Below are 57,671 nucleotides of genomic sequence, written 5' to 3'. Positions count from 1 at the left end.
CGGATGAGCCGGAAGTGCTGAGCCAGAAAATTGTGGCCACGCACATTAATACATTGGAGCAAACCCGTGAATTAGTCGATCCGGGTCAACTGGGGCAAGCCATTGAAGCCTTGATTGAAGCGAAGAACATTTTCTTCTTTGGCGTAGGATCCTCGGGCTTGACGGCAGTGCAGGCAGCGCACACGTTCTCCCGTATCGGGAAGTTAAGCAGCGCCAAGACGGATACTCATTTCCAGGCAATGCAAGCCGCTTTTATGAGTAAAGAGGACGTCGCGGTAGGCATCTCGATTTCTGGAAGCACGAAGGACACGATCGAGAACTTGATGATTGCGAAAAAAACGGGAGCGAAGGTGATTGCGTTAACTAGCAATGCCCGGTCGCCGATTACAAAAGTGGCGGATATCATCCTGCTCATTGTAGCACGTGAAAATCCGCTGCAAGGCAGCTCGTTGGCCGCCAAAATTTCACAGCTTGCCGTCATCGATATTCTGAACGTGGCTGTGTCGCTTCATATGAAGGAACACGCGTTGAAATTTAGAGAATTGTCTGCAAAATCAATCTCCGACAAACTGTATTAAATTTGCTTGGCAGCAATACGATTTATCGCCGTTAGCCTGTGCTATCCCGGGCTGAGCGGCGATACATATGTATATAAGAAGAATATATCCGCTATATATACTTATAAAAACGATAATTTCCGTTTTGTTCGCTTGGTAAAAGGGCATGAGGAGGGAGAAGGATTTGAAGGCGATTGGAATTGATATTGGAGGTACTTCGATTAAAGGGATCGTCGCCGATCAAGACGGGCGCATTGTCGGCGAGACGAAGCAAGCTACAGATGCTGCCATAGGCAAAGACTGCATCCTCGCCAATGTGAAGGATGTCATCTGGCAGCTGCTGGAACAGCATCCCGACAGCGAAGGTATCGGAATCGGCACAGCAGGCCGGGTCAATGTGAACACCGGCGAAATCGTATACGCTACTAATAATTTGCCAGGCTGGCAGGGAAGTAATCTCAAGGAAGAGATAGAGTCTGTATTTCATCGCAGGGTGTGTGTAGATAACGACGCCAACACGGCGCTTATTGGCGAGTGCTGGCTCGGGGCGGGAGCAGGCTGCTCCGACGTGACGATGCTGACGCTAGGCACGGGCGTCGGCGGGGCCAATCGGATTGGCGGCAAGATCGTAAGAGGTGCGCAGTGGAATGGAGGGGAATGGGGACATGTCATTTTGGTGCCTGATGGGCGTCCTTGCAATTGCGGTCAACGGGGCTGTATCGAGCAGTACATATCCGGCACTGCTTTTGTTCAAACGGCCACAGAGGCGGCGCATATTCAATTTCCGTCGGGCGTAGAGGTATTTGAAGCATATGAGAAGGGCCATTCTGCCGTTACGTCTGTGCTGAACCAGTTCATCGATTATTTAACTGTCGTCATTCATAATATCCATCTTGGCATTAACCCGCAGACGATCCTTCTCGGAGGCGGAATGGTCGATTCCAAGTCGGTGTGGTGGGACATGTTGGAAGAGCGGGTGGAGCGTCTGGGGCTTCACATTTCAATCAGTGCGGCCAAGCTGGGGAATCAAGCCGGTTCCATCGGAGCGGCCAAAATGGTGTGGGAAAGACTATAAGCGAAGTTCAAAAAGGCTTCAGGATCCTGGCTATGACATTCACATCCGTGATTGTTATATGCCTTGGAGCCGGATGTTCGAGGTAGGGCTCGTTACGGAAGCCGTTCAAAAGATTGTTAAGACTAGCAATGGGAGTTGGGGCGTTATGGAGAAGCACATATTGGAACGAATACAAAACAGGCTGATCGTATCTTGCCAAGCTTTAGAAGATGAGCCTCTGCATGGATCCGCGTTGATGGCGAAGATGGCGATGGCTGCTGAAGTGGGCGGAGCTGCGGGAATACGGGCAAATACGGCGAAGGATATTGAACAGATTAAGCAGCTCACGGACCTGCCAATTATCGGTATTGTGAAGCGGGATTATGACGATAGCGACATCTACATTACGCCGACCATGACCGAAGTGAAGGAATTGATTGACGTTGGCGTTGATATGATCGCTCTTGATGCCACGCGCCGAAAGCGTCCGAACGGAGAAACATTAGAGGAGATAATCGCCTATGCGAAGCAGCATCAGCAGACGGTTATGGCGGATATTTCTACAGAAGAGGAAGCTCTGTATGCCGCATCCTTGGGAGTTGATTGCGTGTCGACGACGTTGTCCGGCTACACTCCGTATTCTCCGCAGGATGCGATGCCGAACTTCTTGCTGGTCGAGAAGCTTGTCAAGTCTGTGCGCATCCCGGTCATTGCCGAAGGCAAAATCAACTTGCCATCGCAGGCGGCTCACATGCTGCAGCTTGGCGCGCATGCGGTTGTCGTCGGTTCGGCGATTACGAGGCCGCAGCTGATTACCCAAGCGTTTGTTGCTGAAATTGAACAGCATACCAAGTAAATTACGGTCACTTTCTTCTAACAACGATAAGACGTATACGTGGGTAAGCGAAGAGGAGGATGAGGCAACATTTATCAAGAAGTAATAAATGCTACTTAAATGAACTGTAATCAAGGAAAAGCATGGATGGTGAACGAATATTGAGATTATAAAAATGGCGAATCTGGCTTTGCGATTTATTTTGGAGTTATGCGCTCTAGCTTGTTTAGGATATTGGGGATTTCGAACCGGAAACGGATTGCTTATTAAAATCGTGTTAGGCATTGGCGTACCGCTGCTGGCTGCTATCGTTTGGGGCTTAGTTGTGTCTCCAAAGGCGACATACGATATCGGCGAGCTTGCACGATTGGCTGTCGAGATTGCCGTCTTTGGGTCAGCGGCAGTTGCCTTATATTATTCCGGACAAACCAAACTCTGCTTGATTTTTGTCGCGGCAGCGTTCATCAGTCGAATCTTACTATTTGCTTTCAAACAATAAACTATTAACCGAGAGTCGCTCAAACGAGCGGCTTTTTCTTATGCCTACATAATAATATTTTTTGTGGATGGAATCATTTAGGCATCTCATTGCAGTTAATTCGGAGAATACATTATAATCTAGGTAGAAACAGGTTAAATCGTGGTGGAAAGTTGCTAGCTGATTGCTAACGAACTTGCTAACGGACAGACCGAAACACATCCCTGTGGATAACTGAAAAACCACTTATATCAAGTCATACAAGAAAGCGCTGTAACACATCGCCTAGATGATAGGGCTAGTACAGTTCCATAGAGTGAACTGCTGGGCCAGACAAACGAACGGCCGATACTGGCAGCGCTGTCAATGTGAACTGTGCGAAAAGCGAAGAAAATGAGGTGATTCGTTCATGATCGCAGGCGAACATACCAATACGCTGCTGCTTACACGCAGTATGTATCCATCGTTGACGAAGACGGAGAAGAAGATTGCCGATTATGTGTTGAAAGATCCCGATTCGGTGCTGTATGCCACGGTTACGGATTTGGCGGAGAAGGCGGATGCCGGAGAAACGTCGGTACTGCGGTTCTGTCGCAACCTTGGCTTTAAGAGCTACCAGGATTTCAAGCTGTCGCTAGCCAAAGATTTAGTGACGCCCCTGAAGCATCAGGAAAGCCAAATCGAAGAGAACGATGAGCTCTCCATCGTGGCGCAGAAGATGACGATGGAGAACATCGCCTCGTTAGAGTATACGTTGTCACTGCTTAATATGAACGAGCTGCAGAAGGCGGTCGATGCCATTCTGAAGGCCCAGCGCTTGTTCTTCATGGGAGTCGGCTCATCTGCGATGACGGCGATGGATGCCCAGTACCGCTTCATGCGTCTCGGCTTCGTAGGGGAAGCGGTAATCGATCCGCACGTAATGGCCATGAATGCGACGTTGATGTCGTCTAATGATGTCGTCTTCGGTATCTCGACCTCAGGCAGCACGAAGGACTTGGTCGATACCGTTCGGCTGGCTAAGGAAAATAACGTGTATTTCATCTGTCTGACGAGCCATGCGAAGTCACCGATTACGAAGTATGCGGATTCGATCCTGCTCATTCGTTCGCGGGAAACGCCGCTGCAAGGAGGGGCTTTCTCGTCGAAGATGGCGCAAATTCACGTGCTGGACATCCTATCGACGGCCGTGGCATTGAAAGCGAAGGAAAAGACGTACCATGCGATTCAACAGACGGCGAAGTCCGTGCTCGATAAGCTGTATTGAGTCGACGTGAAAAATACCAACGGCCTGAATGCGAAGCGGGCGGCTGAACTGCACTATTGCAGCTGCGGGCATCGGGCGCAGAGAGAGAAAAAAGCGCTCCGCCGGTTATCCGGCGAAGCGCTGCTTCACTCTACTCCTGAAGCATCACCAAGCCGATGAAATCATCCTTGGATATATTCCCGAGATAATGCTCGACATTCATTTCTTCGAGCGCCTCTCTTACCGCCTGCTCTTCATAGCGGACGCCGGCCATCCGTGCCTCGATATCGCTCACCTCGCCGACACCGAAGAAGTCGCCGTATATTTTCATCGATTGAATGATGCCATCCGCCACGTCCATGCGCACGTCGACGATGCCCGCCGGGAACTTCTTCGAGTGCTCGACATTGAATTTCGGGGATCGGCCGTAGTTCCAATCCCAGTTCTGATAGCGCTCCTCTGAAATGCGATGAATCGTCTCCCAGTCTTCAGCGGTTAGCTTGTACTGCGGCACTTGGTCTGGCTCTACACCGAAGATGTGGCGGAGAATGGCTGCTTTGAACTGCTCGATGGTGAGCGGCTCGTTCAGGAACTCGGAAATGTTGGCTACGCGGGAGCGGACCGATTTTGTTCCCTTGGATTCAATTTTGATCTGACGCACCTTGAGCGCCGAAGCGACGTGCTCCATCTCCGATTGGAAGAGCAGCGTGCCGTGACTGAACATGCGGCCGCGTGTAGAGAACTGCGCGTTGCCGGAAATCTTCCGTTCGCCGACTTGAATGTCATTGCGCCCTGTTAAGTCTGCATCGACACCGAGCGAGCGGAGCGTATCGATGACGGGCTGGGTGAATTTGCGGAAGTTGTGGAACGACTGACCGTCATCCTTCGTAATGAAGCTGAAATTCAGATTGCCTATATCGTGATACACGGCGCCGCCGCCGGATAGGCGGCGAACCACGTGAATATGGTTGTCTTTGACGTATTCGGAGTTAATCTCCTCAATCGTATTCTGGTTCTTCCCGATAATGATGGAAGGTTCATTGATATAGAACAATAAATAGCTGTCTTCTTCCAGCGGTAAATGCTTGAGCACGAACTCCTCGATTGCGAGATTCATGCGGGGATCGGTAATGCCTTGATTATCGATAAATTTCATTGCTCGTCCGCCTCCTTATGATGTTATTGTAATCGATTTAAGAAAAAATACAAAATAGATTTGATATTGATAATCGTTATCACATATAATGGATTATAGTAAATACATGCACGGTAATAAGTGCTGAACCAAGGAGGACGAACATGTCCATTGCTTCTATTATTCGTGAACGTCGGAGTATTCATGAATTTAATGATAAACCAGTAGATCGAAGCCTGGTGCTTCGACTGTTGGATGATGCGGTGTGGGCGCCGAACCACGGGCTCCGCGAGCCATGGCGCTTCATCTATGCGGAAGGAGAGGGCAAATCGAAGCTCGTTAACGGCCTGATGACCATCTTGGACAAGACGAAGCTGAAAGATGCAACCGATGAGCAGAAGCAGAAGTTTCTAAATCACCTGAATAATGTTCCGGCCTATTTGATTGTCGTCATGCCGGAGGACCCGCGCCCGGCCATTTGGGAAGAGGATTTGGAGGCGGTCAGCTGCCTCATTCAGAACTTCCAATTGCTTGGCTGGGAAGAGGGGCTTGGCATGCTGTGGCACACAGGCGATTACATTTACAATAAGAAGTTCCGCGAGCTTGCCGGAGTCAATCCGGGAGAGAAAATCGTCGGCGTGCTTCGCCTCGGATATTTCGACGAAGCGCCTAAGGCCCGCCCGCGTACAGCAGCAGAAGAACTTTTCACTGTGTTGAACTAAACGGCTTCATGTATTCGATTATGAACAACAAAAGCGCAGAAGCCAACAGGCCTCTGCGCTTTTCTTTGCGCTATCACAGCAGTTTTGTGCTATAACCTCAGAAGTAATCGTTTTCATTTTTGTGGATGGTCCATGGCGTCCGGCTTCAAGTAACGATAATACAGCAAGAGCTCTACCGCATACTTAATAATCCATGCCGAGAGCAGCACGCTGACGAGAAGATGGGCGCATACAAGCGGAGACAGCAGCAGAGTGCGCGTGTCGGACACATAAATGAGATAGGCGGCGCAGCATGCGACTGCAAGCACGAGAAAGACAAGTGCCATCTGATTCGCTTGCAGCGAGACCATGCGTGCCACATCTTTATCTTCAGGCTCGTCCTTGGACATGAAATTGACAAAGTACATGACGGCTTGAACCACTACTGCAGTGCCGAAGACGTTGCGAGCCAGTGCCATCATTTCCGTACTGTACAGTCCGATATCTCCCTTGAGGCGGAACAGGACCGTTGCATAGTAGATGGTGACAATGATGGCGGCGCTGAGAGAGGCCCAGGATGTTTTGTGATGCACCGACATAATTATCCCTCCTCCGAATTACATGACGACTCCGGCCGAAATGTAGAGTGTACAGTGATTATACAACATTTAACAGATGTGTAATAGTGTGCGATTTTCCAATGTTTTTCGGCATTTCGTTGAAAAGGAAAAATCGTTTGACGAACGCCGGAACGTTACGCATAATGTACGAATAGAAACGATATAAGCGCGTGTTCAACAACCTCTAAAATGAGCGCCCCATCTTATCGACCCTTGGCTGATAATAACAGCTTCTGCAGGGGAGTTGCAAGTAGGGACACGTTGATATAAAGATAGTCGATTTCTGGACAAGGAGGCTGACATGTCTATGATAGAACGGTTCGGACACGGAGGAGATGTGTGGACGGCTGCGGATACGTTCGGCGTATCGAGTGAGGCATTTCTGGATTTCAGCGCTAACATTAATCCGCTCGGACCTCCGCCGGTTGTGGCGGAACGGTTGCAGCAAGCATTGGAGGGTATCGTTCACTACCCGGATCCGGGCCATCGGAAGATGAAAGCGGCGCTGTCTGCCAGGCTGCAGGTCCCACAGGAACGAATAGGCATCGGCAATGGCGCCGCTGAGTGCATGGCGCTTCTTCTGCTTGCGTTCCAGCCGCGGGTCGTCGGCGTCATTGCCCCCTGCTTCTCGGAATACGAGACCTTGTCACGGCAATTCGGGGCGGATGTCGTAACGGTGGTTGGACAAGAGGAAGCAGGATTTCAGGCAACGGAGGAACAACTGTATCAGCTCATGCTGGAGACCGATCTTGTATTCATCGGACACCCGAACAATCCTACGGGCATCGTCTATGACCGCGAACGGTTGGAGCGGGCAGCCCGCATGGCGGAGAAGACGAATACGCTGCTCGCTGTCGACGAAGCGTTCATTGATTTTCTACCGCAGGAAGAGAAGGTTTCACTGCTTCCGGTCCAGCATCAATATAAGCAGCTGATCATCATTCGTTCGCTGACGAAATTTTATGCCATTCCCGGCCTTCGCTTGGGCTATGCGGTGGCTCATCCCGAGTTGATTGCAGCGATGAGCGCGAAGCAGGTGACGTGGAGCGTCAACGGACTGGCGCTTGCTGCCGGAGAGGCTCTGCTCACTGATAAGCATTATGACGATTATGTTCGAGCGACGCGCGAGCTGATCGTGACGGAACGGACCTGGCTGCGCGAGCGCCTAGCCAGCCTCGGTATCAAAACGTGGCCCAGTGAAGCGAACTTTCTGCTCTGCCGGGCACCGGCGCTTTGGACGGCGAAGCGGCTGCAGGAGGAACTGGGGCGCAGAGGGATATTAATCCGCAACTGCGATATGTATACAGGGTTGAAGGCGGGCGACTTCCGGATTGCAATTAAAAATCGAACGTTAAATGAACATCTGGCGGTTTCAGTACAAGCTGTGTTACATTAAAAGGATGTTATTAGAGAGCGTTGTTACTAGTAAAACGGGAACAAGGGGGAGAACGATGCAGCCTTATCGCGACGGTGCGCGCGCCTATACAACCGAATGTATTGCGGACGTTCATGTCCGCTGGGGGCAGGAACATTTGACGGTCGATTTGCCGCAGCGGGTACCCATCTGGAGCAGTGCTGCCTACCATGGCGGCAGCTGGACAGGAAGCCGAATCTTGAATTGCATGGTACGCAAGGGCTTCGATTGTTCCGATCCGGTTAAGCATATGCAGGGCGTGTGCGAGCAATGGGGATATGAGCCAGATGATACCGTCGGCCTGATGACGGCCGCAAAAGTGACTCACGCGTCAGTCGCGGAGGAGCATGGGGACGGCTGCTCGTTGCTGTGTGTTACGACGGCAGGGACAAGCAATGCGGCTCGTGCGGGACTGCCTCGCCAAGTATTCTCGGCGTATGAACCGCTCAAGCCTGGCACGATAAACACGATAATCGTGTTGGATGGCAAGCTGTCTGATGCGGCAGTATGGAATGTGTTCATGACGGCGACGGAAGCGAAATGCGCGGCGCTAGCCGATTTACATATTTATGATAAAGAGACAGAGCGCATAGCGACGGGAACGACGACCGACGCGATTGCTTTTGCGGTGCTTGATAGCGGGCGCGATACCGAAGTGCATTCCTATGCGGGCACAGCAACCACGCTTGGAAATGCAATTGGGCGGCTTGTGTACAAGACCGTTACGGAAGCGGTTATGACTCAGCATGAAGATGACGGACGGTTGTTTCCATAACGCTCGAATCGTTGAGGCGCTGATAGCGCATGTTCAAAAAGAACCCTTTTCAGAACCGAGAAGCTCAAAGCATGAGCTGTCGAGTTAGAGCAAATGACTGCGGGTGCAACAATTAAGGTGGGGAAGTAATGATAGCGGCGTTCATCATCACAGCAGCATATATATGGGACAGGATTATAGGTGATCCTCGTTGGATTCCCCATCCCGTCATTATGATAGGAAGGGCGATCACGGCGCTGGAGCATGCTATCCGCAAGGCGGCATCATCGGAAGCGGCGCTTAAGCCGCTCGGCATCCTGCTCCCGGTCATTGTCGTTGGAGGCTCTTATGCTTTGACATGGGCGCTGCTATGGGGACTCCATGAAATTCATTTCTCTCTCGCATGGGCGGCCGAAGCGATTCTTATCGGCACGACGATTGCGACCAAAGGACTGAAGGATGCGGGGATGGCGGTGTATAAGCGGTTAGCCGCACGGGACATCGACGGTGCGCGGCGTGAAGTCGGCATGATTGTCGGACGTGATACGGATGAACTCGACGAGCCTGAAGTCGTGCGCGCTACGGTTGAAACCGTAGCCGAGAATATTGTGGATGCCGTCATATCCCCGTTATGTTACGCGCTTATCGGTGGGGCGCCGTTAGCTATGGCGTACCGGGCGGTAAATACGCTCGATTCGATGGTCGGTTATAAAAATGAGAAGTACGGCAACTTAGGCTGGGCCTCCGCGCGGCTGGATGACATTGCGAATTGGATTCCGGCCCGCTTGACGGCAGTTCTCATGGCGATATGCGCCTGGATGAAGGGATATGACGGGACGCGGGCTTGGCAGACAGCCAAGCGTGACGCGCCGAGGCACCCGAGCCCGAACAGCGGCTGGCCGGAGGCGGCTGCAGCCGGGGCGCTTGGTGTCCGGCTCGGTGGATATAATGTGTATAAGGGCGTACGATCGTTGCGTGCTTATATGGGAGACGAGGTCCAGCCTTTGCAAGCACAGCATATTCCGGCTGCCTGCAGTCTGCTGACAGGCAGTACACTGGGCTTCACAGTCATCGCTGCCGTGCTGCTATATGCGCGCGGGGGATGGCTCCTGTAGATGAATGGCGGATGAAGGAGTAAGAATGAAATGAGACTGACACGACAATATAAAGCTCCCCGTCAGAAGAGGCGCCGATCAGGAGCAAGCCCATCTGGAATGGTAACAAGAGGTGCGATGTCCAAACGGAATGTACGCAGAAAAAAGGGCGTACGAGATACCATCGTGCGATTCGCGATCGTGCGGCACGGATTGACGCAGGCGAATGTAGAACGGCGTTATATTAGTTATACGGATGATTCCATCCTGCCACAGGCTTCAGAGGAGCTGAGGCCTTTGCGCCGGGCATTGGCGCACCCTGCTCCGATCCTCTACACAAGCGATATGCGCCGCTGCCGCGAAACGATCGCGTACTTGCGGCCTCGCGACAGCCGAGAAGCATCTGTTGATACACGGCTGCGCGAGTACGACTTCGGCATGTGGGAAGGCTTGACCTATAACGATCTGAAGGAAGAGCCCCAATATCGAAAGTGGCTGGATGATATGTCGTCCGTGCAGCCGCCGCGGGGAGAACCGTGGCAGTCATTCTGCACGCGTACGGCACATGTATGGTGGGAGATACTGAGAAATGCGCGGGCGCAAATCCGCACCGTGCCGGAACAGTCAGGTGTGGCTCGCACCCGGAATCGTCCACTGCGAACGAGCAGGAACCGAAAAGCTCGGATTCGGACTGACCGCTTCGTGCAAGGTGCGTCTGGCCGAATGGCGCGCCCGGACGTGCTCGTGGTGACCCACGGCGGCATTGTACGGAGACTGCACACGCTCGCATTCCCGCGCAAATCGTTCTGGGAGGCGGCTGCGCCGATTGGCGGCGGTGTTATGATTACGGCGAAGCGTTGCGCGCGCAAATGGGTGTTCCTGCGCGCTGAGCGTTTTCCCTCTCTATAGTGGGGGCAGCCGGGGCGCGAGATGGCCGGATTGTTGATTTGTATCGGGAGACAGGTTGCCCTTGTGAGCAACCTTATTGCAAGAACGGAGCTTTTCCCCTATAATCTATTATCAAGTTCAATGCTTGAACGGACAAATGAATAGTGCAATTTCTTCAGGCCCTTGCGTGTACGGATACGATTGATCCGATCTAATATATGATCCATGCCCAAGGTTAATAGGGAAGCCGGTGAAATTCCGGCGCGGTCCCGCCACTGTGAATGGAGTGTTGCGCTCATGAAGCCACTGTCGATGCGGCGCCGGATGTACAGATGTTCGGATGCGGCGACGGGAAGGCGAGCGGCAACGTGCAGCTCCTAAGTCAGGAGACCTGCCTGAAGATAGACGAGCAATATCCTTCGCGGAAGGGACCACGTCTACAAAGTATGGCATGAGGCAATGCAAGACGCTGTCGATACCGCTGTTGCGGCAAGCATGGCGCTGGCTATGCCGTGTCGTACCTTATAGGCTAAGTGAGACGAAGTCCCCCGATCCGTAGGATCGGGGGTTTTTTAACACTGTGTTCTTTGACAACCTATTGTATATAGATGAAGGGATATGCTCGTCACCTGACCATTATTGCGCACTGCGTTTACCGCGTTTGCTCCAGTTCACAGAAGACGATTCACACTCAAGGAATATATTAAGCAAGGGAGAGGAACATGTATGCACAAATGGCTGAATAAAACATTGGCAGCCGTATTGGCAGTTATTTTGGCAGTAAGCTTGACGGCTTGCGGCGCGAGCACAGGGGAAGTGAAGCCTTCCGACAACACGGCGGCGCAGCAGGAGAACACAAATAAAGAAGCTTCCAATACAGAGCAACCGAAGCAGGATGACGCTGCGAAGACGACATATCCGCTTACCGTGAAAGACGTCACTGGTGAAGAGTTCACCTTCGACAAAGCGCCGGAGCGCATCATCTCGGTATCGCCGGCAGAGACAGAGTCGTTGTTTGCTCTTGGCTTGGATGAACAAATCGTCGGGGTATCCGACTATGACGACTATCCAGAAGTAGCCGCCTCGAAGGCGAAGATGGGCGGTATCGTAAAACCGAATGAAGAGGCGATTATTGCAGCGAAGCCAGATATTGTCTTCACCGGCATCTCCATGAAAGAGCCAGTCGTGAACAAATTCCGCGAGCTAGGCATTAAAATTTTCAAAGTGGAACCGAAGACATATGATGACGTTATTAAAAACATAGAACTGTACGGTCAAATTACGGATCGTCAAAAAGAAGCGCAAGCAGTCGTTGAGCAAATGAAGAAAGCGCGCGAAGAAGTACAAACTGCTGTGCAAAGCGTTACCGACAAGAAAAAAGTGTACATTGAGTTCTCCCCAGGTTGGACAGTAGGCAGCGGTGAGTTCATGAATGAGATGATCGAGCTTGCCGGCGCTACGAACGTAGCAGCGGATGCGGAAGGCTGGGTGCAAATCAACGAGGAGAACATCATCAAGTCGAATCCTGACGTCATTTTGTACACCCAAGGGGTTGTCGACCAGGATACGAACAAGTCATTGGAAGAAATCATCCGCGGACGTAGCGGGTGGAATAACATTAACGCGATTAAAAACAACCAAGTTATCGCTGTGGATCAAAATTTGCTCAGCCGTCCGGGACCTCGTGTGGCGGAGGGGCTCAAAGCCGTTGCAAAAGCGATTTACCCTGACTTGGTGAAATAACCGATGCGGAGAAATAGATGAAAAAGATTGTATGGTATGGAGGAGCGAGCTTTGCGCTTCTCCTCTTGTCCGTTGTGGGATGCTTGGCTGTAGGCTCGGTGCAGATGCCTTTAGGTGAAATGACACGCATCTTGCTCCATCATATACCGGGCTTGGACTCTATATTTCCGGTGACCTGGGATGACGCCTCTGCGCAAATTATGATGAAGGTGCGCTTTCCACGCGTCGTGCTTGCGATGTTGGTCGGAGCAGCGCTCGGTGTGGCAGGCACCGCGTTTCAAGGCGTGCTGCGCAATCCGTTGGCTGACCCGTACACTCTGGGCGTATCGTCCGGCGCGTCCGTCGGCGCGGCCCTTCTTATATACTTCGGGCTCCAATACGCGCTGCTCGGAGAGTGGACCATTCCGGTCGTCGCTTTCGCAACAGGGACGTTGACGCTTATTATCGTCATGAGACTTGCCAATGACGGCGGGAAAATCCCGATTGAAACGCTTATTTTGTCAGGGGTCGTTATGCAAGCCTTTCTTGGCGCGATCGTCTCCTTCTTAGTCGCGATGACGAAGCAAACGATTAACGAAATATTGTTCTGGGTCATGGGCAGCTTGGCGCTGCGCGGATGGTCCTATACGGTTGTGCTGGGCCCTTACTTGGCTATCGGCATCATTATTCTCATTTCCTATGCAAGACCGCTTAATCTGCTCGCATTGGGCGAGCGGCAGGCCTCTCATCTCGGGCTTCATGTGGAGCGCACGAAGTGGGTAGTGCTGCTTACCGCCACATTAATTACGGCGGCGGCGGTGTCCGTATCTGGCGTCATCGGCTTTGTCGGCTTGGTCGTTCCGCACATATTGCGTTTAATCGTCGGTCCGGATTACCGCTATTTGATTCCGCTCTCAGCGGTGGGCGGCGCAATCTATGTGATGTGGGCGGATACGATTGCAAGAACGGCGTTTGCACCGACGGAAATTCCTCTCGGCGTGGTGACTGCATTTATCGGCGCGCCCTTCTTTGCTTACCTGCTCATTCGGAACAAGCGTACGAAACGGGGGAAATGGTCATGAGACATATGCTGGCACAGCAGGAGGCGCAATCAGCGGAACCAATCATTCACGCGGAGCGGCTGTGCAAACGTTATGGCGACAAAACGGTGCTCGACAACGTATCGCTTTCCGTGCAGCCCGGAGAATGGGTCGGCATCATCGGACCGAACGGAAGCGGGAAATCGACGCTCTTGTCGCTCGTATCGGGGGCGGATACCGTGTCTGCCGGACGTGTCCGCATTCAGGGTCGGGCGCTTGCCTCTTATAAGCGCAAGGCGTTATCGCAGTTGATGGCGGTGCTGCAGCAGGAGGCGCTGCCTCCGCTTAACTTCACCGTGCGCGAAATTGTTGAGATGGGACGATTCCCATATCAATCGTGGCTCGGTTCGGAAGGCGAAGACAGCGGTCCGTTCATTGACGGCATTATGGATCGGCTGCAGTTGACTCCACTCGCGGATCGTCCGCTTGACCGATTAAGCGGAGGACAGCGACAGCGGGCTGCGCTGGCGAAGCTGATGGCCCAGTCGCCGAGCATCGTGCTGCTGGATGAGCCGACCACCTACCTCGACATCCATTATCAAGTCCAATTCATGGATGTCGTGCGCGATTGGCAGCAAGATTGCGGCCTGACGGTCGTGTCGGTGCTGCATGACTTGAACTTGGCCTCCCTCTATTGCGACCGCCTCATCGTGCTGCACGAGGGCAAGCTGATCGCGGAGGGAAGTCCGGATGAACTGATGTCTGCGGAGCTGCTGGAACGTATCTTCGCGACGCGGACGACGATCGTGCCGCATCCGGAGATCGGCCGGCCGCAGGTGCTCATTTGCCCTCAGCACGGCAATGCGTAGACGAATTTGTAAACCAAAATTATTGACAACGGAGATGAACAGGGATGACAGAACAACTTCAACGACTTATTGACAGAATTCAGCCTGTAGACGAGCAAGCGATGCAGGCAGCGCTTCAGCATCAGAACCAATTGACGAAGCCCCCAGGAAGCTTGGGCCTGCTTGAGCACCTTGCGGTTCAGTTGGCGGGAATTACAGGCGAAGCGAAGCCGCTGTTAGAGAAGAAGGCAGTCATTGTCATGGCAGGTGATCACGGAGTCTGTGAAGAAGGAGTCAGCGCATTCCCGGCCGAGGTAACGCCGCAGATGGTTCATAACTTCCTGCGTGGCGGAGCGGCGGTTAACGTGCTGGCACGCGAAGCCGGGGCCGACGTCATCTGTGTCGATGTGGGCGTCAATGCCGACTTGGCCGACCCGAACCTGCAGTCGCGCAAGGTGAGAAGAGGGACAGCCAACATGGCCAAGGGGCCTGCGATGACGCGTGCGGAGGCGGAAGCCGCCATTCAGGCTGGTGTGGATACGGTGCAGGAATGTGTTCAATCCGGATACCGTCTCTTCTCGACAGGCGAGATGGGAATCGGCAATACGACGGCCAGCGCCGCCATTCTGTGCGCGTTTACCGGCTTGCCAGCGGCTGACGCGGTCGGACGCGGAACAGGCATCGGCGATGCCCAATGGGAACATAAGTGCAGTGTCGTCCGCCGCGCGCTCGAAGTGAATCAACCGAATGCGGAAGATGCGCTCGATGTGCTGGCGAAGGTCGGCGGCTTGGAGATTGCCGGCTTGGTCGGCGTCATTCTCGGTGCGGCGGCGAATCGTACGCCGGTCGTCATCGACGGCTTCATATCCAGCGCTGCCGCCTTGACGGCCGTCCGCTTGGCTCCTGACGTGAAGCCGTATTTGATAGGATCACACTTGTCGGAGGAACGGGGGCATGCGGCGCTGCTGGCGGAATTGGAATTGCGGCCGTGCCTGCATCTAAATATGCGACTGGGCGAAGGGACAGGCGGAGTGCTCATGTTCCAGCTCATCGATGCTTCCTTGCGCATTATGCGCGAGATGGCCACCTTTGCCGAAGCAGGCGTATCCGGTAAGGACGACGGCCAATGAACCGCATCATCCTTGTAACTGGCGGCGCGCGCAGCGGGAAGAGCACGTTCGCGGAGCGGCTGCTCCAGAAGCTGGCCCCGCAAGGGGGCGCTTATGTCGCGACGGCGGAAGCGCATGATGATGAGATGCGGGAGCGGATCCGGCTGCATCAAGCGGAGCGAGAAGCTTCCGGCTATGCGTGGCTCACCGCCAATTGTCCGCTGCAACTGCCGGAATGGGTGAAAGAAGCGGATGAATCGGCGGTGCTCATCGATTGCCTGACGCTGTGGCTTTCGAACGAGTTGCTGCATGCAGAGCAGGAACTGGGGGAAGGCCCGGAGATGGAGCAAAGACTGTATGCGCGTATCGATGATATGCTGGACGCGTTGACGGCGGCGCAAGGCACCATCGTGATGGTGACGAATGAAGTCGGCAGCGGTGTCGTGCCCGCTTACAAGCTTGGGCGCATCTTTCGCGATGCAGCAGGCCGGCTGAATCAACGTATTGCGGCACGGGCAGATGAAGTGTATCTCGTCACGGCGGGCATACCGATCGAAATAAAGAGCAGGATGGTTCAGCTATGAAGCAATGGCTACAGGCATTTATTGCGGCAATTCAGTTTCTGACCAGAATTCCGGTTCCTGTGAATGTTCCTTTTACGAACGAGGTGCTCAAGCGAAGCACCTTGTTCTACCCCTGGGCAGGATGTATCGTAGGCGTTCTGATATGGGGAGCGGGACTCGGCTTGCAGCTTGTGCTGCCCGCAGGGCCGGCTGCGGTATTGACGCTGGCGCTGGCTGTTGCCCTAACCGGCGGACTGCACATGGACGGGCTGATGGATACGGCGGATGGCGTCTTGAGCCATCGTTCCCGCGAGCGAATGCTGGAAATTATGAAGGACAGCCGTGTCGGAGCGATGGGAGTCATCGCCTGCATCCTCGTGCTGTTGCTCAAGTGGTCTCTTATCGCAAGTCTAATGACGGCCGGGGCGTGGCAGCTGTGGCTTGTCGTCCCTTTTATCTGGTCTAGAGCGGCAATGGTATGGGGCATGACGAACGAGCCGTATGCGCGTGCGGAATCAGGGCTGGGCAGTTATTTTCAAGGATTGCACCGGGGGCATTTGCTTGGCGCAGTCTTTTCCGCACTTATGCTTAGTCTGGCGACCGTATATATTATGGTGTCGGTGCCACTTGAAATGGCCGGATGGTCTGCTTCCTTCGCAGCGCTAGCTGCATATGCGATTCACCCGTGGTGGCTTCTGCTTGGCGCTCCTGTGCTGGGGATGGGTGCCGTATGGGGATGCTCGCGTTATTTGTCCAAGAAGCTCGGAGGCTTGACGGGCGATACCTATGGAGCAATGAACGAACTGACGGAAACAATCTTGCTGCTGCTGCTCGTGCTGATGACCGGATGGAGAGGGTGAACGGTTGATGAATGTGGATAAAGTAAAGAACGCTTCTGTACGTGTTCCGTTATGTGAGGAAGGCGGCAGCAAAGGTCGAGCGATTATGCTGCAGGGAACGGCATCCGATGTAGGCAAGAGCGTCGTCACTACCGCATTATGCCGTATCTTCAAGCAGGACGGCTACGATGTCGCTCCGTTCAAATCGCAAAATATGGCGTTGAACTCATATGTTACGCCGGATGGCAAGGAGATTGGCCGGGCGCAAGGCGTGCAGGCGGAAGCTTGCGGCATTATGGCGACGACGGATATGAACCCGGTGCTGATTAAGCCGATGAAGGACATGCAGTCTCAAGTCGTCGTGCATGGCAAGCCTTACATGAACCTAAGCGCAAGCGATTACCGCACCCGCTTCTTGCCTGAAGCGAAGCGAACTGTGGTGGATGCGGTGAACCGGCTGCGCGCTGCGTACGATATCATCGTGATGGAAGGGGCCGGCAGTCCGGCTGAAATCAATCTTAAGCAGAACGATATCGTCAACATGAACATGGCGGCGTGGGCGGAAGCGCCGGTGCTGCTTGTCGCGGACATCGACCGCGGCGGCGTATTCGCTTCCATCGTCGGCACGCTGGAGCTGCTGGAGCCGCATGAACGGGAGCGGGTGCAGGGCTTCATCATCAACAAGTTCCGGGGGGATGTCACACTGCTGCAGCCGGGACTCGATTGGCTCGAGGAGCGGACCGGGATTCCGGTGCTCGGCGTGCTGCCCTATGCGGATGATCTGGACATCGAAGCGGAAGATTCCGTTGCGCTTGAGCAGTGGAAGGGGAAGGTGCTGCCGGAGAACGACTTGGATATTGCCGTCGTAGCCTTGCCCCGTATATCCAATTTCACAGATATTGACCCGCTGGCGGCGGAACGAGACGTGCGCATCCGCTATATTCGCCGCCCTCAAGAGCTCGGTGCGCCGGATGCAATCATCATTCCGGGGACCAAGAGCACGATGGCGGATCTGCAATGGCTTAACGAGAACGGACTTGCTGAAGCGGTTATGTACTATGCGAAGGATGGCGTCGTGGTCGGCATTTGTGGAGGCTATCAGATGTTAGGCGAGCGCCTTCTGGATCCATATGGGGCAGAGGCGGAAGCGGGCACTGTCATGGACGGCTTGGCGCTGCTGCCGATGGAGACGGAGTTCGCAACCGATAAACGGACGGAACGGGTGCAAGGCACAGTGTCTGCGTCCATGCTGCGCGACACTCCGCTTTATCGCTGCCGCATGGAAGGCTATGAGATCCATATGGGACGCTCGGTCCAGACGAAGTCCGATATCGCAGCCGAACCGCTCTTGAAGCTGCAGGCGAACGGTGAAGACGGGGCGGTCCTTGACGGCTACGATAGCTATGACGGCATGCTCCATGCGAACGGACGCATCATGGGCACGTATATGCACGGTTTATTCCATAATGACGGGTTCCGCAGAGGCTGGTTGAATGGTCTGCGCCAGGCCAAGGGGCTCGCTCCTCTCCCGAGCGATTTGAATTTCGGCGCTCAACGGGAGGCTGCCTTTGATCGCTTGGCGGATGCGGTTCGCGAGCATCTGGACATGGACCGGATATATCGCATTCTGCGCGAGTGCGGACGCTGATAGGTGAACGGAATGCTGCAAGCATCGCAGCCGCTGATATGAAATAGAGTTAGTTACATAGGGGACGGACATAATTGTCATGTCTTCGTATGGAGGATTATGTTATTGGCAGTCTCGAACTAGCGTCATTAGTTCCGGGCTGCTTTTTCCTTAGCCTCACCGTGCCTTTTTGTTTACTCTTCCCAAGACTCAGCACGGAAGAGTCGACCCAAACGTCCCTTTGCCCACTCTCCCCAAGATTCAGATTGAGCAAGCCAAGTGTCGTTGAATTTCCCCTTTGCTCACTCTCCCCATTATTCAGATGTTTCAAGGAACAGCTTTAGCTGCTAAGGACCATGGTTTATTGAATGAGAACGGACGTATTCTTGTTCTTATTGGAGCGGGTCCACGAGGTTTCTTGCGGCGTTAAAGAAGGGATTGATCCCGGCAGTGAAGAGCGACTGGACGTTACCAACTAGTTGATCGATAGGATACACGTTATTCTGAATCAAGGGGTGAGTGGGAAAAAGGACTTCTTGCAGCCCTTTTTTAGAGGAGAGAGCAGTCCCATACGATTGTTGGAGCAAGCTAAGAGTTGAGAGTCGCATGCAAATGGCCTGGGCAGTCTGGATATGCTCTTCTTTGCGAGAGCGAGGATTTTGACAACATATATGATAATGATTATCATTTCTAGCAAACAGGTGAAGCTCGTCAAAAACAGAATTGGAATGCGAAGTGGTTGCCTTGGTGACGGCTGCCGTATCATCAGACGCCAGAAATATGCTGGCATAGTGGGGCGGATATTTAGCTTCATCGCATCGAAAAGAGAGGGCATTGGGTGCTGGACTACTTGCGCACATGGGAGGATTATGCCGTTAGGCTGTCCAAGCAGACGCAGCATTCTAGCGGACAGGGCTGCCCGTTCAGTTGGCAGCGTTCGATCGGCGCTAATTTGGCTTGTGTTGCAGCTGTAAAGGGATTACAATCAAGGGAGTCTGGCAAATGTGCTAGGGCTCTTCTTTTTTTGCCATCGTTTCTGGGATGGGGAAGAGGGGTAATGAGCTTCATATAACAAACGCTTTGCAGCTGCTTCGGCGGAAGGAAAGGAACGCGCTATGTTTACGATTTTACTCGCAATTTTCACCATCCAAATCGTCTACGTTTCATTTTTCACTTTGCGGATGATTCTCACTTTAAAGGGGCAGCGGTATTTGGCCGCAGCGCTCAGTACGGTCGAGATTATCATCTACGTGCTCGGCTTGAATATGGTGTTGAAATATTTGGATGAACCGATTAGCCTCATCGTCTATGCGGCCGGCTACGGTATCGGGGTGTTGGTCGGATCGTGGATTGAGGACAAAATCGCCCTTGGGTATGTCGTTCTCAAGGTCATTGTGAACAATCCGGAAAGCGATCTTCCGAACCATCTGCGCGACCATGGATACGGCGTGACGACATGGATCGGCAGCGGGCGGGACGGACACCGTCTTATGCTGGAGGTGCTCTCCCGGCGGAAGAACCGGAATAAGCTGTATGCCTCGATATTGGATATCGAACCGAAAGCTTTTATCGTAACATCAGAGCCGAGCCATCTGCACGGTGGATTCTGGACAAAGGTGACGCGGCGTTAATGCTGCAGCCTTTGTCTTTTTTTATACAGACGTGACTATATGCAGCCAAGTTCCTACCAGCACAACCAATCTCACTATCCATCTAGGTAAGCACACCTATCTCATCACCAACCTATTCCTCACCATCATCTAATGGATCAACGCATCTCAGCATCATCTATTAGATCAACCCATCACAGTATCATCATCCATTGGAAATAGTACAGTAGTTTTACTGGTATGAGTCCGAATGACGTCTATTGATTGGAAAACATCCAGTCAAATGGACTTTTTCTTGCTTCAAAGCTAACTATCGGGTAAATCCACTGCATAGAATCCAACCAAACGTCGATTAACGTCCTTTGACATCAATTTGGTTGGAAAATTTCCAATGGATACGCTTCGAGGAATCGAAAGTGAAATGGAAGGTACGAATGGTCTTACGACTGGTGGGGAGCATCTAAAGTGACAAGGAATGTGCAATGAGCAACGTCAGGCGGGACGCATCCAATGGACTTGATAAGCTCGATAATATCCAAATTGTCTAATGGCCAATAGGCACGATTCCATTAACTGCGTTGTGGATTGTATTCATAAGAACAACGTCGAAAAGGCTATAACAGATATCCTTGACTCGACTTTCGATCGCTGATAAAGTTGGAGAGTTGGTTTTCACATATACATATTGCCCTTGTATAGGTTCGTGAATAAGGCGCGGACGTTTCTACAAAGCTACCCGTAAAGAGCTTGGCTACAAGGAGAGCGTGTTGGAGGATAAATGAGCTTGGCGATTTGCCTTCAACGGGACGAGTTCATGCGTGGCACGAAGCGCAGCGGACCCCGGATATCTCCAGTTGATGTACAGTACAAGCTTTGGACTTTGCGGACAGCAAGGCGCCAGAGCTTTTTTTTGACCCATTAAGAAGTTCTCTGAAGCGCTAAAGTGAAAACGAAACCATCCCTTATGGCGATAAAAACGGCAAACACCAATTCTGCTCTAAATAAAATAACGTGCAAGCAATCATCAGGAGGCGCATCCATGAAATCTTTTTTTCAATTTGCGGAGCGGGGAACGACCTATCGCAAAGAAATTATTGCGGGTTTGACGACCTTTCTCTCCATGGCCTACATACTGGTCGTCAATCCCATCATTTTAAGTGAAGCCGGCATGGACCGCGGCGCCGTATTTACCGCGACGACGCTGACGGCGATTATCGGAACGCTGCTCATGGGGGTGCTGTCCAATTACCCGATTGGCGTCGCCTCGAGCATGGGTCTCAACTCCTTCTTTACGTACTCGGTCGTCATCGGCATGGGCATATCGTGGCAGACGGCGTTGACCGGCGTATTCGTATCGAGCATTTTATTTATTATTTTGAGTCTGATTAAAGTTCGTGAGAAGATTATTGCCATCATTCCAGAAGACTTGAAATTCGCGATTGCGAGCGGAATTGGCTTCTTTGTTGCTTTTATGGGCTTGAAGAATGCGGGCATTATTGTCAAGAGCGACGCCACGTTCGTCACGCTCGGCGATTTTCGTTCCGGGCCGACGCTTCTGGCAGCATTTGGCTTCATTGTGACAGTCATTCTGCTCGTGCGCAATGTGCGTGGGGCCATCTTCTATGGCATGATTATATCGACGGTTGTCGGCATGATTTCGGGATTGGTTCCATTGCCGACAAGCATCTTGGGCACGATTCCGAGTCTGTCGCCTACGTTCGGCGCTGCGTTCATGCATCTGGATAAAATGTTTACCCCGGAATTGCTGGCGGTGGTGTTTACTTTCTTATTCGTCGGATTTTTCGATACAGCAGGCACGCTCATTGCAATTGCAAGCCAAGCAGGCTTGATGAAGGACAACCAGATTCCGAATGCGGGCCGGGCGCTCTTGGCTGACTCTTCCGCCTCTTTCGTCGGTTCCGTCCTTGGTACGACGACGACGGCATCGTTTATTGAATCGTCGGCAGGTATTGCCGCAGGCGGGCGGACAGGCTTCACTTCCGTTGTCATATCTTTGTTATTTGCATTGGCGTTGTTCTTCTCGCCGCTTCTGTCTGTCGTGACGACCGAAGTCACAGCTCCTGCCCTCATTGTAGTCGGCGCGATGATGTCTTCGCAGGTGCGTTTCGTCAAATGGGAGAAGCTTGAGGTAGCCATCCCGGCCTTCATTACGATCGTAGCCATGCCGTTCACTTATGGAGTCGCGACTGGTATTGCGCTCGGCTTCATTTTGTATACGGTCATTAAAATGGCAAAAGGCGAGTTCCGCGAAGTACATCCGATTATGTACGTATTGACCGTGCTGTTCATTGCCTACATTGGATATATCGCTTGATTGGTTCTCGCAAGACAATGACCGCCCTTCGTCAGAGGGGCGGTCGTTGTGTTTACGCTTGCTTGGACAGCAACCGAATCGGCATCCTTACGTGAACTGCTCCGCCTCCGTCGACTGCGCATAGGCCGTCGTGGACGAGGTGCCGCCCGAGATGGCCTGGGTCACTTCGTCGAAGTAGCCCGTGCCGACCTCGCGCTGATGCTTCACCGCTTCGTAGCCGAGCGGTTCCAAGGCGAATTCGGCCTGCTGCAGCTCCGAGTAAGCGGCCATGCCGCGCTCCTTGTAGCCCCGCGCCAGCTCGAACATGCTGTAATTGAGCGCATGGAAGCCGGCCAGCGTCACGAACTGGAACTTGTAGCCCATCCGTCCAAGTTCGTGTTGGAAGCTGGCGATCGCCTTGTCGTCCAGCTTCTTCTTCCAGTTGAAGGACGGCGAGCAATTGTAAGCCAGCAGCTTGCCGGGATACTTGGCATGAATCGCTTCGGCGAAGCGCCGAGCTTCATCCATGTCCGGCTCGGATGTCTCGCACCAGACGAGGTCCGCATAAGGCGCATAGGCAAGTCCGCGCGCGATCGCCTGATCAAGTCCAGCGCGAGTATAATAGAAGCCTTCTGGAGAACGCTGCCCCGTCAGGAACGGGCGGTCGTATGGATCGGCGTCGCTTGTAATCAACTGGGCGGCGTTGGCGTCGGTGCGGGCGATGATAAGCGTGCCGGTGCCCATGACGTCGGCGGCCAAGCGGGCGGCAATCAAGTGGCGGACGGCCTGCTGCGTCGGCAGGAGCACTTTGCCGCCGAGGTGTCCGCACTTTTTCTCCGAAGACAATTGGTCTTCGAAATGGACGCCTGCTGCGCCCGCTTCAATCATTGCCTTCATCAGCTCGAATACGTTCAGCGTCCCGCCGAAGCCTGCCTCGGCATCGGCCACGATCGGGGCGAAGAAGTAGGTGCCGCCCTTCCCCTCCGCGTGCTGAATCTGATCGGCCCGCTGCAGGGCCTGATTAATCCGCTTCACGACCTGCGGTACACTGTTCGCCGGATACAGGCTCTGGTCGGGATACATGTGTCCCGACAGGTTCGCATCCGCGGCCACCTGCCAGCCGCTCAAGTAAATGGCCTGCAGCCCGGCCTTAACTTGCTGTACGGCTTGGTTGCCCGTCAAGGCGCCGAGCGCGTGCACGTAATCTTCGGTATGCAGCAGCTCCCACAGCCGTTCCGCCCCCATCTGCGCCAGCGTATGCGTCACCTGCACAGAGCCGCGCAGCCGAATGACTTCTTCCGCCGAATAAGAGCGGGTAATGCCTTTCCAGCGCTCACTTTTCCATCTTGTCTCCAATTGTTGAATCGCATGTCTCTCCGTCACAGCAGCCATCTCCTCACATTCAATGATTTCATCCCAACAATTCATAGCCCGTCACCGTCAAAAACTCGCTGCACGACTCTTCGCTCACCAAATCCGTAAACAACCGCTTTGCTTCCGCAAACCTGCGGCTTGTGAATGCTTCCTTGCCGAGCTGAGCTTCAATCGCGGTCAATTCTTCCTCCGTCAGCTTCAGGACAAGCTCGAGCGTAATGTCGGTGCCGTCCGCCAGACGTCCTTCCGGATGGCGAATCCATTGCCATACCTGCGTTCGGGAGATTTCGGCTGTGGCCGCGTCCTCCATCAAGTTGAAGATTGGCACGGCGCCGTAACCCCGCAGCCACGCTTCGATATATTGCAGGCCGACGCTGATGTTCGTCCGCAGTCCCTGTTCGGTTATCGTCCCCTCCGGGATGGCCAGCAGGTCCTCCGTCGTCGCATGCACGTCTTCGCGCTTGTTATCCAATTGATTCGGACCCTCCATCCGCTCGTCGAACACTTCCATCGCAATCGGCACGAGCCCCGGGTGGGCCACCCATGTGCCGTCGTGGCCGTCGTTCGCTTCACGCAGCTTGTCGGCGCGCACCTGCTCCATCGCCTTCGCATTGGCGGGCACATCGTGCCGGATCGGAATCTGGGCCGCCATGCCGCCCATGGCATGGGCGGCGCGCTTGTGGCACGTACGGATGACGTGCTGCGTATACGCCCGCATGAACGGCACCGTCATCGTCACTTGGGACCGATCGGGGAGCAGCGCGTGCCGATGGCGGTTCAGCCGCTTGATGAAGCTGAAGATGTAGTCCCACCGGCCACAGTTCAAGCCGGCGCTGTGCTCCCGCAGCTCGTATAGAATTTCGTCGGCTTCAAAGGTGGCGAGTATCGTCTCAATGAGAACCGTCGCTTTGATCGTCCCTTGTGGGATGCCCAGCTCTTGTTGGGCGAACACGAACACGTCGTTCCACAGCCGTGCTTCAAGGTGAGATTCCAGCTTCGGTAGGTAGAAATAAGGGCCGGAACCATTCTGGATGAGGGCTTGCGCGTTATGGTAGAAGTAAAGGCCGAAGTCGACGAGGCTGCCGGAGACGTTCTCTCCGCCGATGCGGATGTGCTTCTCCTCTAGGTGCCATCCGCGAGGCCGGATAAGCAGGTACGCCGTCCGTTCGTTCAGGCGGTATGATTTGCCCTCTGGGCTCGTGTAAGAGATGGTGCGCTGGATAGCGTCGCGCATGTTCATCTGTCCGCGGATGGTGTTCTCCCACGTCGGGGAGTTGGCATCTTCGAAGTCAGCCATGAAGCCCTTGGCGCCGGAGTTAAGCGCATTGATGACCATCTTCGCGTCTCCAGAAGGACCGGTAATCTCCACCCGCCGATCCTGCAGGTCGGCAGGCACGGGCGCGACCGTCCAGTCACTGTCCCGGATCTGCGTCGTCTCCGGCAAAAAATCGGGCAGTTCGCCTGCATCCAGCCGGCGCTGCCGTTCGGCGCGGGCGGTGAGCAGAGCGCGTCTGCGCGGATTGAATTGCTCGTGCAGCTTCTCGAGGAAAGCGAGTGCTTCCGGCGTCAAAATATCCGCGAACGATTCCGGCATAGGACCAAGTACGGCAATTTCCTTGCAATTGTGTGAGGACGTTCTTGTCATGATTGGTTACCTCCCTCTGCTGAAGTTTGGGCTCAAATAGACGGATTGCAAAATGTTCGCAATCGAATCTTGCTCATCGAATGCATAGTCCAAGCTGCCGCTGCCGTTGCAGCGTAAGCAAGGTGTATAGCCGTGCCCCTGGCACGTGCGGCATTCGCCAGTTTCCTCCTGACTCCCTGTGCCGTCGCATTTCAAGCATTCCATTTCCCCGTTGCCATGGCAGTAGTAGCAGTCCATTTCAATCGCCTCCTGATAATAGTGGATTACTGTTATAATACAGTTTTCTAAATCACTAATCTGTATTATAACAGGACTTCAGAAAATGAAAAGCCCCTTTTTATTAAAATTTTCCATCCACTTGCTCGCCATCCTACTGGAGCAACATGTTTTATCCATGCCGATAAAATCTTTTCAATTGCGCATAATGAAAGAGGGGAAGGCTTACTGCAGCGGACACTGGCGCAGTTTTTTTGCAGTTTTTGTTTCATAAGTCCAAGCTCGGTTTATTTATAAGTTATGCTTATGTTTGCTTGTGAAAATAAGATTTTTCGTTCTAACTCAGGCGGCTGAAACAAGCATGAACATTTACATATAGAAATAGTTATGAAATAATAAACATAATAGTTTCAGTGCGTGAAACAACGTTCTATTAGTTAAATTTATAAAAGAGGTGAACGGTGCATGATTGAGTTTCAACACGTGAAAAAGGTTTACGACGACGGCTTCCAAGCCTTGAAAGAGATTAACCTTGAGTTCAAGAAAGGCGAACTTACCGTTCTTATCGGTCCAAGCGGATGCGGTAAGTCTACGACTATGAAAATGATTAATCGCTTAATGACCCCTTCAAGCGGTAAAATCCTCATCAACGGCAAAAATGTGTCCGAGCAGAACCCAGTCGAACTTCGGCGCAATATCGGATACGTTATTCAGAACATCGGTTTGTTTCCTCATATGACTATTGGCAAGAACGTTGCCGTAGTGCCGCACTTGAAAAAATGGGATAAAGCTGCAATCGATAAACGCGTAGATGAATTGCTGCGATTAGTTAATTTGGATCCGGAGGTATACCGCGATCGCTATCCATCAGAGCTGAGCGGCGGACAGCAGCAGCGCATTGGCGTAGCCCGTGCCTTCGCCGCCGACCCGGACGTCATCCTGATGGATGAACCGTTCAGCGCACTAGACCCGATTAGCCGTGAACAGCTGCAGGATGAGTTGATTCGCCTTCAGGAAGAACTGAATAAGACGATTGTGTTCGTGACGCATGACATGGACGAAGCGATCAAAATTGCGGACACGATCGTGCTGATGAAAGACGGGGAAGTGATCCAGACCGGCTCACCGGAACGAATTCTCCGCCATCCTGCGAACGACTTCGTGCGCACCTTTATCGGGCAGAAGCGAATGGATAGCGAAACTAGCATCGACATACCGATCGTCGATGAAGTTACGGTGCCTAATCCGGTAACGATTTTCCCGAGCCGGGGTCTGGCAGAAGCGATCAAAATGATGGAACGGCGCAAGGTTGACTCGCTGTTTATCGTGGATCGGCAACATAAGCTGCAGGGTATCGTATCCATCTACAACGTATTGGACCAATACGGTGAAGAGAACAAGACGGTGAAAGACGTCATGAAGCCGATCGGATATTTGGTGCGTCCCGGAACACCGCTGCCTGATGCGGTGAAGATGATGAGCGAGCATCGCTTGACCAACCTGGCTATCGTCGATGATACGGGCAAGTTCGTAGGGCTTATTACTCGGGGGAGTGTCGTCAAGCACTTGTCGGAAGTGTATCCGTCCATTGTAGACAGCTTAGCGAATACGTTCGGAGAGGAGGCTTAACGAATGAATGCATTCTTGTCATTTGTGCAGGAGCGAGGTGCAGACATTGCCGTTGCCTTGCGGGATCATCTGACGATATCGGCAGCAGCTGTATTGCTCGGATGTCTGGTAGCGATACCGCTTGGAATCGCGCTTGTTTATAACCGTTTCAACTGGTTGAACAGCATTGTATTCTTCTTGGCGAATCTGCTGCAGACCGTGCCGAGCCTAGCTTTGCTTGCCATTCTCATCCCGCTGATGGGCATTGGCATGAAGCCGGCTATCATCGCGTTGTTCCTGTATTCCATTATGCCGATATTGCGCAACACGTACGACGGCTTTGATTCGGTCGATCGCGGCGTGCTGGAGTCGGCGCGGGGAATGGGGTACGGCACGCTTCAACGCATCATTCGCATCCAACTTCCGCTAGCGCTGCCGTATATTATGTCTGGCATCCGCGTCACTAGCGTCTATATTATCAGTTGGGCTACGCTTGCAGCGCTGATTGGCGCTGGCGGCCTCGGACAGCTTATCGTGTCAGGGCTGGGCGTAAACAAGCCGGAATTGATCATTACAGGCGCTTTAGGAGCAATTGTGCTGGCGTTCTTGATCGATGGTCTGCTCGGATGGTTGGAAAGAGTACTGACACGCCGTTTCGGACGGACGAGCAGCATTACGGCATAATGCCGTACGCAAACGGGGTGTACAGTCGGTGTAGCGAATGGATCGGCTTAGTAGAGGAGGATACGGTATGAAACATTGGAAATGGCCTGCTGGCATGACCGCTGTCATGCTGGCGTTAATGATACTTCTGTCTTCGTGCGGCATTGACAATCGCATTGTCATCGGTACCCAGACTTTCTCGGAAACGAAGATTTTGGCAGAGATGTATAAGGCGTTGATAGAGGATCGTACAGATTTGAAAGCAAAGGTGTTGCCCGATCTGGCGGCAAGTCCAGTCGTCATTAATGCGATGAAGAAAAATGAATTGCAGATGGCGACGCTTTATACTGGTGAAATCTTTAATAATCACTTTCCAGTAAAAGATACGAAGGACCGCGAAGAAGTGCTCAAGCAAGCAAAAGAAGGCTTCGATCAATATTTCGATTTCAAATGGTACGACCCGCTCGGCTTTGAAAATACGTACGCCTTCACCATCAGCGAAGATTTGGCCAAGGATAAGGGTTATCAATCGATTTCGGATGTGGCCAAGGATGCGGCCAAGCTTCGCCTAGGCGTCGATACGACCTGGCTGGAGCGCGATACGGACGGATACAGAGGTTTTCAGAACACTTACGGCTTCAAATTCGGACAGGAATTTCCGATGGAATTAAGTCTCGTCTACGCGGCGGTGGCGAACAAGCAGGTTGATATCGTGCTGGCTTACTCCACCGATTCCCGGCTGAAAGCATTTAATTTGACGACGATTAAAGATGATAAGCAATTTTTTCCTCCGTATGACGCATCTACGGTCGTACGCAAGGATGTGCTTGAGAAATATCCGGAATTGGACGATGTCATCGGACTGCTTATCGGCAAGTTCGATGAGAAGACGATGATAGATCTGAATTATCAAGTAGATATTGAGAAGAAGAGCGAACGTGAAGTGGCTGTCAATTATTTGAAAGAAGCCGGTCTGCTCGAGAAGTAACGAAAGGAGGCGCAACATGGGTAATTATCAATGGACCATCGCGGATTTGTTGTCTTATATGGGACGGAATTCGGATTTATTGTGGGAGTATTTTGTTACACACGTCATTATGGTGCTGGCGGGGGTAGGATTGGCATTTGTCATCGGTGTTCCGCTGGGCGTGCTATGTTCCCGGAACGAGAAGCTGGCCAGGAGCATTCTTGCCGTAACCAGCACGCTGCAAGTCATTCCGAGCTTGGCGCTGCTCGTCTTGCTGATGCTGGCGTTCGGACTCGGCACGACGACGGTCGTGGTTGGATTGCTTCTGTATTCACTCAATCCGATTGTCAGAAATACGTATGTCGGCTTGAAGCAGGTCAATCCAAGCTATGTGGAGGCCGGACGTGGTGTTGGCATGAGCCCGATGCAGCTATTGTTTAAAGTTCGGTTCCCGCTTGCGCTCACCTATATGCTGACGGGATTGCGCATTGCTGCGGTCATCGCGATCGGGGTAGCGACGATAGCTCCGCTTGTCGGCGGCGACGGGTTGGGCCGGGAGATATATTCCGGACTGAACGGGCAGAACCCGCTGCGCATCTATGCCGGCGCCATTCCGGCGGCACTGCTCGCCATTGTCGCGGATCTTGTGCTAGGCGCGCTGCAGCGCAGGCTGAATTTGTCCGAGCGCAAGTCAAGCAGGAATGGATCAAAGAAAGAGCCGTCCGCATCACCGACGGTATAATTGCAAAAAATGCGGGACACCGCAGAGCCGAAAGTTGATTGTGTAAATTGACTTTCGGCTTTTTTTGCTCTTTTCATATGTCAATATTGACACTATAACGAGAGGGGAGTAAACTTAAAAGTAAGACGTTTCATGTCAGTTCTTACATTAATTACTGTAATGTATCTTTTATTTTATAGACAGAAAGCAGTGATGGATGGAATGGGTGAAGGAGAAAAGACCATATCGAATAGAACCTTCTGGAGTATTATGTTTGCTATATTCTTCGGCAACTTTTTGGCGGTATTAAGCACGAATACGATTAATATCGCACTTCCCGTCTTAATGAAGCATTTCCACACCGACCTGCTTACGATTCAATGGGTACTAACCGGCTTTATGCTGGCTACAGGGATCATTGCGCCTGCAGTAGCTTATTTCGGCAACCGATTCAGCACGAAACGGCTTTATCTTGTTGCATTGGGCGGCTTTGTCATTTGCTCCGTGCTGTGCGCACTATCCTGGAGCGAGGGCAGCCTAATTGTGTCCCGCGTCTTGCAGGGCGCCTTCAGCGGCATTATTATGCCGACGACGATGACCATTGTATATCAGGTGATCCCGAAGGAACGCCAAGCGTTGGGGATCAGTCTGTGGAGCTTGTCTGCCATGGTCGCACCTGCTGTCGGACCGACATTGGCTGGTTGGATCGTTCATGTGGGCGATTGGCATTGGCTGTTCTGGATTAACGTGCCGATTGGACTTATCGCGATGGTGGCGGTCGTCCGCTTTATTCCGATGTACCGTATTAGCGAGAAGGCGTGGTTTGACCGCATCGGCTTTGTGAGTGTCATGTTAGGCAGCTTGTCCTTGCTGCTTGCGTTCGGGAATGGAGCGCGTTGGGGATGGGCTTCATGGCAGACGCTTGGTCTGATCGGTGTGGGTATCGTAATCATTGCGCTCTTTGTCCGCCGTTCCCTGAAGATGGAGCAGCCGCTGCTGGACTTCCGGGTATTCCGTCATATGCGGTATACATTCAGCATGCTGCTCGTGTCCATCTTAACGATTAGCTTATATGCAGGGGCTTTGCTGACACCGCTCTTTTTGCAAAATGTTCAGGGGGCTTCGACGCTTACTTCAGGTCTCGTGCTGCTTCCAGCCTCTGCCCTGATGGCTATTATCATTCCGTTCACTGGGCGCTGGTACGATCGCTTTGGTCCAGTCAAGCTCATTTTCGTCGGACTGTTGCTTATGGCATTCGCTACGTATGAGATGAGCCGCTTGCATGTCGACACGCCTCATGGGTACATTACGTTCTGGATGGCCGTGCGCAACGTGGGCATCGCGCTTGCGAATACGCCAGCGATGAATGCGGGGATGTCAGCCATTCCGCGGGAATTGTCCGGTTATGGCTCCTCCATTAACAGTTGGCTGCGGCAGGGGTTGGCCTCCCTATCCATCGGTCTGTTCAGCTCGCTGCTAGCGGCACGGACCATCACCCATCTGGCCGAATTGAAAGGGAGTATTTCGGATCCGGTGCTGCTGCAAAATGCAGCGTTCACGTTAAGCATTAACGATATTAACTTTATTAGCGTCATTATGACATTACTCGGTTTGCCGCTAGTATATTTTCTCGGCAGAACGCCGAACCGCAACCACCCGATGGAGCTGCAGAAGTCCGCATCTTCGGTGAGTGCTTCCTCCTGAGCCGGCCGTTACGGTCGGCTTTCTATTTAACTTCGCCTTGGGCTCATTACTTGCTCTTTTCGGAGAAGGTATGTCAGTCCGTCCATTGCTTCAATCTCCCTTTCATTCAGAATGTCAGCCTTCCTTCCTTTTCAAACGAGGATATGTTCGTTGGCTTCCGTACAATGGCCCTCAGCTCCATTCTCCCATACAGTCAGGATGGTTAACGACGGGGATAAGGCACATGGCGTTTTGTATACATAACATGGCATGAAGCGGCTGATCATGATGGCAGTGAACAAGAGTCGTCATGGGGCGTACCATTTCCTGATGGCAGTAAGCGAGGGCCGACGTAGGGAGTGCTGTTTCCTGATGGAAGTGAGCTGGGGCCGAATAGGGGTGCCGTTTCCTGATGGCAGTAAGCGAGGGCTGATGTAGGGAATACCGCTTCCTGATGGAAGTGAGCTGGGGCCGACAAAGGGAGTGCCATTTCCTGATGGAAGTAAGCGAGGCCCGACGTAGGAAATGCCGCTTTCTGATGGAAAGGGAGAATGGAGCTAAGGGGAGAATGAAGCGAAGTTCCGTTAGTCTGAACTTGCCACAGCACAGCGCGGAACATCCGTTCATGATGATGAGACCATGTCTTTCTATTTTACAGATGATATGCTCCTCTTAAATGTGGACGCCCATCTTTGGAAGGCTTCGATAGAGGTTTTCTCAATAAGCATAGGAAAATGGTTGAAAGCGTTGTACAATGGGGTGGAATAACAGATTCCATGGAATGGAAGTTTGATGAACTGCCTGTATTCATGCGCACGAACAACCGAGATGGAGGAATGAACATGACGGCCGAGAGCATTTGCAAGTCCCTTCGATTTCGCAAAGATGGTACCTTTACGATCGTACAATTTTCGGATGTGGAATGCAGACAATGGGAGGAACATGACCCGGCGCACGATGTGATGCGGCAGGTGTTGGAATTGGAGCAGCCAGACCTTGTCGTATTTGCCGGAGATGTTATCGCTAGCGCAAGCACGACCGACGAATATCAAGCGTTCGCCAATGCGGTGCGCCCAGTCGAAGATGCGGGGATTCCTTGGTTCGCGGTATATGGCAATCATGATACGGAGGCGACGGTGACTAGGGAGCAGCTTCATGCGTATCAGATGACATTTGCCCATTCCATTGCCGTACCTGACCCGGAAGGAATCAGCGGCAGCGGCAATGCGGTCTTCCCAGTGCTGACTGCGGACGGCAAGCTTGGGGCCGTCATTTATGCGCTGGACAGCCACAGCTATTCACCGTTGTCGCCGCGCGTCGGCGGCTACGATTGGCTGAAGGCGGACCAGATTGCATGGTACCGTCAGCAGTCGGCGCAGTATGCGAAAGAGTACGGCGGCGATACGCCGGTGCCTGCCGTTGCGTTCTTCCATATTCCTCTGATGGAATACCATCAATTATGGGCCCTTGAAACGTGTTGCGGACAGCGGGGAGAGCCCATCTGTTCGCCGCCGCTCAACAGCGGAATGTTCCAGGCGATGGTGGAGCAAGGAGATGTGATGGGCACCTTTGTCGGCCATGACCACGCGAATGATTTCATCGGCGAGCTGCATGGCATCAAGCTGGCCTATGGGCGCACGACACGTGCTGCTTACACGGGAGTGCCGTTCGAGCCTGGCGCGCGCATCGTGCGCCTGTATGCCCGAGAGCGCCGCTTCGACTCGTGGATTCGCTTGGAGAGCGGCGCTGTCATTATGGAGCAGCCCGAGCATCAGCCAGAGCACATCTGATGCGTTGCTGCGGCTGCGATGCGCCGGCGCTATTTACCGAACAGGCGCTCGTTCGTGTTAGGCGTCGAGCCGGCCAGCCGCTTCGTGAAGGTGGCGCGCCAACTGGCGGACAGCGCTTCGACGTCTAAGAGGCGGCGAATGCCTTCCTCGCCGTCCCGGCGGTGGTGCATGACCTCGTTCGCATATTGAATCGATACGGCAGCGGGGTCATGCTTCATCCGCTCCAGCGTTCCGCTAGGATGAACGAGGCCAGGCGTAAGCACGCGGAAATAAAGTCCTGTGTAGCCCGTCTCCTGCATCCACAGCGGAACCTCTGGCATCTTATAGCGGGCTGCCAACTTGAAGCAAGGCTGGCGCGGCTGGGTCACCTGCACGATCGCCTCGCCGATGTGAAAGATGTCACCGATATGGACATCCTGTTCAATCAGGCCTTCCGTCGTGAGATTTTCGCCGAACGCCGCCACCGGAAGTTCGCGCTGCCATCTTGCTTCCCAGTAAGCATAGTGCTCTTGCGCATAGACGCAGACTGCTTTATCTGGTCCTCCGTGATGCTTCGTGTCGGCTTGGCCATCGCCGTCGAACCCGAGTGGGTGAAGATACGTCGGTTCGGATACCGGCAGCTTCACCATACCCGACAGGACCGGCTTTCCGTTGTGTTCCAAGCAATCATGCGGCAGGGCGACGTTTAATGATTTGATTTTGATGTCCAAGTTATCTACCTCCAAAATGTTTCCTTTTAGATTGTACGTTTAGAGGATTTAATTCCTGCGTGAAGAATACAATGAAGTGCATGCCCAAAGCGTTAATGCAACAGGGGGCTATTAGCAGTATAGTGCATTTAGACGAATCTTAATAGACTGACAGGGTGATGAACATGTCACATGACGTGAGGCGCGACAAAGGCCCCTCTCGCACAACGAACGATGTCATCGTTTTTCATTCGGAACAAGAGCTGGAGGCTCATCTGCCTTGTAAAATGTACAAATTGGATCAATCGACCGGAAGCATCTGGGATCATACGCACGATTACATACAGATTTGGTATGTGCTGAAAGGTGAATTCAAGCATACGATCAATCACCGAACGTATAATATGGTCAAAGGCAATTTGTTTGTCATTCCGCCGTTTGCCGTGCATCGCGTCGAAATGATCCCTGGTCAGGATATGGAAGTCATCGGCTGCGAGTTTCTGCCTCATTTTATTAACGAGCGTTTTGAGAAGGCGGATTGGAGCAAGGATTGCTTTGATTTCTCCTATTTGGAGCAGTTTCTTATCGACGAGGAGCAGATTACGCCGAAGGTGGTGCTCACAGGCGAGGCAGATATGGAGGTCAGCCGTCTGCTTGAGGAGATGCTGGCGGAGTATCGTCAATCGAAGCGTTATTTCGAATTGGTCTTAAAAGCCAACCTCTTGAAGCTGCTGTCCGTCATTATCCGCGAGTACACGAAATTGGCCGACAAACCGAGTGAGGAAGACGATCGCGTGGAGAAATACCGCGATTTGATGACCACAGTGACGGAGTATATTCATGTGCATTTTGCGGAAGAGCTGCGGCTCGAGCGTTTGTGCCGGCAGTTTAATTTGTCGAAGACGTATTTTTGCTACTTGTTCAAACGGTTTACAGGCAAAACCTTTAACGATTATTTGATTGATTTCCGTGTACGCAAGGCAGCGGAATGGCTCGTGGAAACTGATATGTCCGTGACGGAAATCTGCTTCGGCGTCGGCTTCAATGATTTGGCGTATTTCTCGCGCATGTTCAAGCGGCATACTGGCGTATCTCCTTCGCAATACAAGAAGAAAGCGCCGCCGATTAACGGATTGAGCCAACCGTAGGAAGCGTTTCTGCCATATATGGAGAGGCAATCACTTGACGCAACATATAATTATTTAGTATGATTGGGATATTATTCAATTAAGGGGAGAACTTGATGTTGGTAAGCGTTCTTAACTAATCAAATTCCATATCGAGGTTAAGTTGACGATTAAAATGCAGCGTTATAGCTGACGTTTATTTTCTTATACCGTTAACGAGCCTCTGGATTTAGTTAAGAACAGCGGATATCATCCAACGCCCGAGATCTAGCCTCTATACGAGCCGACTCCGTGCTGTTTTTCAGCACGTTTTTTTGTTTATAGTCTTGTAACGGTACGTCCTTAGCAGGACAGCTATACCGTTACGGCTTGTCGGTACGTATATCTGAGGCAGGTATAACGAAAGGCAGAGAATGCGATCTACGCATTTCTTCTGCCTTTTTTTTATTTTTTTACTAAACTCTAAAGGAGCTAAAACAATGAATAACAAAATGCTGCAGCGTTTGGAGTACGACAGAATCAAAGAGCGCGTCATGGAAAATGCCGTCTCCTATTTGGGCAGACAGCACGTCGAGAAGATGGAGCCTATGACGGATTTGAACGCAATACGCAAGGCGCTTGACGAAACCGCGGAAGCGCACACCCTTCTCATGCAGGGGGCCAGCGTGCCGCTGCCATCTTTGCAAGGAATCGAGCCGGTGCGGTCTCTGCTCGGGACTGGATATATGTTCAACGAATCGGATTTTACGCATACCCTTTTGTTTTTGCGAAGCTGTGCCCAGCTTAGAAGGTATATGATCGCCAAAAGCGAGATTGCTCCGACGGTGAGCGGCTATGCGGCATCCATGCATGATTTGGATAAGCTGAGATCCGAAATCGAACGTTGCATTCACAATGGACGGGTCGCTGATGAGGCAAGCAAGGACTTAAGCAAAATCCGGAAGAAGCTTGCCGCCGTTGAAAATCGCATCAAGTCCAAAATCGAAGCTTTAATGAGCAGATACCGCACGCTGCTGCAGGAGAATCTGGTCAGCATGCGTGGAGGACGTTATGTGCTCCCGATTAAGAAAGAGTTCCGCAAGCAATTCAAAGGCAACTCGCTGGACGAATCGGCGAGCGGTCAGACCGTATACATGGAACCGGCTGAAATTGCGCATATGCAGCATGAGCAGGCGGGATTGCGAGCGGACGAAGCGAGAGAAGAGGCGAAAGTGCTTAGCGAATTGACCGACCTCATGGAGCAGCATGCCCGTGAACTGAATTCGAATGTGGAGACGGTCGGGACGTATGATTACTTGTTCGCCAAAGCAAAATACGGTCTTGCCATCGGCGGACGCAACGTGGGACTGAACATTGAAGGGGTTGTCGACATTCGCGGAGGCAAGCATCCGCTGCTTGGCCGCGACACCGTTCCGCTCACATTCCGCATTGGACGCGGGTACCGAACGCTGATAATTACCGGGCCAAATACTGGCGGGAAGACAGTTGCTTTGAAGACGGTTGGACTGCTCACGCTGATGGCTCAATCCGGTCTGCTGGTACCGGTAGAGGAACGAAGCACCTTTGCGGTATTCAAGCATGTGGCGGCAGACATCGGAGACGGACAGAGCATTGAGCAATCGCTCAGCACCTTTTCCGCGCACATTAAAAATATAATAGACATGCTGAGCTATGCTGATGATTCAACGCTTATCCTCATCGACGAAATGGCGTCCGGGACCGATCCGGGCGAAGGCGTCGCGCTGTCGATAGCAATATTGGAAGAATTGCATCGCAGAGGGACTACTGTAATGGTGACGACGCACTTCAATGAAATTAAAAATTATGCGGCGCTTGCTCCGGGATTCGAAAATGCCCGCATGGAGTTCGATTCCGCTACGCTGCAGCCGCTCTATCAGCTTCGCATCGGGGAAGCGGGACATAGCTACGCGTTCCTCATCGCGCAGAAGCTGGGCATCTCTCCCGCTATCATTGCCCGATCGGAGGAAATTACGGCAGGCAGGAAGGAGCTTGGAGCTGCCTCATTGCCGCTTGGGAACGGCGTGGCCGGAGGCGAAGGCAAGTCAGCGGAAGCGGCCGGAGCGAAGCCCGATGGTCACAGTTGGCAAGCGAGCCCAGTTCAGCAGTCTCAAGACACGATTGACATGGGAGCAGTGCCTATTGCGGAGCGGCCATATGCGGAACCGATGATGGCGGAATTAGCAGAATACCTCGACGGAGTGGCAATCGCGCAGCCTGGTTCCTCAACCTTGATGGCTCAAGCGTCTACTGCCGATGCGCCGGAGGAGCAAGCAGGCGAACCGTCGGTCAGTGTTCCCGTCAACAAGCGCTTCGAAGCCGGCGACAGCGTATATGTTTCTTATCTGAAGCGTGAGGGCATCGTCTGTGAAGAAGAAGACACCAAGGGAAATGTCGGTGTGTTCATTGAAAAGCAGCGCATTAAAATCAATAAAAAGCACCTTCAGCATTATTTAGGAGCCGGGACAACGGCAGAGAGCTCGCGGTGAATGCAATTCGAACGGTAGCCGTGTTGGAAAATGTACAGCGGAAAGGAGGGATTGATCGGATAAACGTCGTGTAGGCTGTATTTGATCCAATGGATGAGCCAAGGGGGATACTGTCCACTTTTTAGCCCGAAGAATCGACCCAGGTGTGTGTCAACCATACAGACCTCCATATCAGAATCATATGAGGAACGAATTATGTAAATATTTTTCGTATATTTTTTTTCGTGGTAGCATAAAGGAAAATCCCGATAACAGAAGGGGGGAAGCCTGATGCTGCGCGTGATGGCATTGGCTCTGTCGATTCTTATGTTCTCGGGATGTGCCGACGATCCAGACAAGAATCGTTCCGGGGCCCAGACTCAAGTAAAACCGAACAATGATCGCAATGCCGGTCCGAAGCATGAGCAGGTGACGGAAACAAGGCTGAACAAGGAGCTCGGCGGGAAGGATGTGGGAGCTTTGAACGACGCTTTGCTGGATGCTGCCAAAAAGGGCAAGACGGCAGACGTGAGCCGGCTTATTAAGGATGGGGCCGACGTTAATGCGCAGGACGGCAGCGGCCGGACCCCGGCCATGCTGGCAACGCTCGGCAATTACCCGAAGACGGTCAAGTCGCTCATCGATCACGGCGCTGACATTAATATTCAGGCTCACAACAAGGACAATCCATACTTGTACGCGGGAGCGGAGGGATTGTTCGACATTCTGAAGCTGACGATCGAGGCGGGAGCGGACACGAAGCTGACGAACCGCTTTGGCGGGACGGCGCTCATTCCGGCGGCAGAGCATGCGCATCTTGACGTGATCAAGTACCTGCTAACGGAGTCGGATGTGGGTGTCAACCATGTGAATAATCTCGGCTGGACCGCCTTGATGGAAGCGATCGTGCTCGGCAGCGGCGGGAAGGAGCATCAGCAGGCGGTGAAGCTTCTCATCGAGCATGGAGCAGATGTGAACATTCCGGACAGCAAAGGGGTGACGGCGTTAGCCCATGCGCGTGAACGCGGCTTCACGGAGATTGCCAATATGCTGGAGCAAGCCGGCGGCAAGCTGGAACGATAACAACAAGGAGGAATTCATCATGAATGCTGCGACAAATTGGTTGACCAATGTCAGATTGGAAACAGGCTTCCATACGGAACAAGGACGGATTTTAGGAACAGAGACTGCTCTCCATCACTTGCGCGTCGAGGAGGGCATTATCGCTGCCATCGAGCCTGCAGACCGATTGCCCCAGGATGGCCTGCCGCAGATCGATGCGAATGGACTGCTTATGCTGCCGGCTTTCCGGGAGATGCACATCCATATCGACAAGACCTATTACGGAGGGCCTTGGAAGGCTGTGCAGCCGGCAGCAAGCATCTTCGACCGTCTGGCAGAGGAGCAGGAACTGCTGCCGAAGCAGTTGGCTACCCTCAAGGATCGTGCGGCCGCGATGCTGGATCTGATTATCGGTCATGGCGCGACTCATGTTCGCACCCATACGAATGTGGATCCGGTCATCGAGACAAAGAATATGGAGCTTACGCTGGAAGTGCTGGAGGAATATAAGGGCAAGCTGACGGCAGAGACTGTTGCCTTCCCGCAGCATGGGCTTCTTAAGTCCGCTTCCGTCAATCGCGTGAAGGAAGCGATGCGTCTGGGCGCGACTCATGTTGGAGCGGTCGATCCTGCGGTCGTCGATGATAACATCGAGAAGTCGCTTGCGACGCTGATGGACATCGCGGTGGAATTCGACGCGGGCATTGACCTTCACCTCCATGAGCGCAACCAACTGGGCCTATATACGATGAACAAGCTGGCCGATATGACGGAGCAGGCAGGTTGGCAGGGGCGGGTAACCGTCAGTCATGCGTTCGGCTTCGCGGGCATGGCTCCTGCGCAAGGGACGGAATTGGCGGAACGATTCGCTAAGCTTGGTATTTCTGTTGCCTCAACCGTGCCAATCGGCGCAGTTCACATGCCGATACCGATGCTCCGTGACAAGGGGGTTCGCGTCGAGTTGGGCAACGACAGCATCACCGACCACTGGTCTCCGTTCGGTACGGGGGATATGCTGCAGAAGGCGAAGCTCGTAGCGGAGCTGTATCATTACACTGATGAATATGCGCTGTCCCGCGTCCTCGGCTTCATTACGGGTGGCGCTATGCCGCTCGATCAGACAGGCAAACAGGTGTGGCCTCTGGTCGGTGCTCCGGCCGATGCGGTGTTCGTCGAAGCAAGCTGCTCGGCAGAGGCTGTAGCCCGATGCTCGAAGCGTCCAGCCGTCCTGTTCCAGGGCCGGATCGTGGCAGGGGAGTTGTCGCGCGGTTAATCGCTCAAGCGTTATTGTCGCGGTGGCGCTTTTGGCAAAATAATATGTTAATTACGTACCGTAAAGAGGTTATGGTCCTTCGGGGAAATGTTCTCCGGATGATTATAATCTCTTTATCTTTCCTGCGATTTGGGGAATCCTGGCGCTGTTTCGCACAGGTTGGCTTCATTTGTGTAAGAAAGTCCAACAATTGTGGAAAATAGTGCAATGTGCGCGGGGAGGACTTACCTATAATGAAGAGGAGACATTACATCTGACATGTAACCGCTTGCACTTGGCGGAAGAACAGCAAGTTCGAACAACAATGAAATGGAGTGAGCCATGGTGAAATTAGGAGTCAGTATTTACAGCTTGCATGCCGCTTTGCATCAGAAAAAGATGAGCGTGTGTGAAGCGTTGGAATGGCTGAAAGAACAAGGTGCGGACCATGCGGAAATCGTGGACTTGGACTTTGATATGGTGAACCGTCCAGAATTCGCTGACCAGCTTCGTGAGAAGGCGAAGCAAATTGGTCTGGAATTGTCCAACTACTGCATCGGCGCCAATTTCGCTGGTCTGAATGGTGAAGAGCTGCAGCGCGAGATCGATCGCGTGAAGGCGCACGTGGATGTCGCGAATCGCTTGGGTGTGGCACGGATGCGTCATGATGTGGCATCGCGTGTCCACGGCGAGACGGGAACGGCTTACTTCGAACAGGACTTCCCTCAGCTTGTGGAAGCGTGTCGCCAAATCGCCGACCACGCCGCCAACTACGGCATCATTACAAGCGTAGAGAATCATGGCTTCTACACGCAAGCGAGCGAGCGCGTGAAGCGCCTTGTGCTTGCTGTCAATCGTGACAATTTCCGTACGACGATGGATGTGGGCAACTTCGTCTGTGTGGATGAAAATCCGCTTATCGCCGTGCGCAACAACATTGAAGTGGCATCAATGGTTCACTTGAAAGATTTCTATATCCGTCCTGCGGACCGGAATCCGGGCCAAGGCTGGTTCCAGTCGCTGCATGGCAATTACTTGCGCGGCGCGATTGTCGGTCAAGGGGACTTGCCGATGTACGATATTGTGCGCGCGGTGAAGGCTGCGGGCTTCGACGGCTACGTCAGCATCGAATTCGAGGGCATGGAAGATTGCCTTACAGGCACGAAGATTGCGATGGACAATGCCCGCCGCATTTGGAATGAAGTTTAATTACATTACTTATATATAGAAAGGATGAAAGTGATGAGCAAAGTAAAAGTAGCGGTAGTAGGTGCCGGATCGATATCTGAAATGCATTTTGGCGGTTATGAGAAAAACAGCGAGGCAGAACTCGTAGCGGTCTGTGATCTGAACGCAGAGCGCGCGAAAGAGAAGGCCGTCAGATTCGGCGCGCCGGAAGCGACAATCTACACGGATTATAAGGAATTGGTTGCCGATTCGAATATTGATGCGATCAGCATTTGTACATGGAACAACTCCCATGCCCTGATTGCGATTGCTGCATTGGAAGCGGGCAAGCATGTGCTGGTGGAGAAGCCGCTGTGCATGACCGTGGAAGAGGCGCTGGCCGTACAGGAAGCGCAGAAGAAGAGCGGCAAGACGCTGCAGGTGGGATATGTGCGCCGTTACGGCATGAATACCCGTGTGTTGAAGAAGTTTATCGATGATGGCGATCTGGGTCAAATTTATTACGCGAAAGCTTCCTGCCTGCGCCGGCTTGGCAATCCGGGCGGATGGTTCAGCGATAAAGAGCGCTCTGGCGGCGGACCGTTGATCGACTTGGGCGTACACGTAATCGACCTGTGCTGGTACCTCATGGGCAAGCCGAAGGTGAAGTCGGTCAGCGGCAATACGTACAACTTGCTCGGCAACCGGAATCATATTGAGAATTTATCGTTCTATAAAGCATCCGATTATGACGCGAACGTTAATACGGTCGAAGATATGGCGAATGCGCTCATTCGCTTCGAGAACGGCGCTTCTCTCGCCGTGGATGTCAGCTTCTCCTTGCATTTGAAGCAGGATGAACTTAATGTCAAGCTGTTCGGCGACAAAGGCGGAGCGGAAGTGGAGCCAGAGCTTCTCATTCTCGGAGAGAAGCATAATACGATTTTGAACATGAGTCCGCAAATCGACCATCTGAGCTTCGACTTCAACCGCGGCTTCCAAAATGAAGTCGATCACTTTATTGATTGTTGCCTCGGCCGTACAGAGACGTTGTGTCCGGCTGAAGACGGAGTAGAAATGATGAAGATGCTGTGCGGTATTTACGAATCCAGCGCCAAAGGAACGGAGATCGTATACTCTTAGCAGCAGGTGCGAGCGGAAAGGGTGGCAGGGGGATTGCGCGAGGAGTTGGCTGCACGCCTCCGTGAACATGCCTATAAATGGCCGGAGCGTCACTCGGGTCCTGCTTCTGCTCAACGATCGTAGTAAGCCATCATTACATTAAGGAGTGGTAACCGTGACAAAAATTACGAATCCAATCGGTGTCATTACAGACAGCTTCCGCCTCCCAGTGCGAGAAGCACTAGTGAAAGCGAAAGAAGTCGGTGCAGATGGCGTGCAAATCTATGCTGTCAGCGGAGAGATGGATCCGGCCAACTTATCGCAAGAGGCACGTAAAGAATTGCGCAGCTATATCGACTCTCTGGGATTGCAGATTTCCGCGCTTGTCGGTGATCTGGGCGGCCACGGCTTCCAAGATAAACATGCAAACCCGGAAAAAGTGGAGAAGTCGAAGCGCATTCTCGACCTTGCGCTCGAACTGGGCACCAATGTGGTAACGACTCATATCGGGATCGTTCCGCATGAAGAAAATGAAATTTATTACGCGATGCAGCAGGCTAGCGAAGAGTTAAGTCAATATGCCAACAGCTTGGGTGCGCACTTCGCCATCGAGACGGGGCCAGAGCCTTCTGTGCATCTGAAGTCGTTCCTCGATACGTTGACAGGCACAGGGGTAGCCGTCAACTTCGATCCGGCCAACATGGTCATGGTAACTGGCGACGATCCGGTTCAAGGCGTGTATACCTTGAAGGATTATATCGTTCACACTCATGTCAAAGACGGCGTTCGTCTGCGCGAGGTCGATCCGCGCGATGTATACGGCATGCTCGGTTATGAGCCGATGTCGCATGAGAAGATTGCCGAAATGGCAACATCAGGCCCATTCAAGGAAGTGCCGCTCGGCGAAGGCAAGGTTGACTTCGATGCTTACTTCCAAGCGCTCGTAGATATCGGCTACCAAGGCTACCTGACGATTGAGCGCGAGGTCGGCGACACGCCAGAAGCGGATATTCGCAAAGCGGTAGAATTTATTAAACGTTATAAATAAGCATGAATAAAAGGACGGCGGTTCTAAGACTTCCGTCCTTCTTCTATGGCAGAGCTGCCAGGATCGTCATCGCTCGCTGTGCCGGACAACAGCTGCTGCATGGCAGCCTTCTCCTTCTGTCCCAACGCATGGCCGATTACATTAACATATCCCCCGACAGAGGCCATCTTCCCTTCGTAGCGTGTGAAATATCGCTGCCATACGGTATCCAGCGCTTCCGTTCCCGTTTGCCGCACCCATTCCGTCATTACTGCCGCGCCTTTAACACGGTACAGTTCGAGCGCACCCTCATCCAGATAGATGCTGGAGGTCGTCACAGGCTGCGCGGGCAGAGCAGTCGGGGATACTTGCTTCCAAGGCGCTCCCTGGCTTTCGTGCCGAAAATATTGAACGGCAAATTCAGATAATCCTTCTTCCAAAAACGCATCGGTAACCGCATTATTCCCGATTGATGACGAGAACCACTGCTTCGCAATGGAACGGAGCGTGTCATCGGTTACGAAGGCATCAGTGGCATCCGAATCTGTCTGGCTGTCTCCAAGCTTGCCAAAGAGGATGATACCGTCCAAGCCTTCATTCATTTCCGGATACGGCGCCTCGACCAATTTCCAATGCTTCACCGGCAGCTTTCCCAATTTAACATTGTAGAATGAGATGGCGTCTTCGACGGTCGAGAGCCATTTCTCTTGCTCCCCCGCGGAGCTCTGCCGTTGCTTGAACGTGTAGAGCGACAATGTTCCGCCGCCTGTTAACGCATGCTTCGTTTCTTGATAGTCCGGGCTGGCATAAAATACGAACTGGCGGATGCCGTAGGCCTGAGTGTGCACAATTTGCCTGTTCTGCTCCACTGTGCGCCCGACTTGGGTTCCGTTCGTAATCAAAGTCCAAGCGGCCGGCACATTCAGTTGGACATCATAATCGGCTGCATAGAAGAAGTCGCTTTTGTAGCCAGGATAATTGGGCACCCTGTTCCAAGCCTGACGTATCGGGTCATAGACGGCAAGCTGCGGCGTCCAATAAGTTCCGCCTGCATACTGTTCTGTATATGATAAACGCTGTGCCCCATAAGGCACTAGTACTTCATATTCGATTCGGATCGAGGTCGTTGCTCCAGGCGCTAAAGCTTTGCCAAGCTTCACAGTGAGCGCTTGATTGGCGTGGGTATAGTCAAGCCTCTTTCCCTCTCCTGTCGTTACTTTCTTCATCGTTACGCCGCCAAAGAAGACATCGTTGTCGCCAATCGCGTTATGTTGTCGCTCAAGCAGCAGCTGCTCGTTGCGTTGTTGATATTGAATGGGCTGAAGCTCCGGCTTGCGATAGCTGTCGGCAAACCAATGAAAAACCAATTCGTGTAAGCCTCTATCATGCGCATTGCGGAAGGTGACGTTGGCTGACGCATGTATCGTATGCGTCTGTTCGTTCCAAGTTGCTTCGATAGCGTATTGAATCGGGGAGGATGAAATCATAGGATGCGAGGATTGGGCCTCACTCTTGTTCCCTAGCGCGCATCCGCTGAGCAAGCTGATTATAAGAAGCAGCAGGATGACCGTTATGCTGTGCTTGCACATTTTGCAGCCGGAGAGAGATGGATTTATTTGTATTTTACTCATGTTTGCTCCCCCTTCCGCCGATGAGATAAGTGACGTTACCTTGTAGAGGTTTACTTTTATTGTAGAAGAGGGGGCGGCAAGGCGCCTATCGATTTGACTTACGCGAGGCTTACAATTTTGTCACGAAATAAGTCGAAAAAATAGGTCTAATGGTCCTAAGGAGGAATATGTTACTATAATTAATATGTGAATATGATCATATCTTTATATATTTATGAGTTTAGAAAGGGATGAACAACATGATTCTTCGCAAACCAACGTTACCCATAACCATTCATGATACTACGGTCGACGCATTGGATTCTTTGAAGCCGAAGCTTCTGTTTCTCCAAGTTACATCGCAAGACGTTGAATGTTTGCGCCGCCTGGCCCCGTACTTTGACAAGTATGCCGAAGCTATCACGGAGCGCCATTATGAGCTGTTGTTCCGTCTTCCTGAAATGAAATCACTCATTGAACAACACAGTACACGAAAACGGTTGACGGAGACTTTTATCATTTATTTACGTTCGATTCCGCATATTGCATTCGATGGCGAGTATGTGCGTACGCGCGAGAGAATCGGACAAGTGCACAGCCGGATTCAATTGGAGCCAGAATGGTTCCTCGCTTCGTTCCTTCGTGTATATGAATTTCTCGTCCCGCTCATTGTAAAAGACTTTCGCGCAGGGGAAGCGGCACAGATGACGCTGGCGCTTCATCGAATTCTAATGCTGGATGCCCAGATCGTATTGGAAGCGTATCAAGCTGCATATGAATATCGGATTATGGATTCGAACAGCAAGACGATGGAGATGCTCATCCAGATGGACGGCATTCATTCGCTGCTTCAATCGGCAGATAACTCGATACACGATGCGTTGCGTATTCAATCGGCCGCAGAACAATTGACCTCTTCGATTGAAGAAGTATCGTCCCAGACGACAGATGCAGCCACAACGACGGATTGCATGGTCAGCGCGTTGCAAGAGAACAAGTCGATTGTCGAACAGACGATTCAAGGCTTTGAGGAAATGACGGAGATGTTCCGCGATACGAGAGATCGGTTTGAGAATTTGCAGCAGTCCATACAAGACTTGTCCGACGTCGTGCAGCTGATTGATTCGGTAGCGGATCAGACGCATCTGCTGGCGCTGAATGCCTCCATTGAAGCGGCCCGGGCGGGTGAAGAGGGGCGGGGCTTTGCCGTTGTGGCCGGAGAAGTCCGCAAGCTATCGGAGCAGACGAAGCGCTCGGTTCACAATGTCTACGAAGTGATAGGCAACATTCAAACGCTGGCAACATCTGTTCAAGAACGAACGAATAAGATGTCGGATCAGATGGAAGTCCAGCACGATAAAAATAGAAGCGCGTTCGACCAATTGGAACAAATGATGCGCTCGGTGAGCGAGGTCGGGTTAACCGAAGACACAATCGCGTCTATCGTCGAACAGCAAGCGGCGGCAACGCAAGAAATAACGAACAACATGGCAGGCATTGTCAAGAACACCGAAGTGGTGATGGAGATGGCCAAGCGGACAGGAGAACATATATATACGACGAGCAAAACGGTCGAAAGCTTGCGGCGAAGCTCGTTGGAATGGTTCAATCATATGAACGACGCACAGTGGATTCGCATCATGAAGACGGATCATCTGCTCTGGAAATGGTGGACATACAATCGATTGTTGGGCTACGATGATAGCGACCCTGAATTGATGGAGAACTACAATCAATGCCGCTTGGGCAAATGGATTCAAGCGCAGCATGAGCAGAAGTCGTCTGCTCTTGTGCAAAGCCCGAAATTTCAAGCCTTGGTGGATCGGCACCGGGAAATGCATCTATTGGCAGGCAAAGCAGCGCGTCAATTTGATGAAGGACAGCTGGAAGAAGCGATACAGAGCTACAAACAGCTGGATGACAGCTCGCAACAATTACTGCAGCAACTGGATGAGCTGAAGGTATGGCTGGAGAGCAAATCATCGGCTGCATCATCATAGCGGGGATATTTATGTAACCACTTACATTTACATGGTGTTTATTCCCTTGGATGGTTCAGGAAGATCGAAAGAGGCCGGTCAAAGGAGACTTTTTTATGGGCGAAGCCTATACACTTAAATGCAGTCATTGCGACTTTCACACAAATGTTTTTGTCGGAACGCTAGATTGTCCCGAATGCGCAAGCGGCAAACTGACGGCATCCTTTTACATGGATTGGGATTAGTAATCAAAGAACCGGAGTTAATGCGATGATTCAAATAACCCAAAAGCTTATACATTTAAACCGTCATAACAACAGATTGGATGCAGGAATCGTATCCGCGTATGCAGATATCATTGCCAAATACGGAAGTATCGATGACGCGATCGCCCTTGCTCAATGGTTTCTTGAAAGTCCGGCTGACTTTAACGGCAGCTTGTTGTATCCCATCATGAAGCATGGTAACGAAAAGCTGGCGAAAGAGCTTCATAACAACTGTTTTTACCATAACGAGCTAAGAGAAGGGATTCCGGATGATATCCTGCATGTGTTGGGCTACCTTGGCTTCACCGATTGTACGGAGCAGCTCATATCTTATATGGAAGCGGATGATTGGGGCTTATCGATGAGCGCCTGCATGGGGCTGCTCCATCTGCCCTGCGATCCTTACAAGGATCTGATTAAGTCGAAACTAGAAAAATGGGTCGGTCAAAGTTTATTCCACGAATTTTTGCCGGCCCTGAGCTTTAAATGCGCCGCTCCTGAAATCGTCCCCCGATTGGCGGATTGGGGAGAACACGCGGCTTCAACCGATTGCAACGCCGGAATTATATTAGGCATCGCTTTGTTTGGAACCGGCCAGAAGGATGTGCTCAAACATATTTTATGGAGTCCGAATTGGGAGGCGCACGGTACGGGCACAGGAACCTGCATTTGGTCTTATGTGTCCATGCAGCACGTCGGATTGACCTTCAAGGAGCTGATTGGGGATATCAAACATGCTCCTGTGTTTATGGAGGACAGAACAGAACTGGATTATCGTTTGGACGTTCTCTATGAAATGCTGAGCCTAAAACTGACTTACCATAAACAACCAATCCGGTTCGCCTGTCAAAATAATGAATCCATCCGGGAGATCTATCAGGATTTATTCAGCTGGCCTACTCCACATAAAGATGAGTCGATTATCGGATTGATTATCGATCATTTCGGGTTGCAGAACAGTCTTTTGGAGAAATACTATGAATTAAGAAACCGTTTTGAGCTGAAAATCGATCATGAAATCGAGTTGGAGCATTTATTGCATGAGTACTGAACAATCGGTTATATGAAATAGACGGATGGCGTTTCTGGTTCTCCGACCCTATTTCTATTCTGGGACACACCTGTATGCATTCAGGATGGTCTAGCTTCTCACGATGGCCTTCCTGCGGCATATCGAGCGGGCCTCCAACTCTACTTTGACAGTGGCTGTGGAGGCTTTTTCGGACAAAATCCAGAGAGACCATTTCAAAGGAACTGTGCCCCAGAATTCTGGAGAATGGAGAGTTAAGATATCACCTCTATTGATATGATGTGAAATGCTGGGGGAATTGAATGGGAAATAAAATTCTCAAGGTTGTTGATGGCTGGTGGCAGTCTAGCTTTTTTCACCGACTGCTAAGGAAACTAAAATAACGAATAGCGCAGCGATAGCATTCCATGTTAACTGATCACCCAACACTATTGTTCCTAACAAAATACCGAACAGAGGCACCAAATAGTTAGTGAGCGATGCAAATGCGGCGCTTGTTCGCCTAATCAAAATATTGTACAGCATGTATACGATTCCAGCCTGTAACACACCCAGTATAATAACGTCAAGGATTTGCTGCCAGCTCAATTGCACACGTAATGGATCTTCAAAAATAAAAGCAAGCGGCAATAAAATGACCGACGCAACAAATAACACATTTCGCATAGCCACAATCGAAGACATAGGAGGGAGACGCTTAATCAGAAGCAGCGACACCGCAAAGCTGAGAGATGCTCCTAATAAAGCGCCATAACCCATAAAATTCCCAGCAAAAGAGATTGAAGAAATATCAGGGGCAAACAGCAGGCATAAGCCTCCAAATCCCATGATAACGCTTATCCATTTCTTGAATGGCAGCTTTTCGTTCGGCGCGAAAATTTTAACAAAAATAATCGTAAAAATCGGCACGGTGCCCAATAAAATAGAAGCAGTGCTGCTGTTAATATACTGCTGTCCCCAACCGATCAAGATGAAAGGCACAACCGCCTCCAGCACTCCAATCCAGATAAGTGATTTCCATATTCCGGATTGTCCTTGTGTTCTCTCCTTTTTACCGGAAAACAAATGTAATGTGGCAAGTGTGATGGTACCTAGCAATGCTTTGCAGGCGGCTAATGTAATTGGCGTTATGGAATTGATTACCAAGTCGACAAAGAAAAATTGCGAACCCCAGATCAAGCCGATACCTAGCAACAGCAAGTAATTTATCCTGTTCATGAACAAGTCCTCACTTTAAAAAATATATTTTGTCAAAATGCGGTCCGGACAGTACGCCCCTTAAAGTACAGCAGCAAATAAACGGTGTTGTCTGTTTATCATCAGGATCATCATTTCTCTATCTTGCTTGCATGCAAAGCTTCGGTCAGGCCGCTTGCCATCATATTAAATCTAGCGGTCTTATGAAGCAATAAAAAAAAAGGGCATCTGTATCGGTACAAATGCCCTCTGGCTCGGAGTCAGATCGCAAGGATTTTTCTTTTTTTAAACTGCCTGGCGTCTGAGATATGCGGGAGTCGTAGTTACTGATCAAAGGGGAGAGTGAGTGGAAGCCAAAAAATTCAATAGTTCAACTTATATAGCCGCTGCTTTCGTCGTCGTCATCATTAATTTCCGGTGTCCCCAGCCTTAGGACGATCGCGGCGCCCACAGCATAATGGCTACGCCCGCCAGACAGAAGACGGCACCGACCCAGTCGTAAAAGTCCGGCGTCTTCTTATCCACCCACCAGCCCCAGAGAACTGCAAGAATGACGAATACTCCTCCATAAGCCGCATAGACGCGACCGAATGAAGGAAAGGATTGCAGCGTAGGGATAACACCATATGCGATTAAGATAAGGCTTCCGACGATGCCATACCATAGCGGCCGGTCTTCGCGCAGCCAGAGCCACACCATATAGCCGCCGCCGATCTCAGCGAGACCAGCAACAATAAAGAGCAGTACAGCAATGAACATTTAACCACCTCGAGAAATATCAACAATGTTGTCCTCACTATATCGCAAACCCTATCGGATGAAAAGACAGTCCTTACTTCTACGCCAAGCATGGCAACTGGAGCGCACGACATTGAACGGGGACATTCTATGGCGCCAAGAAAGGACATGCAGCGCCTTAAAAAGTTAGGCTTGACTCTCACGTAACGTGATCCCGTATCTTCATTAGTGACAAGGATAGGAAAGGGGATTACATCATGAATATTAACATGCATGATATGGTACAGAGGCAACGTGATATTATCGCGCTGCCGCAGGAACTGAGGGAGGAAGCGATGCGCAAGCGTCTGCTGGGGCCGTTCGAGGGGATGATAGGCTATATCGTGCCGCCGCAAAATGATCCGCTCGAGCAGTTCGGCCTGATGCGGCCGGATGGTCCGACGGAGCGGTATGAAACGGCGCTCAACCTGTTGGCAGAGGCGGATGCCGAGGAGCTGTGCCGTCAAGCGCTGGAGCAATCGTGGGCAAGCTTTAACGAGCTTGGCTATAAGCCGCCCGTAACGGACATCGAATTTGGCCTCTTTTTGCTGGAAGATCGTCAGCCTGAGATGGCGGCATTTCATCAGGGATATACCGGGTTCGCAGGCATTCCGGGCTACATTATGGTTAACGTATGGCCGAATGAATTCAATCTTCCGCGTCTTCCGGCTGCCGCTGCCCATGAATTCAACCATCAAATGCGGCTTGGCTATGAGCCTTGGAGCATGAATGTTACGGTTGCGCAGTATATTGTCATGGAAGGCTTGGCCGAAGCATTTGTGCATTCGCTGTACGGTTGGGATAAAGTCGGGCCATGGGTAAGCCGGGTGGATGCGGAGTCATTGGCACGGGCGAAGCAGTTAATCGGCGCAGCGCTGCATGTCAGCGGCTTCAACGAGGTGAGAAGCTATATTTTTGGTGATGAAGTCATGGCGATGTTCGGAGGCGAAGCGATCGGAATGCCGGCTTCCGGAGGATATGCTTTCGGATATCACATGGTCCAGGCTTATCTGAAAAAGACTGGCAAGACGGCAGCGGAGGCGACCTTGACGCCGACCAGCGATATCATCAAGGAGTCGCGATATTTTGAATAAGCGCTGAGCGGTTGCCTGCTCATGAGTCTGGCAAGAGGCAAATTCGACATCGAATTACACCTGTTATGTAACTGAAAACAGGCCCCGGCAACCAAGGTTACCGGGGCCGCAGCATAAATGCTACCTGCCTTTATGCTTGTCTTTCTTCTTCTGCATGCGAATGCTCCGCTTCTTCTCCTTCAATGCTTCGCGCTGCTCGCGTGAACGATGGGTGCGTTCCTTCTTCCGGTTCTCCAGCTCCAGCCGCAGCGCTTCTTGCGACTGCGAAGATATGCCTTGCAGCTGCATCTCTCTTGCTACGAGTCTAGCCAGCCGTTTCGGATTTACGCGGCGGATAGGAGCGCAAGCCGCCTCGGCGCTCTGCGAGACGAGCTCGATTAACGGCATCATGAGCGTCTGCACGAATTCCAGCACGTCTGCATCTTTCGGCTCGGAGCCGAACACATGCCGGCACGCTTTCACTTGATTTCCATCTGCTTTCTCCACTACGCCCACCCAGAACGGAGCATCAAAAAATACGGTCAGTTTCACATTCAGTTCCCCCTCAATCAGACTTCGAGTGACGGACATCCCGAGGGGGGAAGGTTACTGACATCCGCGGTATTATGAATGGACGGATGCGTCCGGACTACCGACCGAACTGTGTTTTTACACTCATGAACAGTATATCGCATAATTCCTATAGATTATATATGGGAGCTGCACCGATGAACCATAAGGGGGAGGAAAAATTGATGTTTTCCCTCCCAAACCGAAAGTACGAATTCGTGTTGAACGCGGAGCATTATTATATACTTGCACTTGTTCTTATCGGAATTCCCTTGCTGCTCCTGTTTGCATGGCGCAACCGAATGTCTTTCATGAAGCGCAGGCTTATTCTCCTTGCGATAGCGTTTCTTAGCTTCGGTATGATAGGCAGCTATTATATATATTACGCAACTGCCTGCCTATACTTACGAGGATGCTGTGCGTTTAGTAGAGCGGGAGGCAGCGGCGGCTGGACGGAGTGTGGAAGTGATCGTTCCGAAGACGGGAGCCGACCGCGCATTAACGCAGGGAGAGCAACCTTGGCTGCAGCTTGTCATCGGCAAGTATGCGATTCATGTGCGGGAAGGAGGAGCGGGGCAAGTATATCTTTTTGACCCAGAATCCGGAACATATGAACCGTTCACCAAGCAGAGAGAAGGATGGCCGCTCGATTGGGATGAGGGAGCGTAGGGGGCTTTGAACGATGGCCGACAAGATTGCGCCTGCCTGATGATGTGCCTCCCGTTTTCCTCTGCCGCCCTGATCATGATATGATGATGAAAGAGGAATACTTGAAGCAGCGGAATGTGGAAGCATTATCGGGGGATTGCTATGAATATGAACACGAGTAAGCGGTACATGACCATTTATGATGATATCAAAGGGAAAATTGCATCCGGGCAATACGGTCCGGGGGCAAAACTGCCGTCGGAGCATGAATTTTGCGGCATCTATGACACGAGCAGAGGAACGATTCGCAACGCTCTCGACTTGCTTGTCGAGGAAGGGCTCGTGAACCGTCATCCGGGCAAAGGCGTGTATGTGCTCGACAACAATGCCATTTCGTTCTCGTTCGGCGGACTGGTCAGCTTCAAAGAAGCGAGCGAGAGCAGCGGACAGCATTTCGACACGGCGGTTCCGTATTTTGCGGAAATGAACATAACCGACAAGCTGCATCAACGGACACGCCTGCCTCTAGGTGAACAGGTGTACTGCCTGCACCGTGTGCGTAAGCTGGATGGGGAACGCATCATTTTGGATATCAACTACTTTTTAAAAGAGAAGCTGGAAGGATTGACGAAAGAGATAGCCGAACGATCCATCTACGATTTCATCGAACAAGAGCTGGGCTTAAAGATAGGCTTTGCGCAAAGAATCATTCAAGTCGAGCCGGCGGCGGCGAAGGACCGCGAACATCTGGATATGAAATCGTACAGCTTCGTCGTCGTCGTGAAGAACTTCGTCCATTTGCATGACGGCACCTTGTTCGAATATACGGAATCGCGCCACCATCCCGAGCGCTTCGTCTTTACTGATTTTGCACGCCGCCGCTAATTTAGAGGGAACGAGCTGTCCTTTTGCAGTTGATCAATTTCCATGCGATCGTCTCGATACAAGGCAAGATAGCCGATTACGGCAATATGATGAGGACAGTAAGGGGGATAAACGTTGTCTAATCCGGAACAAAGACAAGAGCAGCATCAAGAGATGCCGGAAGATGTCGTTTTTTACCGGGCGGAAAGTGAGATCGGAACGCCGCTGCCCTTCAAGGTATATCGTTGGAATCGGGCGGGCGGCAGCATCCGCGATCATACGCACGATTATTTTCAAATTTGGTATGTCGTCAAAGGCGAATTTATGCATACGATTAACCAGCATACGTACCGGATGGTCAAGGGCAACATTTTTGTCATTCCCCCTTATGCCGTTCACCGTGTGTCGCTGGTGCCGGGACAGGAAATCGATATTATCGGGTGTGAATTTCTGCCGCACTTCATCGACGAGCAGTACCATCCGCATAATGGCAGCAGGGGCGGGTTCGATTATTCCTACCTAGAGCAGTTCATGCTTGACGAGGAGCATGTAACGCCGAAAGTCGCGCTGTCTGGAGAGACAGATCTCGAAGTGTCGCGCATCCTGCATGATATGCTGGAGGAGCTCCAGCATGGCAAACGATACTATGAGCTTGTTCTGAAGGCGGATCTGCTTAAGCTCATGTCGATCCTCGTCCGGGAGATGGCCCGGCAATCCGGCCAATCGAACGATGAAGACGAACGGTTGGAGAAATTCAGGGAATTGATGACCGGGGCAATCAATTACATCCACGAGCACTATAATGAAGAGCTCCGTCTAGAGATGCTATGCCGTAAGTTTAATATTTCAAAATCGTATTTTTGCGTGTTGTTCAAGCGGTTTACCGGCAAGACGTATAATGACTATCTTGTCGACCTGCGGGTTCACAAGGCGGCTGCGATGCTGTTGGATACGGACATGTCGGTTACGGACATTTGCTTCCAGGTCGGGTTTAACGACGTACCATACTTTTCAAGAGTGTTCAAGCGCCAGACGGGCGTCACCCCTACTCATTTCAAGAAGAATGCTTTATCTATATAATCGTGTAATCCAGCTGAATTTGTTTGGCTGGATTTTTTGCGTCCAGAAGGTTATTTATCCACTGGAAATGGGTAGTACTAAGTAAGAAAACGCTTGGTATATATTACATGAAGCCGTACTCAATAACTTGTCTATACAAGTGTTTACAAACCTGTCTATACAAGTTATAATAAATTCGACAATCATGGAAGCGATTCCATTGGGGAGGTTAACACATGGCTATCAAGCAACAGTCGGTCGAGCAGATTTTGGATGCCATTGGGGGAAAAGACAATATTGATGCCGTAACCCACTGCGTGACCCGGCTGCGGTTCGCGCTGAAGGATGAGGGCGTTGTGGATCAACAATCGCTTGAGCACAATGAATTGGTCAAAGGATCATTTTCAACGAATGGACAGTTTCAAGTCATCATCGGGCCCGGGCTCGTTGAGAAAGTATACGGGGAGCTGCTGGCCCTGACCGGAGGCGAACGCGCTTCCAAGCAAGACATTAAGGATGCGGCGGCAAAAAAATTAAATCCGCTGCAGCGTGCGATCAAAACGCTGGCCGATATTTTCATTCCGATTCTGCCTGCCATCGTAACGGCCGGTCTCTTGATGGGGATCAACAACATCTTGACGGGCAAAGGGATATTCTTCGCGGATCAAGCCTTCATCGATGTGTACGGTCAATGGAAAGGCTTCGCCGAAATGATCAATCTGATCGCCAATACGGCCTTCGTCTTCCTGCCGGGACTTATCGGCTGGTCTGCCGTGAAGAAGTTCGGGGGCAGCGAGCTGCTCGGGATCGTGCTCGGCCTGATGCTCATTCATCCTGATCTGATGAACGCATGGTCGTACGGAGATGCTCTTGCGAACGGAACCGTACCGCATTGGAACTTATTTGGCTTCGAATTTGAAAAGATCGGGTATCAAGGCCAGGTGCTGCCGGTGCTCGTTTCCGCTTTCTGTTTGGCCAAAATTGAGTCATTTTTGAACAAACGGGTACCTGACGGGTTCAAATTGCTGCTCGTCGCACCGATTACGCTATTGCTGACCGGATTTTTGTCCTTCATCGTTATTGGACCGCTGACATTTGCGATTGGCAATGCGATTACGACGGCGTTCGTTGGAATATTTGAACACTTTTCTATATTGGGCGGACTCATCTACGGCAGTCTGTATCCGCTTCTAGTTGTCACGGGCATGCACCATACGTTCCTGGCCGTTGATTTGCAGCTGATTGCCAGCACGGGCAGCACGTTCTTGTGGCCGATTTTGGCCCTGTCCAACATTGCGCAAGGCTCGTCGGCGCTCGCCATGATGTTCGTATCCAAAGACGAGAAGCTGAAAGGGATGTCGATTACCTCCGCAATCTCGGCTTATCTGGGCATTACGGAACCAGCCATGTTCGGTGTGAACCTGCGCCTGAGGTACCCGTTCATTGCAGCGATGATTGGTTCGGCTCTCGGAGCTGTCGTTATTACAGCGTTCAAGGTTAAGGCCTTATCCATCGGTGTGGGCGGGCTGCCGGGATTCTTGTCCATCTTCCCGCAGCAATGGGTGCCATTCTTCATCGGCATGGCGGTTGCGTTGGTAGTTCCGTTCGTCATTACGCTCTTTATCGGGAAGACAAAGCGGCAATCGTAGTAGAGAATGCAAAAAAGAAAGACATGGTGGTGCAAGTGATGAAACAGGAATTGGAGCAGGAGTGGTGGAAGAAATCAGTCATTTATCAAATCTATCCGAAGAGCTTCAACGATACGGATGGAGACGGACTTGGCGATTTACAAGGCATTATTGACAAGCTGGACTATTTGCAGGAACTGGGCATCGATGTCATTTGGCTCACTCCGATCTATGAATCTCCGCAGAAGGATAATGGTTACGACATTAGCGACTATTATCGTATCCAGCCGGAATACGGCACGATGGAGACATTCGAGGAGCTGCTGCGCGAGGCACATGCCAAAGGCATCAGAATCATCATGGATATCGTCGTCAACCATACGTCGACGGAGCATGCATGGTTTAAGGAGTCGGCCCAAGGCACAGACAGCCCTTTGCGCAACTATTATATTTGGAAAGACGGCATGAACGGCGGAGCCCCGAACAATTGGCAATCGAAGTTCGGCGGCAGCGCCTGGGCATATGACGAAGCGACGGGGCAATATTACTTGCATCTATACGACGTGTCCCAAGCGGATTTGAACTGGGAGAGCCCTATGCTCAGGGACCGTGTGTACGACATGATGCAGTTCTGGCTCGACAAAGGCGTTGACGGGTTCCGGCTGGATGTCATCAACGTCATCTCCAAGGATCAACGCTTTCCTGATGATTCGCTGGATATGCCGACGGCTGACGGACGGAAATATTATACGGACGGCCCGCGCATTCATGAATTTTTGAAGGAAATGAACGCGCGAGTATTTTCGCAATATTCACAGCTGCTGACGGTCGGCGAGATGTCTTCGACGACGATGGATAACTGCGTGAAGTACACTCGGCCGGATGAGCGCGAGTTGAGCATGGTGTTCAACTTCCACCATCTGAAGGTGGATTATCCGCAGGGTGAGAAATGGGTGGCCGCTGAATTTGATTTCTTGCAGCTGAAGCAGATTATGAGCGACTGGCAAGTAGGGATGAACGCAGGCGGCGGATGGAACGCTCTGTTCTGGTGCAACCATGATCAGCCGCGGGCCGTGTCCCGGTTCGGCGACGACGGGGCGTACCGCGTGCCTTCCGCCAAGATGCTCGCGACGACGCTGCATCTGATGCAAGGGACGCCATACGTGTACCAAGGCGAAGAGCTTGGGATGACGAACCCGCATTTCGCTGACATCGCCGATTACCGCGACGTTGAATCCATCAATGCGTATCAGATGCTGCGGGAACGCGGTGTTTCCGAATCTGATATGATGGCTGCTCTGCAGCAGAAATCGCGCGATAATTCTCGTACGCCGATGCAGTGGAATGATTCGGAGCACGGCGGCTTCACGAGCGGAACGCCGTGGATCCAGACAGCGCCGAACTACCGCACCGTTCATGCCGAGGAGGCGCTGCAGAATCCGGATTCCATTTTCTATCACTATCGCACATTGATTGAATTGCGCAAGCAATACGACATTATCGTGCACGGCGATTATAAGCTGCTGCTGGCTGACCATCCGGACATCTTCGCGTATGTACGTTCCTACAAGAAGGAGCACCTGCTCGTCGTAAGCAATTTCTACGGCCGCGCGACGACGTTCACTCTGCCACAGCAGGCTGGAGTATCTGGCGATGCGCGCATTCTGCTAAGCAACTATGCGGACACGCCGAATACGATGGAACGGCTCGTACTGCGCCCATATGAATCGGTTGCTTTCCATGTGGTGAACGACAAGTAAGATGTCGTCGCTGAGCCACATTGACATGACATGCTGCACGAGGCTGAACAACTTGTGCTCAACAGAATATAGAAGCTCTATTAGAAGCTCCTCTTTTTATAGGGGGAGCTTTTTAAGTGCGCCCGGCATGGGCGATAACTCGGCGGTGAAAGTCCGCTACAGG

Annotated in this window: 50 protein-coding genes and 2 riboswitches (1 of these 52 running past the window's edge); of the genes, 40 read left to right on the top strand and 10 right to left on the bottom strand. The window is 52.0% G+C overall.

The window, feature by feature from the left end:
* The 5 genes from LQV63_RS05540 to LQV63_RS05520 form a co-directional block, all read left to right on the top strand.
* Nucleotides 1–578, top strand: the 3' portion of a protein-coding gene (locus tag LQV63_RS05540) for a MurR/RpiR family transcriptional regulator (RefSeq protein WP_233695965.1). It extends 283 nt beyond the left edge of the window; 578 of the gene's 861 nt are visible here — the last part of the coding sequence; the start codon falls outside the window, past its left edge; its stop codon occupies nucleotides 576–578.
* Between the two features lie 163 nt (nucleotides 579–741).
* A complete protein-coding gene (locus LQV63_RS05535) occupies nucleotides 742–1,632 on the top strand; it encodes an ROK family protein (protein ID WP_233695964.1) in 891 nt (296 codons plus the stop codon).
* Nucleotides 1,633–1,777: 145 nt separating this feature from the next.
* Nucleotides 1,778–2,467, top strand: coding sequence for an N-acetylmannosamine-6-phosphate 2-epimerase (locus LQV63_RS05530; protein WP_233695963.1), 690 nt, complete (start codon nucleotides 1,778–1,780; stop codon nucleotides 2,465–2,467).
* Between the two features lie 154 nt (nucleotides 2,468–2,621).
* The gene (locus LQV63_RS05525) at nucleotides 2,622–2,945 is read left to right on the top strand and encodes a YrdB family protein (RefSeq protein WP_233695962.1); all 324 of its coding nucleotides are present in this window, start codon (nucleotides 2,622–2,624) and stop codon (nucleotides 2,943–2,945) included.
* Nucleotides 2,946–3,333: 388 nt separating this feature from the next.
* Complete coding sequence (locus LQV63_RS05520; protein ID WP_233695961.1) at nucleotides 3,334–4,191, top strand: MurR/RpiR family transcriptional regulator; 858 nt, start codon at nucleotides 3,334–3,336, stop codon at nucleotides 4,189–4,191.
* Between the two features lie 130 nt (nucleotides 4,192–4,321).
* On the opposite strand, the gene LQV63_RS05515 is transcribed toward LQV63_RS05520, so the two are convergent.
* Nucleotides 4,322–5,326, bottom strand: a complete 1,005-nt coding sequence (locus tag LQV63_RS05515) for a lipoate--protein ligase (protein ID WP_019423039.1) — start codon at nucleotides 5,324–5,326, stop codon at nucleotides 4,322–4,324.
* 143 nt (nucleotides 5,327–5,469) lie between these two features.
* On the opposite strand from LQV63_RS05515, the gene LQV63_RS05510 reads away from it, so the two are divergent.
* Nucleotides 5,470–6,027, top strand: a complete 558-nt coding sequence (locus tag LQV63_RS05510; RefSeq protein ID WP_019423040.1) for a nitroreductase family protein — start codon at nucleotides 5,470–5,472, stop codon at nucleotides 6,025–6,027.
* 113 nt (nucleotides 6,028–6,140) lie between these two features.
* On the opposite strand, the gene LQV63_RS05505 is transcribed toward LQV63_RS05510, so the two are convergent.
* Entirely contained in the window at nucleotides 6,141–6,605 is a 465-nt protein-coding gene (locus tag LQV63_RS05505) for a hypothetical protein (RefSeq protein ID WP_019423041.1), read from the bottom strand.
* A gap of 328 nt (nucleotides 6,606–6,933) precedes the next feature.
* Here LQV63_RS05505 and cobD point away from each other — a divergent pair, with 328 nt between their 5' ends.
* From cobD to LQV63_RS05440, 13 genes are all read left to right on the top strand, one after another.
* Nucleotides 6,934–8,022 carry a threonine-phosphate decarboxylase CobD gene (gene cobD, locus LQV63_RS05500; protein ID WP_407672897.1) on the top strand — a complete coding sequence of 363 codons (1,089 nt, stop codon included), beginning with the start codon at nucleotides 6,934–6,936 and terminating at the stop codon, nucleotides 8,020–8,022.
* Between the two features lie 55 nt (nucleotides 8,023–8,077).
* Nucleotides 8,078–8,815 (top strand): adenosylcobinamide amidohydrolase, encoded by a 738-nt coding sequence (locus LQV63_RS05495; protein WP_233695959.1) that lies wholly within the window; start codon nucleotides 8,078–8,080, stop codon nucleotides 8,813–8,815.
* A gap of 128 nt (nucleotides 8,816–8,943) precedes the next feature.
* The gene (gene cbiB / locus LQV63_RS05490; RefSeq protein WP_233695958.1) at nucleotides 8,944–9,909 is read left to right on the top strand and encodes an adenosylcobinamide-phosphate synthase CbiB; all 966 of its coding nucleotides are present in this window, start codon (nucleotides 8,944–8,946) and stop codon (nucleotides 9,907–9,909) included.
* A gap of 117 nt (nucleotides 9,910–10,026) precedes the next feature.
* The gene (locus LQV63_RS05485) at nucleotides 10,027–10,797 is read left to right on the top strand and encodes a histidine phosphatase family protein (protein WP_233695957.1); all 771 of its coding nucleotides are present in this window, start codon (nucleotides 10,027–10,029) and stop codon (nucleotides 10,795–10,797) included.
* A gap of 181 nt (nucleotides 10,798–10,978) precedes the next feature.
* Nucleotides 10,979–11,189, top strand: a riboswitch (cobalamin riboswitch).
* Nucleotides 11,190–11,502: 313 nt separating this feature from the next.
* Nucleotides 11,503–12,519, top strand: a complete 1,017-nt coding sequence (locus LQV63_RS05480; RefSeq protein ID WP_233695956.1) for an ABC transporter substrate-binding protein — start codon at nucleotides 11,503–11,505, stop codon at nucleotides 12,517–12,519.
* Nucleotides 12,520–12,536: 17 nt separating this feature from the next.
* Complete coding sequence (locus tag LQV63_RS05475) at nucleotides 12,537–13,580, top strand: FecCD family ABC transporter permease (protein ID WP_233695955.1); 1,044 nt, start codon at nucleotides 12,537–12,539, stop codon at nucleotides 13,578–13,580.
* The gene (locus tag LQV63_RS05470; RefSeq protein ID WP_233695954.1) at nucleotides 13,577–14,407 is read left to right on the top strand and encodes an ABC transporter ATP-binding protein; all 831 of its coding nucleotides are present in this window, start codon (nucleotides 13,577–13,579) and stop codon (nucleotides 14,405–14,407) included. Before LQV63_RS05475 ends, LQV63_RS05470 begins: the two co-directional genes overlap by 4 nt.
* Nucleotides 14,408–14,451: 44 nt before the next feature.
* Nucleotides 14,452–15,516 (top strand): nicotinate-nucleotide--dimethylbenzimidazole phosphoribosyltransferase, encoded by a 1,065-nt coding sequence (gene cobT / locus LQV63_RS05465; protein ID WP_233695953.1) that lies wholly within the window; start codon nucleotides 14,452–14,454, stop codon nucleotides 15,514–15,516.
* On the top strand, nucleotides 15,513–16,079 hold the full coding sequence (gene cobU, locus LQV63_RS05460; RefSeq protein WP_233695952.1) for a bifunctional adenosylcobinamide kinase/adenosylcobinamide-phosphate guanylyltransferase: 567 nt from the start codon (nucleotides 15,513–15,515) through the stop codon (nucleotides 16,077–16,079). Before cobT ends, cobU begins: the two co-directional genes overlap by 4 nt.
* Entirely contained in the window at nucleotides 16,076–16,918 is an 843-nt protein-coding gene (cobS, locus tag LQV63_RS05455) for an adenosylcobinamide-GDP ribazoletransferase (RefSeq protein ID WP_233695951.1), read from the top strand. Before cobU ends, cobS begins: the two co-directional genes overlap by 4 nt.
* Before the next feature lie 7 nt (nucleotides 16,919–16,925).
* Complete coding sequence (locus tag LQV63_RS05450) at nucleotides 16,926–18,545, top strand: cobyric acid synthase (protein WP_233695950.1); 1,620 nt, start codon at nucleotides 16,926–16,928, stop codon at nucleotides 18,543–18,545.
* A 1,094-nt stretch (nucleotides 18,546–19,639) separates the two neighbouring features.
* A complete protein-coding gene (locus tag LQV63_RS05445) occupies nucleotides 19,640–20,155 on the top strand; it encodes a DUF2179 domain-containing protein (RefSeq protein ID WP_019423053.1) in 516 nt (171 codons plus the stop codon).
* A 650-nt stretch (nucleotides 20,156–20,805) separates the two neighbouring features.
* Nucleotides 20,806–20,908: riboswitch (purine riboswitch) on the top strand.
* Nucleotides 20,909–21,173: 265 nt separating this feature from the next.
* Nucleotides 21,174–22,469: an NCS2 family permease gene (locus tag LQV63_RS05440; protein ID WP_233695949.1), complete on the top strand. Its 1,296-nt coding sequence runs from the start codon at nucleotides 21,174–21,176 to the stop codon at nucleotides 22,467–22,469.
* 87 nt (nucleotides 22,470–22,556) lie between these two features.
* On the opposite strand, the gene aceA is transcribed toward LQV63_RS05440, so the two are convergent.
* Genes aceA through LQV63_RS05425 form a run of 3 tightly spaced genes read right to left on the bottom strand, consistent with a single transcriptional unit; the run spans nucleotide 22,557 to nucleotide 25,704 of the window.
* Nucleotides 22,557–23,840, bottom strand: coding sequence for an isocitrate lyase (aceA, locus tag LQV63_RS05435; RefSeq protein ID WP_036705000.1), 1,284 nt, complete (start codon nucleotides 23,838–23,840; stop codon nucleotides 22,557–22,559).
* 19 nt (nucleotides 23,841–23,859) lie between these two features.
* Complete coding sequence (aceB, locus tag LQV63_RS05430; protein WP_325175855.1) at nucleotides 23,860–25,467, bottom strand: malate synthase A; 1,608 nt, start codon at nucleotides 25,465–25,467, stop codon at nucleotides 23,860–23,862.
* Between the two features lie 6 nt (nucleotides 25,468–25,473).
* Complete coding sequence (locus LQV63_RS05425) at nucleotides 25,474–25,704, bottom strand: hypothetical protein (RefSeq protein WP_019423057.1); 231 nt, start codon at nucleotides 25,702–25,704, stop codon at nucleotides 25,474–25,476.
* Between the two features lie 444 nt (nucleotides 25,705–26,148).
* On the opposite strand from LQV63_RS05425, the gene LQV63_RS05420 reads away from it, so the two are divergent.
* From LQV63_RS05420 to LQV63_RS05395, 6 genes are all read left to right on the top strand, one after another.
* Complete coding sequence (locus LQV63_RS05420) at nucleotides 26,149–27,312, top strand: ABC transporter ATP-binding protein (RefSeq protein ID WP_019423058.1); 1,164 nt, start codon at nucleotides 26,149–26,151, stop codon at nucleotides 27,310–27,312.
* A 3-nt stretch (nucleotides 27,313–27,315) separates the two neighbouring features.
* The gene (locus tag LQV63_RS05415; protein WP_019423059.1) at nucleotides 27,316–27,975 is read left to right on the top strand and encodes an ABC transporter permease; all 660 of its coding nucleotides are present in this window, start codon (nucleotides 27,316–27,318) and stop codon (nucleotides 27,973–27,975) included.
* A 67-nt stretch (nucleotides 27,976–28,042) separates the two neighbouring features.
* Nucleotides 28,043–28,942, top strand: coding sequence for a glycine betaine ABC transporter substrate-binding protein (locus tag LQV63_RS05410; RefSeq protein ID WP_233695948.1), 900 nt, complete (start codon nucleotides 28,043–28,045; stop codon nucleotides 28,940–28,942).
* Between the two features lie 16 nt (nucleotides 28,943–28,958).
* Nucleotides 28,959–29,663 (top strand): ABC transporter permease, encoded by a 705-nt coding sequence (locus LQV63_RS05405; RefSeq protein WP_233695947.1) that lies wholly within the window; start codon nucleotides 28,959–28,961, stop codon nucleotides 29,661–29,663.
* A gap of 249 nt (nucleotides 29,664–29,912) precedes the next feature.
* Nucleotides 29,913–31,346, top strand: coding sequence for an MDR family MFS transporter (locus tag LQV63_RS05400; protein WP_233695946.1), 1,434 nt, complete (start codon nucleotides 29,913–29,915; stop codon nucleotides 31,344–31,346).
* Nucleotides 31,347–32,101: 755 nt separating this feature from the next.
* On the top strand, nucleotides 32,102–33,115 hold the full coding sequence (locus tag LQV63_RS05395; RefSeq protein WP_233695945.1) for a metallophosphoesterase family protein: 1,014 nt from the start codon (nucleotides 32,102–32,104) through the stop codon (nucleotides 33,113–33,115).
* Nucleotides 33,116–33,144: 29 nt separating this feature from the next.
* Here the strand turns inward: LQV63_RS05395 and LQV63_RS05390 are convergent, their stop codons facing one another.
* Nucleotides 33,145–33,825 (bottom strand): MOSC domain-containing protein, encoded by a 681-nt coding sequence (locus LQV63_RS05390; protein WP_019423064.1) that lies wholly within the window; start codon nucleotides 33,823–33,825, stop codon nucleotides 33,145–33,147.
* Between the two features lie 164 nt (nucleotides 33,826–33,989).
* Here LQV63_RS05390 and LQV63_RS05385 point away from each other — a divergent pair, with 164 nt between their 5' ends.
* The 7 genes from LQV63_RS05385 to LQV63_RS05355 all read left to right on the top strand — a co-directional run bounded on the left by LQV63_RS05385 (nucleotide 33,990) and on the right by LQV63_RS05355 (nucleotide 43,068).
* Nucleotides 33,990–34,952, top strand: a complete 963-nt coding sequence (locus tag LQV63_RS05385; protein WP_233695944.1) for an AraC family transcriptional regulator — start codon at nucleotides 33,990–33,992, stop codon at nucleotides 34,950–34,952.
* A gap of 458 nt (nucleotides 34,953–35,410) precedes the next feature.
* Entirely contained in the window at nucleotides 35,411–37,438 is a 2,028-nt protein-coding gene (locus LQV63_RS05380; RefSeq protein ID WP_233695943.1) for an endonuclease MutS2, read from the top strand.
* 270 nt (nucleotides 37,439–37,708) lie between these two features.
* On the top strand, nucleotides 37,709–38,500 hold the full coding sequence (locus tag LQV63_RS05375; RefSeq protein ID WP_233695942.1) for an ankyrin repeat domain-containing protein: 792 nt from the start codon (nucleotides 37,709–37,711) through the stop codon (nucleotides 38,498–38,500).
* A 19-nt stretch (nucleotides 38,501–38,519) separates the two neighbouring features.
* The gene (locus tag LQV63_RS05370) at nucleotides 38,520–39,752 is read left to right on the top strand and encodes an amidohydrolase family protein (protein WP_233695941.1); all 1,233 of its coding nucleotides are present in this window, start codon (nucleotides 38,520–38,522) and stop codon (nucleotides 39,750–39,752) included.
* Nucleotides 39,753–40,073: 321 nt separating this feature from the next.
* Nucleotides 40,074–40,940, top strand: a complete 867-nt coding sequence (locus LQV63_RS05365) for a sugar phosphate isomerase/epimerase family protein (RefSeq protein WP_019423069.1) — start codon at nucleotides 40,074–40,076, stop codon at nucleotides 40,938–40,940.
* A gap of 33 nt (nucleotides 40,941–40,973) precedes the next feature.
* On the top strand, nucleotides 40,974–42,041 hold the full coding sequence (locus LQV63_RS05360) for a Gfo/Idh/MocA family protein (protein WP_233695940.1): 1,068 nt from the start codon (nucleotides 40,974–40,976) through the stop codon (nucleotides 42,039–42,041).
* Between the two features lie 154 nt (nucleotides 42,042–42,195).
* On the top strand, nucleotides 42,196–43,068 hold the full coding sequence (locus LQV63_RS05355; protein ID WP_233695939.1) for a sugar phosphate isomerase/epimerase family protein: 873 nt from the start codon (nucleotides 42,196–42,198) through the stop codon (nucleotides 43,066–43,068).
* Nucleotides 43,069–43,091: 23 nt separating this feature from the next.
* Here LQV63_RS05355 and LQV63_RS05350 read toward each other — a convergent pair whose 3' ends face one another.
* Nucleotides 43,092–44,678, bottom strand: a complete 1,587-nt coding sequence (locus tag LQV63_RS05350; protein ID WP_233695938.1) for a gluzincin family metallopeptidase — start codon at nucleotides 44,676–44,678, stop codon at nucleotides 43,092–43,094.
* Nucleotides 44,679–44,917: 239 nt separating this feature from the next.
* Here LQV63_RS05350 and LQV63_RS05345 point away from each other — a divergent pair, with 239 nt between their 5' ends.
* Complete coding sequence (locus LQV63_RS05345) at nucleotides 44,918–46,657, top strand: methyl-accepting chemotaxis protein (protein WP_233695937.1); 1,740 nt, start codon at nucleotides 44,918–44,920, stop codon at nucleotides 46,655–46,657.
* Between the two features lie 249 nt (nucleotides 46,658–46,906).
* Nucleotides 46,907–47,953, top strand: a complete 1,047-nt coding sequence (locus LQV63_RS05340) for a hypothetical protein (RefSeq protein WP_233695936.1) — start codon at nucleotides 46,907–46,909, stop codon at nucleotides 47,951–47,953.
* 324 nt (nucleotides 47,954–48,277) lie between these two features.
* Here the strand turns inward: LQV63_RS05340 and LQV63_RS05335 are convergent, their stop codons facing one another.
* Complete coding sequence (locus LQV63_RS05335; RefSeq protein ID WP_233695935.1) at nucleotides 48,278–49,150, bottom strand: DMT family transporter; 873 nt, start codon at nucleotides 49,148–49,150, stop codon at nucleotides 48,278–48,280.
* Between the two features lie 408 nt (nucleotides 49,151–49,558).
* Nucleotides 49,559–49,888 carry a YnfA family protein gene (locus LQV63_RS05330; protein ID WP_233695934.1) on the bottom strand — a complete coding sequence of 110 codons (330 nt, stop codon included), beginning with the start codon at nucleotides 49,886–49,888 and terminating at the stop codon, nucleotides 49,559–49,561.
* Between the two features lie 236 nt (nucleotides 49,889–50,124).
* Between LQV63_RS05330 and LQV63_RS05325 the strand changes: the two genes are divergently transcribed.
* Nucleotides 50,125–51,000: a DUF2268 domain-containing protein gene (locus tag LQV63_RS05325; RefSeq protein WP_233695933.1), complete on the top strand. Its 876-nt coding sequence runs from the start codon at nucleotides 50,125–50,127 to the stop codon at nucleotides 50,998–51,000.
* Nucleotides 51,001–51,120: 120 nt separating this feature from the next.
* On the opposite strand, the gene LQV63_RS05320 is transcribed toward LQV63_RS05325, so the two are convergent.
* Nucleotides 51,121–51,531, bottom strand: coding sequence for a YjdF family protein (locus LQV63_RS05320; protein ID WP_233695932.1), 411 nt, complete (start codon nucleotides 51,529–51,531; stop codon nucleotides 51,121–51,123).
* 435 nt (nucleotides 51,532–51,966) lie between these two features.
* Here LQV63_RS05320 and LQV63_RS05315 point away from each other — a divergent pair, with 435 nt between their 5' ends.
* From LQV63_RS05315 to treC, 5 genes are all read left to right on the top strand, one after another.
* Nucleotides 51,967–52,218, top strand: a complete 252-nt coding sequence (locus LQV63_RS05315) for a hypothetical protein (RefSeq protein WP_233695931.1) — start codon at nucleotides 51,967–51,969, stop codon at nucleotides 52,216–52,218.
* 141 nt (nucleotides 52,219–52,359) lie between these two features.
* Nucleotides 52,360–53,082, top strand: a complete 723-nt coding sequence (gene treR / locus LQV63_RS05310; RefSeq protein WP_233695930.1) for a trehalose operon repressor — start codon at nucleotides 52,360–52,362, stop codon at nucleotides 53,080–53,082.
* Nucleotides 53,083–53,196: 114 nt separating this feature from the next.
* A complete protein-coding gene (locus tag LQV63_RS05305) occupies nucleotides 53,197–54,141 on the top strand; it encodes a helix-turn-helix domain-containing protein (protein WP_233695929.1) in 945 nt (314 codons plus the stop codon).
* Nucleotides 54,142–54,356: 215 nt separating this feature from the next.
* Nucleotides 54,357–55,769 carry a PTS system trehalose-specific EIIBC component gene (gene treP / locus LQV63_RS05300; protein WP_233695928.1) on the top strand — a complete coding sequence of 471 codons (1,413 nt, stop codon included), beginning with the start codon at nucleotides 54,357–54,359 and terminating at the stop codon, nucleotides 55,767–55,769.
* Between the two features lie 38 nt (nucleotides 55,770–55,807).
* On the top strand, nucleotides 55,808–57,508 hold the full coding sequence (gene treC / locus LQV63_RS05295; protein WP_325175854.1) for an alpha,alpha-phosphotrehalase: 1,701 nt from the start codon (nucleotides 55,808–55,810) through the stop codon (nucleotides 57,506–57,508).
* Nucleotides 57,509–57,671: the final 163 nt, after the last annotated feature.

Origin of the sequence: Paenibacillus profundus (assembly GCF_021369635.1) — a bacterium.
Classification (GTDB): domain Bacteria; phylum Bacillota; class Bacilli; order Paenibacillales; family Paenibacillaceae; genus Paenibacillus_B; species Paenibacillus_B profundus.
Note: the sequence above shows the minus strand (reverse complement) of the source record. Positions and strands in the feature narration are given on the sequence as shown.

What these genes read in the sequence shown, in the direction of transcription:
- LQV63_RS05530 (WP_233695963.1), top strand. Translation starts at nt 1,778, where the DNA reads ATGGAGAAGCACATATTGGAACGAATACAAAACAGGCTGATCGTATCT.
- LQV63_RS05525 (WP_233695962.1), top strand. Translation starts at nt 2,622, where the DNA reads ATGGCGAATCTGGCTTTGCGATTTATTTTGGAGTTATGCGCTCTAGCT.
- LQV63_RS05520 (WP_233695961.1), top strand. Translation starts at nt 3,334, where the DNA reads ATGATCGCAGGCGAACATACCAATACGCTGCTGCTTACACGCAGTATG.
- LQV63_RS05515 (WP_019423039.1), bottom strand. Translation starts at nt 5,326, where the DNA reads ATGAAATTTATCGATAATCAAGGCATTACCGATCCCCGCATGAATCTC.
- LQV63_RS05510 (WP_019423040.1), top strand. Translation starts at nt 5,470, where the DNA reads ATGTCCATTGCTTCTATTATTCGTGAACGTCGGAGTATTCATGAATTT.
- LQV63_RS05505 (WP_019423041.1), bottom strand. Translation starts at nt 6,605, where the DNA reads ATGTCGGTGCATCACAAAACATCCTGGGCCTCTCTCAGCGCCGCCATC.
- cobD (WP_407672897.1), top strand. Translation starts at nt 6,934, where the DNA reads ATGATAGAACGGTTCGGACACGGAGGAGATGTGTGGACGGCTGCGGAT.
- LQV63_RS05495 (WP_233695959.1), top strand. Translation starts at nt 8,078, where the DNA reads ATGCAGCCTTATCGCGACGGTGCGCGCGCCTATACAACCGAATGTATT.
- cbiB (WP_233695958.1), top strand. Translation starts at nt 8,944, where the DNA reads ATGATAGCGGCGTTCATCATCACAGCAGCATATATATGGGACAGGATT.
- LQV63_RS05485 (WP_233695957.1), top strand. Translation starts at nt 10,027, where the DNA reads ATGTCCAAACGGAATGTACGCAGAAAAAAGGGCGTACGAGATACCATC.
- LQV63_RS05480 (WP_233695956.1), top strand. Translation starts at nt 11,503, where the DNA reads ATGCACAAATGGCTGAATAAAACATTGGCAGCCGTATTGGCAGTTATT.
- LQV63_RS05475 (WP_233695955.1), top strand. Translation starts at nt 12,537, where the DNA reads ATGAAAAAGATTGTATGGTATGGAGGAGCGAGCTTTGCGCTTCTCCTC.
- LQV63_RS05470 (WP_233695954.1), top strand. Translation starts at nt 13,577, where the DNA reads ATGAGACATATGCTGGCACAGCAGGAGGCGCAATCAGCGGAACCAATC.
- cobT (WP_233695953.1), top strand. Translation starts at nt 14,452, where the DNA reads ATGACAGAACAACTTCAACGACTTATTGACAGAATTCAGCCTGTAGAC.
- cobU (WP_233695952.1), top strand. Translation starts at nt 15,513, where the DNA reads ATGAACCGCATCATCCTTGTAACTGGCGGCGCGCGCAGCGGGAAGAGC.
- cobS (WP_233695951.1), top strand. Translation starts at nt 16,076, where the DNA reads ATGAAGCAATGGCTACAGGCATTTATTGCGGCAATTCAGTTTCTGACC.
- LQV63_RS05450 (WP_233695950.1), top strand. Translation starts at nt 16,926, where the DNA reads ATGAATGTGGATAAAGTAAAGAACGCTTCTGTACGTGTTCCGTTATGT.
- LQV63_RS05445 (WP_019423053.1), top strand. Translation starts at nt 19,640, where the DNA reads ATGTTTACGATTTTACTCGCAATTTTCACCATCCAAATCGTCTACGTT.
- LQV63_RS05440 (WP_233695949.1), top strand. Translation starts at nt 21,174, where the DNA reads ATGAAATCTTTTTTTCAATTTGCGGAGCGGGGAACGACCTATCGCAAA.
- aceA (WP_036705000.1), bottom strand. Translation starts at nt 23,840, where the DNA reads ATGGCTGCTGTGACGGAGAGACATGCGATTCAACAATTGGAGACAAGA.
- aceB (WP_325175855.1), bottom strand. Translation starts at nt 25,467, where the DNA reads ATGACAAGAACGTCCTCACACAATTGCAAGGAAATTGCCGTACTTGGT.
- LQV63_RS05425 (WP_019423057.1), bottom strand. Translation starts at nt 25,704, where the DNA reads ATGGACTGCTACTACTGCCATGGCAACGGGGAAATGGAATGCTTGAAA.
- LQV63_RS05420 (WP_019423058.1), top strand. Translation starts at nt 26,149, where the DNA reads ATGATTGAGTTTCAACACGTGAAAAAGGTTTACGACGACGGCTTCCAA.
- LQV63_RS05415 (WP_019423059.1), top strand. Translation starts at nt 27,316, where the DNA reads ATGAATGCATTCTTGTCATTTGTGCAGGAGCGAGGTGCAGACATTGCC.
- LQV63_RS05410 (WP_233695948.1), top strand. Translation starts at nt 28,043, where the DNA reads ATGAAACATTGGAAATGGCCTGCTGGCATGACCGCTGTCATGCTGGCG.
- LQV63_RS05405 (WP_233695947.1), top strand. Translation starts at nt 28,959, where the DNA reads ATGGGTAATTATCAATGGACCATCGCGGATTTGTTGTCTTATATGGGA.
- LQV63_RS05400 (WP_233695946.1), top strand. Translation starts at nt 29,913, where the DNA reads ATGTTTGCTATATTCTTCGGCAACTTTTTGGCGGTATTAAGCACGAAT.
- LQV63_RS05395 (WP_233695945.1), top strand. Translation starts at nt 32,102, where the DNA reads ATGGAATGGAAGTTTGATGAACTGCCTGTATTCATGCGCACGAACAAC.
- LQV63_RS05385 (WP_233695944.1), top strand. Translation starts at nt 33,990, where the DNA reads ATGTCACATGACGTGAGGCGCGACAAAGGCCCCTCTCGCACAACGAAC.
- LQV63_RS05380 (WP_233695943.1), top strand. Translation starts at nt 35,411, where the DNA reads ATGAATAACAAAATGCTGCAGCGTTTGGAGTACGACAGAATCAAAGAG.
- LQV63_RS05375 (WP_233695942.1), top strand. Translation starts at nt 37,709, where the DNA reads ATGCTGCGCGTGATGGCATTGGCTCTGTCGATTCTTATGTTCTCGGGA.
- LQV63_RS05370 (WP_233695941.1), top strand. Translation starts at nt 38,520, where the DNA reads ATGAATGCTGCGACAAATTGGTTGACCAATGTCAGATTGGAAACAGGC.
- LQV63_RS05365 (WP_019423069.1), top strand. Translation starts at nt 40,074, where the DNA reads ATGGTGAAATTAGGAGTCAGTATTTACAGCTTGCATGCCGCTTTGCAT.
- LQV63_RS05360 (WP_233695940.1), top strand. Translation starts at nt 40,974, where the DNA reads ATGAGCAAAGTAAAAGTAGCGGTAGTAGGTGCCGGATCGATATCTGAA.
- LQV63_RS05350 (WP_233695938.1), bottom strand. Translation starts at nt 44,678, where the DNA reads ATGAGTAAAATACAAATAAATCCATCTCTCTCCGGCTGCAAAATGTGC.
- LQV63_RS05345 (WP_233695937.1), top strand. Translation starts at nt 44,918, where the DNA reads ATGATTCTTCGCAAACCAACGTTACCCATAACCATTCATGATACTACG.
- LQV63_RS05340 (WP_233695936.1), top strand. Translation starts at nt 46,907, where the DNA reads ATGATTCAAATAACCCAAAAGCTTATACATTTAAACCGTCATAACAAC.
- LQV63_RS05335 (WP_233695935.1), bottom strand. Translation starts at nt 49,150, where the DNA reads ATGAACAGGATAAATTACTTGCTGTTGCTAGGTATCGGCTTGATCTGG.
- LQV63_RS05330 (WP_233695934.1), bottom strand. Translation starts at nt 49,888, where the DNA reads ATGTTCATTGCTGTACTGCTCTTTATTGTTGCTGGTCTCGCTGAGATC.
- LQV63_RS05325 (WP_233695933.1), top strand. Translation starts at nt 50,125, where the DNA reads ATGAATATTAACATGCATGATATGGTACAGAGGCAACGTGATATTATC.
- treR (WP_233695930.1), top strand. Translation starts at nt 52,360, where the DNA reads ATGAATATGAACACGAGTAAGCGGTACATGACCATTTATGATGATATC.
- treP (WP_233695928.1), top strand. Translation starts at nt 54,357, where the DNA reads ATGGCTATCAAGCAACAGTCGGTCGAGCAGATTTTGGATGCCATTGGG.
- treC (WP_325175854.1), top strand. Translation starts at nt 55,808, where the DNA reads ATGAAACAGGAATTGGAGCAGGAGTGGTGGAAGAAATCAGTCATTTAT.